Origin of the sequence: Bacillus sp. DWP3-1, from assembly GCF_049896565.1 — a bacterium.
Taxonomy (GTDB): domain Bacteria; phylum Bacillota; class Bacilli; order Bacillales; family Bacillaceae; genus Bacillus.
Map to the genome: position 1 here is coordinate 346,029 of NZ_JAFCUN010000004.1, position 46,655 is coordinate 392,683.

Annotated in this window: 53 protein-coding genes, 9 tRNA genes and 2 pseudogenes (1 of these 64 only partly in view); 46 read left to right on the forward strand and 18 right to left on the reverse strand. The window is 41.4% G+C overall.

Annotated elements, in window-relative coordinates:
• From sigB to ACP7A0_RS11535, 3 genes are all read left to right on the forward strand, one after another.
• A protein-coding gene (gene sigB / locus ACP7A0_RS11525; protein WP_099679665.1) for an RNA polymerase sigma factor SigB crosses the window boundary here: on the forward strand, window positions 1-251 show its final stretch. The gene continues 538 nt to the left of window position 1, outside the view; only the last 251 of its 789 coding nucleotides appear in the window; the start codon falls outside the window, past its left edge; the stop codon is at window positions 249-251.
• Window positions 251-850 (forward strand): PP2C family serine/threonine-protein phosphatase, encoded by a 600-nt coding sequence (locus tag ACP7A0_RS11530; RefSeq protein ID WP_375566931.1) that lies wholly within the window; start codon window positions 251-253, stop codon window positions 848-850. Before sigB ends, ACP7A0_RS11530 begins: the two co-directional genes overlap by 1 nt.
• A 76-nt stretch (window positions 851-926) precedes the next feature.
• Entirely contained in the window at window positions 927-3,086 is a 2,160-nt protein-coding gene (locus ACP7A0_RS11535; RefSeq protein WP_375566933.1) for a Tex family protein, read from the forward strand.
• 19 nt (window positions 3,087-3,105) lie between these two features.
• On the opposite strand, the gene cmpA is transcribed toward ACP7A0_RS11535, so the two are convergent.
• On the reverse strand, window positions 3,106-3,240 hold the full coding sequence (gene cmpA, locus ACP7A0_RS11540) for a cortex morphogenetic protein CmpA (RefSeq protein ID WP_095286213.1): 135 nt from the start codon (window positions 3,238-3,240) through the stop codon (window positions 3,106-3,108).
• Window positions 3,241-3,339: 99 nt separating this feature from the next.
• Here cmpA and ACP7A0_RS11545 point away from each other — a divergent pair, with 99 nt between their 5' ends.
• The 13 genes from ACP7A0_RS11545 (at window position 3,340) to ACP7A0_RS11605 (ending at window position 11,463) form a co-directional block, all read left to right on the forward strand.
• Window positions 3,340-3,813 (forward strand): SprT family protein, encoded by a 474-nt coding sequence (locus ACP7A0_RS11545; protein ID WP_375566935.1) that lies wholly within the window; start codon window positions 3,340-3,342, stop codon window positions 3,811-3,813.
• Between the two features lie 226 nt (window positions 3,814-4,039).
• Window positions 4,040-5,017, forward strand: a complete 978-nt coding sequence (locus tag ACP7A0_RS11550) for a thiamine pyrophosphate-dependent dehydrogenase E1 component subunit alpha (RefSeq protein WP_060595598.1) — start codon at window positions 4,040-4,042, stop codon at window positions 5,015-5,017.
• A 20-nt stretch (window positions 5,018-5,037) separates the two neighbouring features.
• Complete coding sequence (locus tag ACP7A0_RS11555; protein WP_375566937.1) at window positions 5,038-6,075, forward strand: alpha-ketoacid dehydrogenase subunit beta; 1,038 nt, start codon at window positions 5,038-5,040, stop codon at window positions 6,073-6,075.
• A 17-nt stretch (window positions 6,076-6,092) separates the two neighbouring features.
• Window positions 6,093-7,223, forward strand: coding sequence for a dihydrolipoamide acetyltransferase family protein (locus tag ACP7A0_RS11560; protein ID WP_375566939.1), 1,131 nt, complete (start codon window positions 6,093-6,095; stop codon window positions 7,221-7,223).
• 18 nt (window positions 7,224-7,241) lie between these two features.
• Complete coding sequence (gene lpdA / locus ACP7A0_RS11565) at window positions 7,242-8,621, forward strand: dihydrolipoyl dehydrogenase (RefSeq protein WP_426005195.1); 1,380 nt, start codon at window positions 7,242-7,244, stop codon at window positions 8,619-8,621.
• A gap of 108 nt (window positions 8,622-8,729) precedes the next feature.
• Window positions 8,730-10,577 carry a sigma-54-dependent Fis family transcriptional regulator gene (locus tag ACP7A0_RS11570; protein WP_426005197.1) on the forward strand — a complete coding sequence of 616 codons (1,848 nt, stop codon included), beginning with the start codon at window positions 8,730-8,732 and terminating at the stop codon, window positions 10,575-10,577.
• A gap of 211 nt (window positions 10,578-10,788) precedes the next feature.
• Window positions 10,789-10,863: transfer RNA gene (locus ACP7A0_RS11575), tRNA-Asn, on the forward strand.
• Between the two features lie 4 nt (window positions 10,864-10,867).
• A tRNA-Ser gene (locus tag ACP7A0_RS11580) sits at window positions 10,868-10,958 on the forward strand.
• Window positions 10,959-10,967: 9 nt separating this feature from the next.
• Window positions 10,968-11,039 (forward strand) — tRNA-Glu (locus ACP7A0_RS11585).
• Between the two features lie 20 nt (window positions 11,040-11,059).
• A tRNA-Gln gene (locus ACP7A0_RS11590) sits at window positions 11,060-11,134 on the forward strand.
• Between the two features lie 31 nt (window positions 11,135-11,165).
• A tRNA-Lys gene (locus ACP7A0_RS11595) sits at window positions 11,166-11,241 on the forward strand.
• 7 nt (window positions 11,242-11,248) lie between these two features.
• A tRNA-Leu gene (locus ACP7A0_RS11600) sits at window positions 11,249-11,331 on the forward strand.
• 48 nt (window positions 11,332-11,379) lie between these two features.
• Window positions 11,380-11,463 (forward strand) — tRNA-Leu (locus ACP7A0_RS11605).
• A 434-nt stretch (window positions 11,464-11,897) separates the two neighbouring features.
• Here ACP7A0_RS11605 and ACP7A0_RS11610 read toward each other — a convergent pair.
• The gene (locus tag ACP7A0_RS11610; protein WP_106037131.1) at window positions 11,898-12,872 is read right to left on the reverse strand and encodes an NAD(P)-dependent alcohol dehydrogenase; all 975 of its coding nucleotides are present in this window, start codon (window positions 12,870-12,872) and stop codon (window positions 11,898-11,900) included.
• A gap of 177 nt (window positions 12,873-13,049) precedes the next feature.
• Between ACP7A0_RS11610 and ACP7A0_RS11615 the strand changes: the two genes are divergently transcribed.
• The 4 genes and pseudogenes from ACP7A0_RS11615 to ACP7A0_RS11630 all read left to right on the forward strand — a co-directional run bounded on the left by ACP7A0_RS11615 (window position 13,050) and on the right by ACP7A0_RS11630 (window position 14,832).
• On the forward strand, window positions 13,050-13,382 hold the full coding sequence (locus tag ACP7A0_RS11615; protein ID WP_426005200.1) for a winged helix-turn-helix transcriptional regulator: 333 nt from the start codon (window positions 13,050-13,052) through the stop codon (window positions 13,380-13,382).
• 22 nt (window positions 13,383-13,404) lie between these two features.
• Window positions 13,405-13,533: pseudogene (locus ACP7A0_RS11620) on the forward strand (alpha/beta fold hydrolase); the annotation flags it as partial.
• A 218-nt stretch (window positions 13,534-13,751) separates the two neighbouring features.
• On the forward strand, window positions 13,752-14,258 hold the full coding sequence (locus ACP7A0_RS11625) for a GrpB family protein (RefSeq protein WP_426005202.1): 507 nt from the start codon (window positions 13,752-13,754) through the stop codon (window positions 14,256-14,258).
• Between the two features lie 370 nt (window positions 14,259-14,628).
• Window positions 14,629-14,832, forward strand: coding sequence for a cold-shock protein (locus ACP7A0_RS11630; protein WP_003214229.1), 204 nt, complete (start codon window positions 14,629-14,631; stop codon window positions 14,830-14,832).
• Window positions 14,833-15,119: 287 nt separating this feature from the next.
• On the opposite strand, the gene ACP7A0_RS11635 is transcribed toward ACP7A0_RS11630, so the two are convergent.
• Entirely contained in the window at window positions 15,120-15,581 is a 462-nt protein-coding gene (locus tag ACP7A0_RS11635; protein WP_106037132.1) for a CarD family transcriptional regulator, read from the reverse strand.
• A 272-nt stretch (window positions 15,582-15,853) separates the two neighbouring features.
• Complete coding sequence (locus ACP7A0_RS11640) at window positions 15,854-16,903, reverse strand: NAD(P)-dependent alcohol dehydrogenase (RefSeq protein ID WP_060595604.1); 1,050 nt, start codon at window positions 16,901-16,903, stop codon at window positions 15,854-15,856.
• A gap of 214 nt (window positions 16,904-17,117) precedes the next feature.
• Between ACP7A0_RS11640 and ACP7A0_RS11645 the strand changes: the two genes are divergently transcribed.
• On the forward strand, window positions 17,118-17,519 hold the full coding sequence (locus ACP7A0_RS11645) for a MerR family transcriptional regulator (protein WP_034666051.1): 402 nt from the start codon (window positions 17,118-17,120) through the stop codon (window positions 17,517-17,519).
• Between the two features lie 42 nt (window positions 17,520-17,561).
• On the opposite strand, the gene bglS is transcribed toward ACP7A0_RS11645, so the two are convergent.
• On the reverse strand, window positions 17,562-18,293 hold the full coding sequence (gene bglS, locus ACP7A0_RS11650; RefSeq protein WP_003214284.1) for a beta-glucanase: 732 nt from the start codon (window positions 18,291-18,293) through the stop codon (window positions 17,562-17,564).
• Between the two features lie 358 nt (window positions 18,294-18,651).
• On the opposite strand from bglS, the gene ACP7A0_RS11655 reads away from it, so the two are divergent.
• The 7 genes and pseudogenes from ACP7A0_RS11655 (at window position 18,652) to ACP7A0_RS11685 (ending at window position 25,082) form a co-directional block, all read left to right on the forward strand.
• Window positions 18,652-19,230: a TetR/AcrR family transcriptional regulator gene (locus ACP7A0_RS11655; RefSeq protein ID WP_034666049.1), complete on the forward strand. Its 579-nt coding sequence runs from the start codon at window positions 18,652-18,654 to the stop codon at window positions 19,228-19,230.
• Between the two features lie 72 nt (window positions 19,231-19,302).
• Window positions 19,303-20,742 (forward strand): DHA2 family efflux MFS transporter permease subunit, encoded by a 1,440-nt coding sequence (locus ACP7A0_RS11660; RefSeq protein ID WP_034666046.1) that lies wholly within the window; start codon window positions 19,303-19,305, stop codon window positions 20,740-20,742.
• Between the two features lie 194 nt (window positions 20,743-20,936).
• Window positions 20,937-21,830: an alpha/beta hydrolase gene (locus ACP7A0_RS11665; protein ID WP_106037135.1), complete on the forward strand. Its 894-nt coding sequence runs from the start codon at window positions 20,937-20,939 to the stop codon at window positions 21,828-21,830.
• 143 nt (window positions 21,831-21,973) lie between these two features.
• Entirely contained in the window at window positions 21,974-22,339 is a 366-nt protein-coding gene (locus tag ACP7A0_RS11670; RefSeq protein ID WP_060595608.1) for an MmcQ/YjbR family DNA-binding protein, read from the forward strand.
• Between the two features lie 104 nt (window positions 22,340-22,443).
• Window positions 22,444-23,205 (forward strand): annotated as a pseudogene (locus ACP7A0_RS11675) (SDR family NAD(P)-dependent oxidoreductase).
• Window positions 23,206-23,310: 105 nt separating this feature from the next.
• A complete protein-coding gene (locus ACP7A0_RS11680; RefSeq protein ID WP_164847192.1) occupies window positions 23,311-24,075 on the forward strand; it encodes a MerR family transcriptional regulator in 765 nt (254 codons plus the stop codon).
• Window positions 24,072-25,082 carry an alpha/beta hydrolase family protein gene (locus ACP7A0_RS11685; protein WP_106039288.1) on the forward strand — a complete coding sequence of 337 codons (1,011 nt, stop codon included), beginning with the start codon at window positions 24,072-24,074 and terminating at the stop codon, window positions 25,080-25,082. The genes ACP7A0_RS11680 and ACP7A0_RS11685 overlap by 4 nt, the downstream gene beginning before the upstream one ends.
• On the opposite strand, the gene ACP7A0_RS11690 is transcribed toward ACP7A0_RS11685, so the two are convergent.
• A complete protein-coding gene (locus ACP7A0_RS11690; RefSeq protein WP_248114758.1) occupies window positions 25,079-25,276 on the reverse strand; it encodes a hypothetical protein in 198 nt (65 codons plus the stop codon). The genes ACP7A0_RS11685 and ACP7A0_RS11690 overlap by 4 nt on opposite strands.
• Window positions 25,277-25,725: 449 nt before the next feature.
• Between ACP7A0_RS11690 and ACP7A0_RS11695 the strand changes: the two genes are divergently transcribed.
• Window positions 25,726-26,874 (forward strand): type II asparaginase, encoded by a 1,149-nt coding sequence (locus ACP7A0_RS11695; RefSeq protein WP_106037139.1) that lies wholly within the window; start codon window positions 25,726-25,728, stop codon window positions 26,872-26,874.
• Window positions 26,875-26,907: 33 nt separating this feature from the next.
• On the opposite strand, the gene ACP7A0_RS11700 is transcribed toward ACP7A0_RS11695, so the two are convergent.
• A complete protein-coding gene (locus ACP7A0_RS11700) occupies window positions 26,908-27,807 on the reverse strand; it encodes an alpha/beta fold hydrolase (RefSeq protein WP_426005209.1) in 900 nt (299 codons plus the stop codon).
• 56 nt (window positions 27,808-27,863) lie between these two features.
• Window positions 27,864-28,316, reverse strand: a complete 453-nt coding sequence (locus tag ACP7A0_RS11705) for a MarR family winged helix-turn-helix transcriptional regulator (RefSeq protein WP_060595615.1) — start codon at window positions 28,314-28,316, stop codon at window positions 27,864-27,866.
• Window positions 28,317-28,555: 239 nt separating this feature from the next.
• Between ACP7A0_RS11705 and ACP7A0_RS11710 the strand changes: the two genes are divergently transcribed.
• Both ACP7A0_RS11710 and ACP7A0_RS11715 read left to right on the forward strand, forming a co-directional pair.
• On the forward strand, window positions 28,556-29,161 hold the full coding sequence (locus ACP7A0_RS11710) for a TetR/AcrR family transcriptional regulator (RefSeq protein ID WP_060595616.1): 606 nt from the start codon (window positions 28,556-28,558) through the stop codon (window positions 29,159-29,161).
• 31 nt (window positions 29,162-29,192) lie between these two features.
• Window positions 29,193-30,392, forward strand: coding sequence for an MFS transporter (locus tag ACP7A0_RS11715; RefSeq protein ID WP_060595617.1), 1,200 nt, complete (start codon window positions 29,193-29,195; stop codon window positions 30,390-30,392).
• Between the two features lie 32 nt (window positions 30,393-30,424).
• Here ACP7A0_RS11715 and ACP7A0_RS11720 read toward each other — a convergent pair whose 3' ends face one another.
• Window positions 30,425-30,751 carry a hypothetical protein gene (locus tag ACP7A0_RS11720; protein ID WP_426005212.1) on the reverse strand — a complete coding sequence of 109 codons (327 nt, stop codon included), beginning with the start codon at window positions 30,749-30,751 and terminating at the stop codon, window positions 30,425-30,427.
• 1 nt (window position 30,752) lies between these two features.
• Here ACP7A0_RS11720 and ACP7A0_RS11725 point away from each other — a divergent pair, with 1 nt between their 5' ends.
• Both ACP7A0_RS11725 and ACP7A0_RS11730 read left to right on the forward strand, forming a co-directional pair.
• Window positions 30,753-31,409, forward strand: a complete 657-nt coding sequence (locus tag ACP7A0_RS11725) for a GNAT family N-acetyltransferase (protein WP_426005214.1) — start codon at window positions 30,753-30,755, stop codon at window positions 31,407-31,409.
• The gene (locus ACP7A0_RS11730; protein ID WP_426005216.1) at window positions 31,304-31,540 is read left to right on the forward strand and encodes a GNAT family N-acetyltransferase; all 237 of its coding nucleotides are present in this window, start codon (window positions 31,304-31,306) and stop codon (window positions 31,538-31,540) included. Before ACP7A0_RS11725 ends, ACP7A0_RS11730 begins: the two co-directional genes overlap by 106 nt.
• Here ACP7A0_RS11730 and ACP7A0_RS11735 read toward each other — a convergent pair.
• Entirely contained in the window at window positions 31,535-32,008 is a 474-nt protein-coding gene (locus ACP7A0_RS11735; RefSeq protein ID WP_034666017.1) for a GNAT family N-acetyltransferase, read from the reverse strand. The genes ACP7A0_RS11730 and ACP7A0_RS11735 overlap by 6 nt on opposite strands.
• Before the next feature lie 53 nt (window positions 32,009-32,061).
• On the opposite strand from ACP7A0_RS11735, the gene ACP7A0_RS11740 reads away from it, so the two are divergent.
• Window positions 32,062-32,331: a YesK-like family protein gene (locus ACP7A0_RS11740; RefSeq protein ID WP_106037142.1), complete on the forward strand. Its 270-nt coding sequence runs from the start codon at window positions 32,062-32,064 to the stop codon at window positions 32,329-32,331.
• Here the strand turns inward: ACP7A0_RS11740 and ACP7A0_RS11745 are convergent.
• Both ACP7A0_RS11745 and ACP7A0_RS11750 read right to left on the reverse strand, forming a co-directional pair.
• The gene (locus ACP7A0_RS11745) at window positions 32,328-32,867 is read right to left on the reverse strand and encodes a GNAT family N-acetyltransferase (protein WP_034666010.1); all 540 of its coding nucleotides are present in this window, start codon (window positions 32,865-32,867) and stop codon (window positions 32,328-32,330) included. The genes ACP7A0_RS11740 and ACP7A0_RS11745 overlap by 4 nt on opposite strands.
• Window positions 32,864-33,259: a VOC family protein gene (locus ACP7A0_RS11750; RefSeq protein ID WP_034666005.1), complete on the reverse strand. Its 396-nt coding sequence runs from the start codon at window positions 33,257-33,259 to the stop codon at window positions 32,864-32,866. Before ACP7A0_RS11750 ends, ACP7A0_RS11745 begins: the two co-directional genes overlap by 4 nt.
• A 192-nt stretch (window positions 33,260-33,451) precedes the next feature.
• On the opposite strand from ACP7A0_RS11750, the gene ACP7A0_RS11755 reads away from it, so the two are divergent.
• The 5 genes from ACP7A0_RS11755 to ACP7A0_RS11775 all read left to right on the forward strand — a co-directional run bounded on the left by ACP7A0_RS11755 (window position 33,452) and on the right by ACP7A0_RS11775 (window position 36,897).
• The gene (locus tag ACP7A0_RS11755) at window positions 33,452-33,994 is read left to right on the forward strand and encodes a dihydrofolate reductase family protein (protein ID WP_106043520.1); all 543 of its coding nucleotides are present in this window, start codon (window positions 33,452-33,454) and stop codon (window positions 33,992-33,994) included.
• Between the two features lie 109 nt (window positions 33,995-34,103).
• The gene (locus tag ACP7A0_RS11760) at window positions 34,104-34,577 is read left to right on the forward strand and encodes a MarR family winged helix-turn-helix transcriptional regulator (protein ID WP_106031700.1); all 474 of its coding nucleotides are present in this window, start codon (window positions 34,104-34,106) and stop codon (window positions 34,575-34,577) included.
• Entirely contained in the window at window positions 34,561-35,184 is a 624-nt protein-coding gene (locus ACP7A0_RS11765; RefSeq protein ID WP_106039285.1) for a nitroreductase family protein, read from the forward strand. Before ACP7A0_RS11760 ends, ACP7A0_RS11765 begins: the two co-directional genes overlap by 17 nt.
• 17 nt (window positions 35,185-35,201) lie before the next feature.
• On the forward strand, window positions 35,202-36,254 hold the full coding sequence (locus tag ACP7A0_RS11770) for an LLM class flavin-dependent oxidoreductase (protein ID WP_106031702.1): 1,053 nt from the start codon (window positions 35,202-35,204) through the stop codon (window positions 36,252-36,254).
• Window positions 36,255-36,603: 349 nt separating this feature from the next.
• Window positions 36,604-36,897, forward strand: a complete 294-nt coding sequence (locus ACP7A0_RS11775; RefSeq protein WP_034665989.1) for a hypothetical protein — start codon at window positions 36,604-36,606, stop codon at window positions 36,895-36,897.
• A gap of 33 nt (window positions 36,898-36,930) precedes the next feature.
• On the opposite strand, the gene ACP7A0_RS11780 is transcribed toward ACP7A0_RS11775, so the two are convergent.
• Window positions 36,931-37,494: a helix-turn-helix domain-containing protein gene (locus ACP7A0_RS11780; RefSeq protein ID WP_034665985.1), complete on the reverse strand. Its 564-nt coding sequence runs from the start codon at window positions 37,492-37,494 to the stop codon at window positions 36,931-36,933.
• Window positions 37,495-37,603: 109 nt separating this feature from the next.
• On the opposite strand from ACP7A0_RS11780, the gene ACP7A0_RS11785 reads away from it, so the two are divergent.
• Window positions 37,604-38,191 carry a LysE family transporter gene (locus tag ACP7A0_RS11785; RefSeq protein WP_060595624.1) on the forward strand — a complete coding sequence of 196 codons (588 nt, stop codon included), beginning with the start codon at window positions 37,604-37,606 and terminating at the stop codon, window positions 38,189-38,191.
• Window positions 38,192-38,195: 4 nt separating this feature from the next.
• Here ACP7A0_RS11785 and ACP7A0_RS11790 read toward each other — a convergent pair whose 3' ends face one another.
• Entirely contained in the window at window positions 38,196-38,747 is a 552-nt protein-coding gene (locus ACP7A0_RS11790; protein ID WP_034665977.1) for a GNAT family N-acetyltransferase, read from the reverse strand.
• A 127-nt stretch (window positions 38,748-38,874) separates the two neighbouring features.
• A complete protein-coding gene (locus tag ACP7A0_RS11795; RefSeq protein WP_095286278.1) occupies window positions 38,875-39,768 on the reverse strand; it encodes a LysR substrate-binding domain-containing protein in 894 nt (297 codons plus the stop codon).
• 203 nt (window positions 39,769-39,971) lie between these two features.
• Between ACP7A0_RS11795 and ACP7A0_RS11800 the strand changes: the two genes are divergently transcribed.
• Together ACP7A0_RS11800 and ACP7A0_RS11805 are read left to right on the forward strand one after the other, a co-directional pair.
• Window positions 39,972-40,961 carry an aldo/keto reductase family protein gene (locus ACP7A0_RS11800; protein ID WP_060595627.1) on the forward strand — a complete coding sequence of 330 codons (990 nt, stop codon included), beginning with the start codon at window positions 39,972-39,974 and terminating at the stop codon, window positions 40,959-40,961.
• 152 nt (window positions 40,962-41,113) lie between these two features.
• On the forward strand, window positions 41,114-41,299 hold the full coding sequence (locus ACP7A0_RS11805) for a CsbD family protein (RefSeq protein ID WP_426005222.1): 186 nt from the start codon (window positions 41,114-41,116) through the stop codon (window positions 41,297-41,299).
• A gap of 94 nt (window positions 41,300-41,393) precedes the next feature.
• On the opposite strand, the gene ACP7A0_RS11810 is transcribed toward ACP7A0_RS11805, so the two are convergent.
• On the reverse strand, window positions 41,394-41,714 hold the full coding sequence (locus ACP7A0_RS11810) for an AzlD domain-containing protein (RefSeq protein ID WP_106039281.1): 321 nt from the start codon (window positions 41,712-41,714) through the stop codon (window positions 41,394-41,396).
• Window positions 41,711-42,436, reverse strand: a complete 726-nt coding sequence (locus tag ACP7A0_RS11815; protein ID WP_066031263.1) for an AzlC family ABC transporter permease — start codon at window positions 42,434-42,436, stop codon at window positions 41,711-41,713. The genes ACP7A0_RS11810 and ACP7A0_RS11815 overlap by 4 nt, the downstream gene beginning before the upstream one ends.
• A gap of 296 nt (window positions 42,437-42,732) precedes the next feature.
• Here ACP7A0_RS11815 and ACP7A0_RS11820 point away from each other — a divergent pair, with 296 nt between their 5' ends.
• Complete coding sequence (locus tag ACP7A0_RS11820; protein ID WP_034665952.1) at window positions 42,733-43,608, forward strand: DMT family transporter; 876 nt, start codon at window positions 42,733-42,735, stop codon at window positions 43,606-43,608.
• An 80-nt stretch (window positions 43,609-43,688) separates the two neighbouring features.
• A complete protein-coding gene (locus ACP7A0_RS11825) occupies window positions 43,689-44,708 on the forward strand; it encodes a S66 family peptidase (protein WP_106039280.1) in 1,020 nt (339 codons plus the stop codon).
• Between the two features lie 36 nt (window positions 44,709-44,744).
• On the opposite strand, the gene gltP is transcribed toward ACP7A0_RS11825, so the two are convergent.
• Window positions 44,745-45,995 carry a glutamate-aspartate/proton symporter GltP gene (gltP, locus tag ACP7A0_RS11830; protein ID WP_034666069.1) on the reverse strand — a complete coding sequence of 417 codons (1,251 nt, stop codon included), beginning with the start codon at window positions 45,993-45,995 and terminating at the stop codon, window positions 44,745-44,747.
• Between the two features lie 369 nt (window positions 45,996-46,364).
• Here gltP and ACP7A0_RS11835 point away from each other — a divergent pair.
• Both ACP7A0_RS11835 and ACP7A0_RS11840 read left to right on the forward strand, forming a co-directional pair.
• Window positions 46,365-46,441, forward strand: a tRNA-Arg gene (locus ACP7A0_RS11835).
• Window positions 46,442-46,452: 11 nt separating this feature from the next.
• Window positions 46,453-46,526 (forward strand) — tRNA-Gly (locus ACP7A0_RS11840).
• The last annotated feature ends 129 nt before the right edge of the window (window positions 46,527-46,655 follow it).

Consider the following 46,655-nt stretch of genomic DNA (forward strand, 5'->3'; position numbering starts at 1 on the left):
TAGACGTCGTCGGCTCACAGGAAGAAGGCTACGAACGCGTGAACCAAAAAATGATGCTTGAGAGTGTGCTTCATGTTCTGACAGATCGAGAAAAAGAGATTATCAATCTGACTTATTTACAAAATAAGAGTCAGAAAGAAACAGGCGATTTACTCGGGATATCCCAAATGCATGTATCGAGACTGCAACGGAAGGCAGTTAAAAAGCTACGAGATGCATTATCAGAAGATGCGTCTATGGAGCTAGGGTAATGAAGCAGATTGAACAGCATGAGCATGTGAATGCTATTATCTATCAATCGAATAAAGAAGGGAAATCATGCTGCGGGGACAGTTTTTTTATTAAAGCAGATGATGAAGAACTAATTTGTGCTGTGGCAGACGGATTAGGCAGCGGTCAGTTCGCCAATGAATCATCTTCTTTAGTCAGCGAAATTGTCGAAGAATATGGACATGAGGATATGACGACCCTCATCGACAGATGCAATCAGGCTATGAAAAATAAACGCGGGGCCACAGTTGCGATCTTAAAGGTGAATTTTTCCCAGCAGCAATTTACCTATTGTTCGGTTGGTAATATTCGGTTTATCTTGAATGCCCCTTCTGGCGACTATATTTATCCACTTCCGACATCAGGATACTTATCAGGGAAACCTAGAAAATATAAAACTTACACCTATTCCTACGAAAAAGGATCGACATTCATTATGTATTCAGACGGACTGAATGTGCCAAACATGAGAATGTGTTTAAAGCATAGTCATTCAGTTGCAGACATTGCCAAACAGCTTGAAACATACACACAAGAAAAGAAAGACGATCTCACCTATGTACTTGGTCAGCTCATGTAAAATAGCTGACCTTTTTTCTGTTTTGCCGGTTTTTTTGATACACTAAAAGAGAAGACACAGTGAGAGGATGCAAAGTATGAAGACATCTGACTTTTTATTGAAACAAATTGCAACAGAATTAAAGCTTTCAACAAAACAAATTGAAAGTGTCATCAAGCTCTTAGAGGATGGCAACACCGTCCCGTTTATTGCCCGTTACCGGAAAGAGCAGACAGGCTCACTGGATGAGGTGCAAATTCAAACCATTTCAGAGCGCTATACATATATCCAAAATGTCATGAACCGAAAAGAAGAAGTCATTCGCTTAATCGCTGAACAAGACAAACTGACGGATGAATTAAAACAAAAAATTGAACAAGCTCATAAACTGCAAGAGGTCGAAGATTTATACCGGCCATTCAAACAAAAACGTAAAACAAAGGCGAATGTAGCCAAAGCAAAAGGGCTCGAGCCGCTGGCGGAATATGTACTCGTGCTGCCAAGCGATGAGATCGAGAAGAAGGCTGCTTCTTTTATCAACGAAGAAAAGGAAGTAAGAAGTGTAGACGAGGCACTTGAAGGCGCGCAGCACATCATTGCTGAACAGCTGGCTGATGATCCTGATATGCGGAAATGGATTCGCAGTGAAACGTACCAAAAGGGCAGTCTGGTCACATCAGGAAAAGACATCGAGAGCGATGAGAAAAACGTCTATGAAATGTATTACGATTATGAAGAGCCCATCAAAAAGATAGTGCCCCACCGTGTACTAGCGGTCAATCGTGGAGAGAAAGAAGGCATCTTAAAGGCAGCCATCGAACCACCTGCTGAAAATATTCGTTTCTATCTCGATAAGCAAGTCATAAAAGGCAAGCAGACGACGGCGAGACCGTTTATTGAAGCGGCAATTGATGATGCCTATAAGCGCCTCATTCAGCCTTCAATCGAACGAGAAATACGCAAAGAGCTGACAGAAAAGGCAGAAGAGCAAGCGATTCATATTTTTGCTGAAAACTTAAGGAAACTGCTTCTTCAGCCGCCGATGAAAGGGAAGCGTGTACTAGGAGTCGACCCTGCATTTCGTACAGGCTGTAAGTTAGCCGTCGTGGATGATACGGGCAAAGTCTATCATATTGGCGTCATTTACCCGCACCCGCCTGTGCAGAAAAAAGCGGAAGCCAAACAAAAAGTCAAAGAGATCATTCAATCATCAAACATTGAAGTCATTGCGATTGGAAATGGAACAGCCTCAAGAGAGACCGAACAATTCATCGCAGACCTGATTCAAGAGCTGGATCAGCCGGTGTCCTATTTAATCGTGAATGAAGCAGGAGCAAGTGTATACTCTGCGTCTGCACTGGCGCGAGAAGAGTTTCCAGACCTGCAAGTCGAAGAACGAAGCGCCATTTCCATCGCTCGAAGATTACAAGATCCTTTAGCAGAGCTTGTGAAAATTGATCCGAAGTCTGTCGGGGTGGGCCAATACCAGCATGACGTGAGCCAAAAGCAATTAAACAGCTCGTTAACCTTCGTGGTGGAGACTGTCGTCAACCAAGTCGGTGTGAACGTCAATACGGCCTCACAGGCGCTGCTGCAATATGTGTCAGGTCTTTCAAAAGCTGTCGCAGGAAATATCATCAAGCGCCGCGAAGAGATTGGGAGATTCACAAGCAGAAAAGAGCTCAAGGATATTCCAAGACTTGGTGCTAAGACTTATGAGCAGTGTATCGGCTTCCTGCGCATCGCAGACGGACAAGATCCACTTGATCGTACAGGCATTCACCCAGAGAGCTATAAAGAAACAAAACAATTCTTACGCATGATCAAGATGACGCCAGACGATCTTGGCACAGAGCAGTTAAAGGAGAAAATTGCAGAGGTCAAACTGGACGAAGCAGCAGAGCAGCTTGATATTGGTATCATTACACTTCAGGATATCATCGATCAGCTGACAAGACCTGAGCGTGATCCGCGCGATGAAGTCCCAAAACCTCTTTTGAAAACAGATGTGTTGAAATTGGAGGACTTGAAGCAAGGAATGGAGCTGCAAGGAACGGTGCGAAACGTCGTAGACTTCGGCGCATTCGTTGATATTGGTGTAAAGCAGGACGGGCTTGTACATATTTCAAAGCTAAGCAACCGTTTTGTGAAGCATCCGCTTGACGTTGTATCAGTTGGTGACATTGTAACTGTATGGGTGGACTCCGTTGACCAGGTAAAAGGCCGCGTTGCCCTCTCCATGCTGAAACCAGAGTAAACAAAAAACGAGGCGCACCTTAGGATGGGGTGTGCCTTGATGTGACTGAATGTTTTTTTCTGTAGAAGTACCAGCATTGATTCAGCAATTTGATTTGGTAATGATTTTTTTCAAAAAATGCCTTCTGCATCTGATTTTTCAGCCAGTTGGGCATCGCCCATTCCTCCTTTGATCGAAACAGTGGGTGTACCTTCAATGTATGCAAAGGGGAAATTGTCCCGTTCGAGGTTTTTATAGAAAGGAACGATCTTGATTGAAGGAGAGGGAGTTACAGCAGTTAACAGAGCATATTTCTGAGCAGTTCTTTGGTAAGGCATTCCGCCATCAAGCTGTTTTTAATGACCGTCTCAAAACGACAGGCGGAAGATATTTGCTTGGTACACACAATATTGAGTTAAATCGCCGATATTTAGAGGAGCATGGAAGAGACGAATTGATCGGTATCATTAAGCATGAACTGTGTCATTATCATCTGCACCTTGAGGGGAAGGGCTATCAGCATCGTGACCGGGATTTTAAAGAGTTATTAAAACAAGTAGGAGCCCCGCGTTTTTGTACACCGCTAAAGACCGTACAAAATAAACGGCGTGTACAGAAACGTCATGAATATGTCTGCACAGGATGCGGTCAGTATTTTATCAGGAAAAGACGATTTGATACCTCTCGCTATGTATGCGGCGTCTGCAAAGGAAAATTAAAATGGCAGCGTACAATCGATACAGAATGAAAAGCATTCCTTTATGGGATGCTTTTTTTGTGGCCAATGGAACTGATCATCGTGATATGTAGGAGATGAAGTAGACATATTGAGACAAAAAGAGACGCAAGTCTCATTTTGTCTCTTTTTTGATCGGTGTGAATCGTTCAAAACCTAAGTTTTCAAGTGCCATGATGTTGGCACGTTTTTTGCTTGTATATAAGTGCAAGCAAAAAAAGATAGGAGGTTTTACCATATGGAAATGGCACTCACAAAAGAAAAAGCCGTTTGGATGTATCAAAAAATGCAGGAAATCCGCCAATTTGAAGATCAAGTACACACGCTTTTTACAAAAGGGATCTTACCAGGTTTTGTCCATCTTTATGCTGGCGAAGAAGCTGTTGCTGTAGGAGTCTGCGCTCATCTGAATGAACAAGACAGTATTACAAGTACACACCGCGGCCACGGCCATTGTATCGCTAAGGGCTGTGATCTAAAAGGAATGATGGCAGAAATCTATGGAAAAGCCACAGGTCTTTGTAAAGGAAAAGGTGGATCCATGCACATTGCAGATTTTGATAAAGGAATGCTCGGTGCCAACGGAATTGTTGGAGGCGGCTTTCCACTTGCGTGCGGGGCAGCCCTCACGGCTAAATATAAAAAGACAAACAATGTAAGCGTTTGCTTTTTTGGGGATGGTGCAAACAATCAAGGGACTTTTCACGAAGGAATCAATCTCGCCGCCATCTGGAAACTGCCTGTCATTTTCATCGCAGAAAACAATGGTTACGGGGAAGCGACGCCATTTTCCTATGCTTCAAGCTGCAAATCGATCGTGGATCGAGCCGCCAGTTATGGCATTCCGGGTATTCAAGTAGATGGAAAAGATGTGACAGCCGTTTATCAAGCAGCAGAACAAGCGATAGAACGAGCAAAAAATGGAGAAGGTCCGACATTGATTGAATGCATGACATATCGGAATTATGGACATTTTGAAGGAGATGCCCAGCGCTACAAAACAAATCAAGAAAAAGCAGAACACCAAGAAGAGAAAGATGCCATCGCTCTTTTTAAAAATGAATTATTAAAGAAGCAGCTGCTGACGAATCAGGAGATATCAAGTATTGAAGCGGCTGTAGCAGAAGCGATAGATGAAGCCGTTAGATTCAGTGAAGAAAGTGAATATCCAGATCATACCGAATTACTGACCGATGTGTATGTTTCGTATCAATAAATCAGAAAGGGGAGAGGAAAATGACAAGAGAAATCAGCATGTCTAGTGCTTTGAATGAAGCGATTAAACTGGCAATGAGAAGAGACGAAGATGTCATTTTAATGGGGGAAGATGTTGCGGGAGGCGCTCATGTAGATCACTTACAGGATGATGAAGCATGGGGCGGAGTTCTTGGAGTAACAAAAGGAATCGTACAGGAGTTTGGACGTGAGCGTGTCCTAGACACACCGATTAGTGAAGCTGGCTATGTAGGCGCGGCCATGGCAGCTGCTTCAACAGGGCTAAGACCAATTGCGGAGCTCATGTTTAATGATTTTATCGGTACTTGTCTGGACCAAGTGCTGAATCAAGGCGCAAAATTTCGATACATGTTTGGCGGAAAAGCAGAGGTGCCGATCACGATTAGAACGACACATGGGGCGGGTTTTAGAGCAGCTGCCCAGCATTCGCAAAGTTTGTATGCGCTATTTACAAGCATCCCTGGATTGAAAGTAGTTGTGCCTTCTTCACCTTATGATGCCAAAGGGCTGCTGCTGGCAGCCATCGAGGATCAGGACCCTGTCATCTTTTTTGAAGACAAGACGCTTTACAATATCACAGGAGATGTGCCGGAGAGGTATTACACATTGCCGCTTGGTAAAGCAGATGTGAAGAGAGAGGGTTCTGATGTAACCATCTTTGCAGTAGGCAAACAAGTGTATACAGCACTCGAAGCGGCAGAAGAGTTAGCTGCACGTGGTATTGAAGCTGAGGTGATTGATCCAAGAAGCTTGTCGCCGCTCGATGAAGAGGCCATTATGACTTCGGTAGAAAAAACAAATCGGCTTGTCATTGTGGATGAAGCAAATCCAAGGTGCGGAATTGCCGCAGATATCTCTTCTTTGATTGCAGATAAAGGATTCGATTTACTTGACGCTCCAATCAAAAAAGTGACGGCTCCTCATACACCAGTACCATTTTCACCACCTCTTGAAGATATATATCTGCCGACACCTGATAAGATTGTGAACACCGTATTAGAGATGATTGGCAAGAGTCATGACAAGATCTTGAACTAAAGAAAGGAGAGAGGGAGATGGCTGTCGAAGTTGTGATGCCTAAATTGGGTATGTCGATGAAAGAAGGAACGGTATCTGTCTGGAATAAGGAGGTCGGTGAGACCGTAAATAAAGGGGAAAGCATTGCAAGCATCAACTCCGAAAAAATTGAAATGGAGATCGAATCACCTGCTGAAGGAACCATATTGGATATAAAAGTGTCTGAGGGAGAAGGTGTACCGCCTGGCACGGTCATTTGCTATATCGGTGAAGGAAATGAACAGGTGGAGGAAAAGAAAGAAAGAGACGTCCAGTCAAAACCAAAGAAAGAGAGAAAGAAAATCTCCCCTGTTGCTCGTAAAATTGCGAATAGCGTAAACCTAGACATTGATACGCTGGTGGGGACAGGACCGGGGGGGAGAATTACGAAAGCGGATGTGCTTCATGCGCTTCCAGAACGGGCAGAGAAAAAACAAAATGAGACAGAGCATCAACCTGTTAACACGATGCGGAAAACAATTGCCTCAAGAATGATGGAAAGCCTGCAAACAAGTGCACAATTAACCATTACGATGAAAGCGGACGTGACAAAACTTACAAACTTACAACAACAGCTGAATGAAACAGCCATAGCCCGTCACGAGACAAAATTGACCATGACCGATTTTGTAGCCAAAGCAACGATCCTTTCATTACTCAAACACCCTGCGATGAACAGTCAATATCAAAATGAAAGAGTGGAAACTTTTGAGTATGTTCATGTTGGGATAGCTGCTGCTTTAGAAAACGGCTTAGCTGTGCCAGTTATTCGACATGCGGAGAGACTAGCGCTCATTGAGCTAGCGAAGACCATCAAATTGTATGGCAAAAAAGCACGTGAAGGCAAACTTCTTCACGATGAAATCGAAGGCTCTACCTTTACGATCACCAACCTAGGTGCATATGGTGTAGAGCATTTCACTCCGATTTTGAATCCGCCGGAAGCCGGTATCCTTGGCGTCGGAACAATGTATGAAACCCCTGTTTATCGAGAGGATGAATTGTGCAAAGGGACCATCCTGCCACTCAGTCTTACGTTTGATCACCGCGTGCTGGACGGAGCGCCGGCATCCGCATTTTTATCAACGGTCAAAGCATATTTAGAAGAACCAATATCCATTCTTTTATAGGAAGAAGGTGAACGTATCATGACACTGGTCATTATAGGAGGCGGACCAGCAGGTTATGTGGCGGCCATAACAGCCGCCCGTTTTGGCAGAAAGGTTGTGTTAATTGATCAACGTCAGCTGGGGGGTACCTGCCTCAATGAAGGCTGTATTCCGACGAAAGCGCTTTTGCAAAGCGCCGATATGTTTGAGCATGTGAAATCGGCTGTACATTTTGGAATTGAGCTCCCAGAACATGAGCCTATCATCCAATGGGATGCCGTTCAAAAACGGAAACAGTCTGTCGTCAAGCAACTAACTGATGGCGTTCGCTACTTGATGAATAAAAACAAAATCAGCGTGTTGAATGGGAAGGCGTCATTTCTATCGGCACACGAGCTATTGGTAGAAAGTGAAGGGAAGTCTGAAATCATTCAAGCAAAACAAATCATTATTGCATCAGGGGCAGCGCCTGCTGCTTTACCTTTTGCACCTTTTGATGGGGAATGGATCATTCACAGCAAGGATGCCATGTCACTTTCTTCGATACCAGATTCGCTTTGTATTATTGGGGGAGGGGTGATCGGCTGTGAGTTTGCAAGCATATTTAGCAGAATGGGGACAAAAGTTGTCATGGTTGAGCGAGCAGTGCACATCTTACCTGAAGAAGATCGTGATATAGCACAATGTCTTCACGAGCAACTTGAAGAAACGGGTGTAGACATTTTGACGTCCGCCGCAGTCAAACAGCTTGATTCTTCTTCAAGAAAAGTAGTGGTAGAGAAAAATCAAGGAGAGCAGTGTGAAATCCAGTCTGATCGTTGCTTAGTGGCAATTGGCAGAACTCCGCAGCTTGGAGAGTTGAATCTTGATCAGGTCGGCATTGAATTTGACAGAAACGGAATCTACGTCAATGAACATATGCAAACCAATCTCCCGCATATCTATGCGTGCGGTGATGTGACAGGTGGGGTCCAGCTTGCTCATACTGCTTTTCATGAAGGAACGGTTGCGGCATCCCATGCATCAGGTGAACATGTAAAAGTCAATGAACAAGTGATTCCAAGATGCATCTACACCTCTCCAGAAATCGCCAGTGTTGGTTTAAATGAAGAGAGTGCTAGAAAACAATATGAGGAGATTCGGATAGGGACATGTGCATTTTCTGCAAATGGAAAAGCATTAATCTTAAATCAACCAGCCGGTCAAGTAAAGGTCATTGTAGAACCGCAATATCAAGAAATTTTAGGTGTATCAATCATTGGACCGAATGCAACAGAACTGATTGGACAAGCGGCGGTGATGATGCATACAGAGCTGACCGCTGATACATTAGAGCAGTTTATTGCGGCACATCCGACACTTTCAGAGGCGATACACGAAGCCTTACTGCAAACAATGGGACGAGCGGTGCACTGCTGAAAAAGACTCTTTTTCTATCCGATTGACTTCTTGGGTTAGCCAATGTTAATTGAAAGCGCTTTTATAATTATCTATAATGAATAAAAAGCCCCCAGAGGAGAGGATGGAATGAATCCGACGCCTTGTTATTTAAATACGTGGAAACGTTTTGTTCGTGAAGGTTTGCTTGATAAGTCTCGTCTGAATAAGAGAGTGATGGAATCATGGCACAGGTGTAAACAGGCAAATGTTAATCCGTATTTAGATAAAGGACAGTCGTTGTTAGAAAAGGAATTATTCAGTGCCCAAAAAAAGAAATACTCATTATTCCTCAATGCTGCTCTTCCTTACTTAAATAAAATCAGTCAGCAATTAAAAGAATCTGACATGCTGGCCTTACTTATCGATGCAGACGGTTATGTGCTAAGTCTGACAGGAAGCCAAAGAACGATGGTGGAAGCAAGAAAAATTAATTTTATGGAGGGGTCGCGCTGGACCGAAACAGATGTTGGGACGAACGCTATTGGAACGGCACTCGTCATCGGGGAAGCTGTGACGATCAACGGAACTGAGCATTTTTCTGTCGCTTCTCACCATTGGAGTTGTTCAGCCGCTCCTATTCGTGATGCAGACGGTACAATCATAGGGGTGATTGATATCTCCTGTATGGCGGATAACAAGCACCCTTTTATGCTTGGAATGGCTTCAACGGTTGCTTATGCCATAGAGAGAGAAATTCAAGTCCAGCAAAAGAGGAGAGAGATGGAGCTCATCACTCATTGTCTCCAGCAGGTGGAAGCAGACGAACCGTATGTGGTCTGTAATGAAAAAAAGCAAATTGTTTCTGCAAGCCGGTCGATTAGAGAACGATTTTCTGACTGGTACGGAATGGATGTCGAGCGGCTTAAGGGTCATCCATTTGTTATCCGGGGAACGCAGATCATTCAATCAGAGCAAGATGGAAAGATGCTGGGCATGTCCCTTTCCCTTGAAGAAGCAGCGAAAAATAGCATCACCGTTTCCTTTGCTCAATTTCCCGGGGAATCTGGAACAAGTAAGGTGTTTCAACAGACGCTCAGTGAGATGAAAAGAGCGGCACAAACAGATGCCAATGTATATATTTGGGGCGAAACAGGTACAGGGAAGGAACTGGCCGCTAGAGCTATTCACTCAGCCAGTGAGAGGCATAAAGGGCCGTTTATTGCTGTTAATTGCGGAGCCATTCCTGAAAGCCTGTTAGAAAGCGAATTATTTGGCTATGCTGAAGGGGCTTTTACAGGAGCAAAACGTCACGGAGCTAAAGGGAAGTTTGAACAAGCTCATAAAGGAACACTCTTTTTAGACGAAATTGGCGAAATCCCATATGCGATGCAAGTAGCACTTCTTCGGGTGATAGAAGAAAGGAAAGTCGTACCGCTCGGCGGGACATACGAAATCCCTTTGGATATTCGAATCATTACAGCGACTCACCGTAATATGAATGAACTACTGAAGGAAGGAAAAATACGAGAAGACTTGTATTACCGTCTTCATGTCTATCCAATCAACATCCCGCCGCTTAGAGAAAGAAAAGAAGACATTCATGATTTATATCGTTATTACCAAAAGAAGTACCACTGGAATGCGGTATTTCCTGAATCATTTTTTCAGACATTGCAGGAATACCACTGGCCGGGAAACATACGAGAGCTTTTTAATCTGTTTGAATATCTAAGGGTCCTCTTTCCGAAAGGCGGATGGATTGGTGAATCGCAATATGCTTCAGTATTAGAGACGATTGATCAGAAAAAGCAGAAGCTGCATCCAGCAGAGTGTACCGAGATTCCAAAAGAACTCACGTTTAGGGAGCGCATTCAAAAGCAAACAGTGATAGAAGCACTGCATAAAACAAAAGGTCATGTGTCAGAAGCAGCGAAGTTAGCAGGGGTGCCAAGAAGTACTTTTTATAAGTGGATGCGAAAGTTTAAGCTGTCTTAGTCTCCTGAGGAAGGCTGCATCAAGGCCCTTGGTCTACGTGAAGAGGTCGGGGGCTTTCTGCCAAGTTAAACAAATGGCATGGAAAAAGGCTTGACTGTTATATTAGTATATGTTAAATTATAAAAGCCGTCGCAAATGGGCCAGGAATGAAACGCTTAAAAATTCTTGACACATTTTTCTGGCATATATATAATGAAACATGTCTTATTATTCCGCAGTAGCTCAGTGGTAGAGCTATCGGCTGTTAACCGATCGGTCGTAGGTTCGAGTCCTACCTGCGGAGCCATAATGGAGAAGTACTCAAGTGGCTGAAGAGGCGCCCCTGCTAAGGGTGTAGGTCGCGTAAGCGGCGCGAGGGTTCAAATCCCTCCTTCTCCGCCATTATTGTATGGCCCGTTGGTCAAGCGGTTAAGACACCGCCCTTTCACGGCGGTAACACGGGTTCGAATCCCGTACGGGTCATGTTTTGTTTTTTGATTCGTTGGGCTATAGCCAAGCGGTAAGGCAACGGACTTTGACTCCGTCATGCGTTGGTTCGAATCCAGCTAGCCCAGCCATTTTATATATATGTTTTTCTGCATAGCAGATGAGCCATTAGCTCAGTTGGTAGAGCATCTGACTTTTAATCAGAGGGTCGAAGGTTCGAGTCCTTCATGGCTCACCATTGTCACGCGGGTGTGGCGGAATTGGCAGACGCGCTAGACTTAGGATCTAGTGTCTTTATGACGTGGGGGTTCAAGTCCCTTCACCCGCATTGTTTTTTCAAACAGTGCACTTATGAATATAAGAGCACATCATACACGCGGTCGTGGCGGAATGGCAGACGCGCTAGGTTGAGGGCCTAGTGGGTGAATAACCCGTGGAGGTTCAAGTCCTCTCGGCCGCATCCCAATAATACCAAGGGTTTGACCACCTTTGGTATTATTTTTTTGTGCGGAAAATACAGCTATGGGAGAAGACTTGCTTACCAAAACCATGCACCTTTTACAGCAGAAATATTGAATATTGCTAGTAAAGTAGTAACGGTTTTTTTCATAATATCTTTTACCATAATCAAACGCCACGTCATAGGATTTAGATCTAGTATATCCTACTGAAAGAGTTATAGTCTCTGATTAATTTGGAAACAAACTTATATGTACCTCCAATAGCTAGTCTTGGTACTGGTGAAAAGACGATCTATAATTTAACGGCTAAAGTCCTGAATGCATCAGCAAATTGAGTCGATCTCAATCCATCTAAAGCCCCGCCTAATAACGCCGCAAATGGAGCAACGCCTTTTACAAGAAACGAGCGTCCATTTTATCCTGAAATGATGGCTTATTTTTTATCAAGTAAATTTATGATGCGTTTTCCTCGTCCACCTCCAGCTTCTAAGGAATGATGAGCTTTGGCAACATCAGATAAAAAATAAATGCTATCAATAACTGGTCTGACCTTGTTGGAATCTACATAAGATGCTAATTCTTTTAGAAGTTCATTTTTGGGATTTGCACTGAATGTGCGAACTCTACGAGAACCGAAAGTAGTTGAAGCTAATATATATATTAAGGACGAAAAACTAGGAAATCCAATAGTAACCATTCTACCGTTCTTTGCAAGCAAGCGCCTATAATGTTTGAGGTCAGTTCCCACTGTGTCCATGACTACATCAAACTTTTTAAGATCAGTAGGAGATGTTTTTTTATAATCAAATACTTCGTCTGCACCTAGCTCTTGAAGAAAAGTAAGATGTTTTTCGTTTGCAAGAGCAGTTACATGAGCACCCAACATTTTGCCAATTTGAATCGCAATGCTTCCGACTCCTCCACTTGCACCACGTACAAGTAACTTTTCGCCTTTTCTAAGTTTAGTTTTATATTTTAAAGCAATAATTGCAGTAGCACCTACGCCAGGCAATGCCGCAGCTTGTAAGAGATCAACCTTTGTAGGAATTTTAGATATTTTCTCAGGTGATATAGCTACATATTCAGCGGCACTACCAATTTGGCTCCTTAATTTCATAGGAAGAACTCCCCACACTCTATCACCTAATTGATAATTTTTTACGTTCGATCCTACCTCAACAACCTCACCAGAAAAGTCTGCCCCTGTTCCTTTAGGGAATTGATTACCCGTTAATAGTTTCATCTTGCCTGATCGAAAAAGCGTATCCATAGAGTTTACACTCGACCCATGTACACGAATGAGTACTTCTCCAGTTTCTATAACAGGTTTTGATATAGAATCTTCAAAAAGAACATTCGGTGATCCATATTTAGTATATTGTGCAGCACGCATCTTTTCATTTTTCATTTACTCACTCCATCTCCTAGAAAAAGTATGAACTTGAAGGGTTTTAAAATCAATTTAGCTCTCTAATACATGGGTGACATGGTTTACATATTTGATTATAATAAATGGAATTGATTTAACAAGTACTCAATATAAACTGATTAAGTAAGAAAAAACTGACTAAGGAGTGGATAAAATATGACTGAAAGTGAGCTAAATAAAGCGATAGCTCCAGTAAGTTATGCCTTAAATATATTAGCGGGAAAATGGAATTTAAAAATCTTAGCTGTACTATGTAGTTACAATGATATTCGATATAATGAGTTAAAGCGTAAAGTGTATGGAATTACAGGAACAATGCTCAATCAATCATTAAAGGATCTGATTGAAAACGGAATTGTTCAACGAGTTCAGTATAATGAAGTTCCATCAAGAGTAGAATATTCATTGACTGGGGCAGGACTAGAGCTGATCCCTATATTTGAACAACTTCTTTTATGGGGCGAAAACCAATTAGAAAAATCAAAATAAAATGAATATAAAAAGAAAACTAGATTATCCAAGGGTAACTTTTGCAGTGCTTGATATGGCTGGCCACAACCTGCAAATTGAACAACCCGATGTATTTAACTCATTAGTCCATAACTGGTTAAACAGACTTGAGGCGGAAAATGTTAAGTAGTTTTTCTCTAAATGACTGTCCACTCATCTTAAGTAAGTGGACGTTTTTGTTTGAGAATAATATTTTTATATAATGCAGTCCAATCATCCCCATACCGTTTGAAAGGTTTTTTGCTATCCATCGAAATGCTTCAACTATTAGTAAGATTTATATGTTTTCTACCGATTTGACCTATGTTAAAAAAGTCTAACTAAACAATCATAAGGCGGGTTGAGTAAATGCTTGGATTACCAAGAGGAGAGGTTTTTTTAGTTCCTTGGTCTGTTGAATGGGTCAAAGAATTTGAAATGGAAAAGAAACGAATAGTAGAGGTTATCGGTCAGTACACAGTGAATGTCCACCATATTGGAAGTACAGCAGTAAAGGGTTTAAGTGCGAAGCCAATTATTGATATTGCAATTGAAATAGATGATTTTCTTGACGGAGAACAGTGCGTAACAGCTTTGGAAGGGCTAGGTTATTCATATAAAGGAACCAATGTTTTACCTGAAAGACACTATTTCAACAAAGGAGAACCACGTACACACCAAATCCATATGTATCAAACAGGCAATAGGTATTTACTCGAACAGTTAAATTTCAGGGATTATTTAATAAGTAACGAACTAGTAAGAAGTGAGTACGAGCAGCTCAAACTGAACCTATCAATTTTAAATAAAAATGAAAAACACAAATATGCAGAGGGGAAAACTGACTTTGTTCAGTCGATTTTAGAGAGAATTTAGAAAAGATTCTCTCTTTTGGTGATCAAACTAACTGATTTTATGCACAAGTGGACTCGCTACAAAGGGGAGTTTCTTCTTTTTAACCAAAATCAACATTATTCTTTAACATAGCTAAATTAACAAGGGTGAGGGATATGAAATTTGTTTATTCGTTTCATCATTAAACCCCCTGTCTTATTTGTGTCACTATATCACGTTTGGTGCTCTTTTAAATCCTAAATTGCAATTATTTCCGATTCATGTTACAATAAGAATAATTATTTTTGTTCGGCGTAAAGGATAGCATGAAGAAAGACTTTTCGTCTTGAGGATACTTTGGGCAAGGATAGTATAATACATTGTGTGGTAAACGCACTAGGAGGCAACAAACATGGAACAAGGTACAGTAAAATGGTTTAACGCAGAAAAAGGTTTTGGATTTATCGAACGTGAAGAAGGCGACGATGTATTCGTACATTTCTCAGCTATCCAAGGTGACGGATTCAAATCTTTAGACGAAGGTCAAAAAGTAACATTTGACGTAGAGCAAGGTTCTCGTGGAGCTCAAGCTGCTAACGTTCAAAAAACTGCTTAATCTTCATTTTTAAAAACAGGTTCTCTGTAGAGAGCCTGTTTTTTTGTGTTTTTATTTATTTCTTCAATAAAAAACCCTACTCAGCGTACAAGTAGGGGGATGTTACAAGGTAATCGTAAAAAAATTCATGCTTCAAAGGTTTATCAACAGTATAGCATATTGGATTTACAATATGCGGAATTTGCCTAAATAAATTCTTTTTTCTTTCATAAGTTGAAGGGTGGATAGGTTCTTAGAGAACATGTATTCAAAAATGGTGAGGGATGCCCAAAAGAGCGGCAGAGTTCTTAACAGAAACTTTTTATTTGCTTTTCTGTAATCCCTTTGATGACTTCTAATTCACTTAGCAAAAATTCATGGGCATCATCTAGCATTTTCTTTTCACTTGCATTTAGTGCTTTCTCTTTCTTCATACGCATCAGGTCACGTACAACTTCAGCACCGTCTTGGATGTTACCCGTTTTTATTTTGTTTGTATTAATTGTATGACGTTCTTTCCATGTCAGTATTTGATCTGATTTGCCATGCTGGAAAATGTGTATCACACTGTTTAATGCCAGTATATCTGTAACAGGTCTAATACGTGAACCCGACATTTTCCGTGTTGGTATCATCACTTTCATATGACTGATTGACATATTAATCACATAATACTGTTGTTTTTCATCAGAAAATTCTTTTTCTTCTATGGCTTCAATTATACCTGCTCCATGCATTGGATACACAATGTTATCACCAATTTGAAACATATCATCCACCTCCATATTAAGTACCTACTATAAGGGTACCACAAATCGATCCGGAATAATCAAATTTTTAATAATAACATGTTTATTTATTTTTTGTCAATAAATTTAGTTCTAAAAAAGAGAGATTATTTTGAAGAAATTTTGGGTGTGATTGTTTTTTTATTATCCATGATTTTTGAACATATCCTCTAGAATCCTCGCTATAAGAAAAACAGGATATCCACCATTAAAAAAGACCAGCCATTGAGCTAGTCTTTCAAAATAGAATCCGATCATAATGTCGAAATATCAATGACAAACCGATAACGCACATCACTTTTCAGCACACGTTCATACGCTTCATCAACTTGACTTGCGTTGATCACTTCAATTTGTGGTGCGATATTGTGAGCAGCTGCAAAATCGAGCATTTCTTGTGTTTCTTGTATGCCTCCAACGAGTGAACCGGCAATGCTGCGACGGCCAGTAATCAATGAAAAGACGTGGAATTGATCTGGCTCAGGTGGTGCACCGACGTTCACCAAGGTTCCATCCACACGAAGTAGGGACAAATAGGCGTCTATATTGATATTGGCAGAAACTGTGTTGAGAATGAGGTCATACTGACCGGCTAGTGTCTGAAAGGTATGAGGATCACTTGTAGCAAAATAATCTTTTGCACCAAATGACAGCGCCTCTTCTTTTTTATTCAAAGAGCGGCTCAATACCGTGACTTCAGCGCCAAGTGCACGTGCGAATTGAATGGCCACGTGACCGAGTCCGCCCATCCCGACGATGGCAACTTTTTTACCTGGCCCTGCTTTCCAGTGCTTTAACGGTGAATAAGTTGTGATTCCAGCGCAGAGAAGAGGACTTGCGGCATCAAGGGATAGTTGATCTGGAATGCTGACGACAAAGCGCTCTGTCACGACAATCTTCTGACTATAGCCGCCGTAAGTCGGTTCCCCGTCATAATCGAGGTTATTATAGGTTTGGACGACCCCTTTCGTGCAATATTGCTCGTCTCCATTTTGGCAATATTCACAGGTGCCGCAGGAATCAACAAAGCAGCCAACACCTACACGGTCTCCGATCTGAAATTTCGTCACATCATCACCAACAGCGGCAACGACTCCAGTGATCTCATGACCCGGAACCATTGGGAAAATACCGCCGCCCCATTCATCAAAGGCACTGTGGATATCTGAATGACAGATCCCGCTAAATTGAATATCGATTAAAATATCATGTGGACGAAGCGCTCTTCGTTCAATGGTTGTCCGTTCAAAGCTCGCTTTTGCATGTGAAACACTTAAAACGTTTGAATGGTGCGTCTGACACATTCTTGATCATCCTTTCAAAAGTAAGATTCTTTACTTCTATACTGTACGTCTTAAAGTGAACTCTAAGTCAATAGAGAACCCTCTTCAAGCTTTTCAACATCCTTAAATAAAGAATTGAGCCAAAAGCATCTTGCGTTCTCTATCAAATTGGAGATGATGAGAAGAAGGAATTTCATTTTTCATAAGGTGAGAGAAGAAGAGAAGGGTGAAAACAATGAAAATAGCACAAGCCGCCAAGCAGCTCGATTTATCTACTGCCACGCTCAGATACTACGAGAATATTGGTTTAATTCGACCGATCCGGCGTGATGAAAACGGTGTTCGTGATTATGCAGAAGAAGATATTCAGTGGATTGAATTTATCAAATGTATGAGAAATGCGGGTCTCTCAATTGATGCACTTAGAGAATATACGGCTTTATTTATCGAGGGCGAGGATCGTACCCTGTCCTCGCGGAAAAGTATTTTGGTCAATGAGAGAGAAAGACTTGTAGAAAAACAAAAGGAAATCGAAGAGACGATTAAGCGGTTAGATTACAAGATAGAAAGTTATGAAGATATTATCCACAGCTATGAACAAAAGCTGGTTCATCAACTAAAAACCAGCTTAATTTAAATGAAGAAAAACCTGTGACTTTTCACAGGTTTTGTGATGTGGTTATCTTTTTGTGTAACGCACCCAGTTATAATGTGCGTGGAGCGGTGTAACACCGTTATAGGAGCCGAGCCATTCATCGACACCTGCACCATTCCAGAGGTTCATCATAATCTTTCCTGGAGTTTGAGGGATTTGAGTAGTGGCAGTATGTTTTAATTGTCCATCTACATACCATTTAATCGAGTTAGGCTGCCAGTCAAATGCATACGTGTGATAAGAGTTTGCTGCATCAAAACCAAGGTTGACGATCTTTTCATGATTTCCTACACCATTGGTATAGTAGTTAAACTGAACCTTTGTCGTATCTTTTCCTAGAAATTCGATATCAATTTCATCCCAAGGCGTACCATCAGTCGGTCCCGTATAAGTAAAGAACGAAGACACGATCCCTACATTTTTGGCTGGTTTCATGCTGACTTCATATAGACCGTAGCCATATGTTTGAGTGGAGCGGTTTTCTCCGCAGTCAAACTTATTATAGGAGGGACTTGTGAGCGATAATCGCATTTCACCTAATGACGTCATGGAGACATTATTTGCACGCCACGTACAGTTAAACATGTTTCCATTCGAGTACCCATCGGCTTTTTGCCATAACCCCGTATTATAGTTGTTAAAAGGCTCGTAAAACGACCCGCCTGTTTGTGCCGAGGCACCCGCAGTAAATGTGGACAAACTCAAGACTATTCCAGTGACAAGCAGCATCAACATTCGTTTCACACGGTAAGACATGTAGGCATTCCCCTCTCCTTTTTTGAAAGCGTTTTCTTAATTGATCATACATGATTCTCTCAAAATGGAAAATCGGTCTAATATATGATATTAAAGAGGATTTTTTGCTAGATTCTTCTCTTATTTCATAGGAAGTTACTAAAGAAAATGGTATAAACAGCAAAAGATCATCAAAAACTCATTCGTTAAAATTGAGTTTTTGATCTTTTTCATGCCATTTAATAAAGAATGATTGACAAAGCGGACAGTTGTCCGTAAGATAATATCGGGACAATTGTCCTAATGAGAATCAAAAGAGATGAGATTTAACACATAGAGATAAGTGCAATATGGATGAAGGTAAAGAAGGTGAGGCATCATGGAAAAGGATATTGGAAAGGAAATTGAAGAGGTCGCTTTTTCTTTGTTTCAGGAATTTGGCGTGGAAAATGTCAGCATGCATAAAATTGCCAAAACAGCTGGTGTTGGGCAGGGCACTCTTTACCGCCGCTATGCCAATAAAAGTGATTTGTGCCTTTCTATCCTTGGAGAAAGATTTGAACAGCTGATCCCTGCTTTGCATCTTTACTTGAGCAAAATCAGTGACCAGCCGGTTCGTGAACGTTTGCGTTATGTGCTCGAAGAAATTCATCTCATCGTCGGTCATCATTTAGACTGGATTCGGATGCTTACAATCTCTGGAAATTTAGAGCAGACAAGTAAAGTGTATGATTGTCATTACAGTCAATCGCTTAAACAAATCATTCGTGATTTGCTGGAGGAAGCAGAAGAAAAAGGGGAAGCGAACATACAGGATATTGAGCTGACGACATTATGTATGTCCTCTCCGATGACGCCTGAACTGATGTTTTATATTTGTGAATCTGGTTATTCAATCGAAAAAATCGCTCAATTCGCTGCAGAGAAACAGATTTTATCTGTTTTCAATAGACATTGAAGTGGCTCATTTCTGACCAGCCTGACTTCCTATGATTGATCTAAATTGAAAAAGAAAAGGAGCCAACCTACTATGAACAAACAGCAAGCAGCAGCTTCTCATATTCGAACGCTGCCCATTATTATCTCATTTATTACAGCTGGTTTTATTGGCTTGTTCAGTGAAACAGCACTAAATATGGCGCTGAGAAGCTTAACGTTAGACTTTGGTATTGAAGCAACGACAGCTCAGTGGCTGACAACAGGATATTTATTAACACTTGGTATTCTCGTACCAATTTCAGGACTCATTCTTCAGTGGTTTACAACAAGACAGCTTTTCATTACGTCGCTCATCTTTTCGATCATTGGAACATTTATTGCGGCGGTTGCGCCAGTCTTTAGTATTTTAATGGTGGCACGTGTCGTACAGGCAGTCGGTACAGCATTGCTTCTTCCATTGATGTTCAATACGATTTTGGTGATCATCCCGCCTCATAAACGAGGCAGATCAATGGGGATTATAGGTCTTGTGATCATGTTTGCACCAGCTGTTGGTCCAACAGTCTCTGGTCTTATTTTGAAATCGCTGACTTGGCATTGGATTTTCTGGATTTCACTTCCGTTATTAATAGCTGCACTCGTCTTTGGTTTTATCTTTATGCAAAATATTACGGAGCCAACAAGACCAAAAATCGACATTTTATCGATTGTGCTTTCAACCATTGGTTTCGGAGGAATTGTGTATGGCTTTAGCAGTGCCGGTGAAGGCGGTGGCTGGAGCAGTATGCATGTTATCGTTGCAATTGTAGTAGGTGTCATTGGGATTCTTGTATTCTCTCTCAGACAGTTGAATATGAAGGAACCGATGTTGAACTTAAGTCCGTTTAAATATCCGATGTTTGTCATTGGGTTACTGCTGATCTTAGTGTGTATGATGGTGATGCTGTCTGCTATGATGATTTTGCCATTGTATCTGCAAACATCCTTGGCACTAACGACATTTACAGCAGGTTTAATGCTATTGCCTGGTGGAATTATCAACGGTCTGCTATCTCCAATCATGGGTGGGCTATTTGATAAGTTTGGACCAAAATGGCTTGTGATTCCAGGGCTTGTCATTGTCGCAGCGACGATGTTTGGCTTCACGAATTTAAGTGTGAATACATCGATTGGATACATTGTGACCCTTCATATTACGTTAATGGTCGGAATCGCGATGATCATGATGCCTGCACAAACAAATGGATTAAATCAGCTGCCGCCAGAGCTATATCCGCATGGTACAGCGATTATGAATACATTGCAGCAGGTGTCAGGAGCTATTGGTACTGCGGTCGGTATTTCGATCCTTTCATCAGGGACCCGCAGCTTTATGGAAAATGTGGCTGATCCCGCAAATCCGATGAACCAGCTGCTCGCCTTTACAAATGGCGTCCAGCATGCATTTATCTTTGCTGTGATCATGACCGTCATTGGTTTGATCATCGCTTTCTTCATTAAACGAGTGAAAGTAGAACAGCAAGTTTCATAAAATAGATGAAAAGCACTGAGGACCTAGCGCCGCAGTGCTTTTTTGATTTGCCCAATGCTTGTTTCAAAGAGAGCGAAAATGGGGAGATAGATAAAAAGTGAACCAATGAGAATGTGCTGCTGATTCAGTAGAAGGAAAAGAGGAAAAAGGAACGAATGAGTTAGAAGAAATGAATAAGATAGGAGACTGAGATCATGAACTTAGAAGAACAAATCAAAATCGCTGCGTCATTACGTCAACCAGCTGAAGGTTCATTACCGAGTCAATCGGAACTAAAACCAGTCCATCCTCCTGAAGTAAACAAAATGGAATATGACATTCCAACAAGTGCTGGCGAAACAAAGGTATGGGTATTTAAGCCGGTCAACACATCAAAGCAGCCGCTTCCTGTTTTTGTGAATTTACATGGCGGAGGATTTATCCTAGGCAGTGCTGAAATGGATAACCACTGGTGTCCGGTCATTGCAGACCGAGCGCAATGTATCGTCGTCAATGTGGAGTATCAGCTTGCCCCAGAGCACCCTTTCCCGGCCGCTCTTCATGAATGCTACGATGTGCTGAAGTGGCTGTATGAACACCCTGATGAGCTTCAAATAGATCCCAAAGCAATAGCCATTGGCGGACATAGCGCAGGAGGAAACTTGGCAACGGCTGCTTGTCTCTTAAATATTCAAAAAGGGAACAAACTCCCGATTGTCTATCAAGTGCTTGATTATCCGCCGCTTGATTTAGCCACTGATCCAGCACAAAAACCAGCGTTTGAAGAAGCGATCCCAGTTGAAATGGCGAGACTCTTTAATGCCTTCTATCTGCAAGGCCAAGATCCGCACAATCCGCTCGTTTCTCCGATCTTTGCCGATCGTTCATCCTTGGCACAAATGCCACCAGCTCTCGTTATCACAGCTGAAAGAGATTCGCTAGCTCAAGAAGCCGAACAATATGCGGAGAAGTTAAAAGAAGCAGGGGTAGATGTCACGTACAGACAGTTTAAAGGAGTCCCTCACGCCTTCACGCATGCCGGAGATTTAGCAATAGCTGAAGAGGCTTGGCATCTGATGAGTGATCAATTGAAGAAGGCATTTGAATAAGATAAGAACAGTGATGTAAAAGCACAGAACCCAGCGGGTCTGTGCTTTTATTGTTGTTAAGTGAATGAAAAAGATCAGATATCTGCCTTCATTGTCGATATAATAGAAAGAATAGAAGACGACTTAAAAAAGGAGCGAATCTAATGGAAAAAGAGAAACTACAGGCATTTTGTCTTTCTTTAAAAGGAGTAACCCATGATTATCAGCCAGAATGGCATGCAGATCGTTATCATATTGGTGGAAAGATGTTTGCTATGATGGGCGGAGATGCGAATCGAAAACCTGTCATCACTTTAAAATGTGACCCTCAACGAGCTGAAGAACTAAGAGAGGCGCATGAGGGGATTATTCCGGGCTATTATATGAATAAGACTCATTGGAATTCGATTTACCTTGATGCGGACATTCCATCTTCATTTGTAGAGGAGTTAATCGAACATTCCTACCAATTGGTTTTTCACAAATTAACAAAAAAATCTCAACATGACATCCTCCAACATGATGAATGAAGTGAGACAAGTTAATAAACCGTGTGATTCTCTTCAAAATTGACTAGAGCGAAGTGCTGTCGTTATAATTTAACCAGTTAGAAGACGTTAATAGGGGGATATAATTGAGCTATACAGTCATTACAGGAGCAAGTTCAGGTATTGGGGTATGAGGCGGCGCTAGCCTTTGCAGCACGAGGCAAAAACCTTATTTTAGCTGCACGCCGGCTCGAGAAACTCCACGAACTGAAGAAAGAGATTCTTGATCAATATCCCGAGATCAAAGTAAACATACAGTCTGTCGATTTAACCGACATGGAGCAAGTGTATTCATTTTATGAATCGTTGGCTGAATATGAGCTTGACACCTTCATTAATAATGCAGGGTTTGGCCATTTCGGTTCAATAGGAGAACAGGACGTAAGTAAAATTGGGGATATGCTTCATCTGAATATCGAAGCCTTAACGATTTTATCCACTTTATTTGTTCGTGATTATGAGCAAGTAGAAGGGGCTCAGCTGATCAACATTTCTTCAAGAGCGGGCTATACAGTCGTCGGCAATGCCGTCACCTATTCAGCCACGAAGTTTTACGTGAGTGCCTTTACAGAAGGACTGCACTAGAGTTGAAAGAAAAAGGAGCTAACTTACAGGCAAAAGTATTAGCGCCTTCCGCGACAGAATCAGAATTTGCAAAGCGTTCATTAGATGTAGACCAATTTGAATATGAAGGCAATATCAAGAAATATCATACATCAAAAGAAATGGCAGCTTGTCTGCTCGAGCTTTATGATCATGAAAAAACAGTCGGTATTGTTGACGGCAGGACATTCGACTTTGAATTGAAAGACCCGATTTTTACACATGCTGGTCCAAGTATGAAATAGAAATGACACATCACTGAGGGCAGATTTCCTCGGTGATTTTTTTATGGCATGATTGACTGTGTGGTAACCACATGGTTTAGAATGTGTACAAAAGGAGGGAATCTAGTGACGTATGTAACAAGTGGAGAAGTATGTAAGCTACTAAACATCACAAAGTATACGCTTCGTCATTATATAGAACAGGATCTCGTACGCCCTGCGAAGGTTGCTCAAAATGGATACCAATTATTTGATGAAAAAGAGATTTACACCCTTTATCAAATCCTTTTCTTAAAAAAGGCGGGCTTCTCTTTAAAAGATATAAGCGAGACCTTTTCGAATGAACAAAGTATCACTCTGTCCTACCAAGAAATGCTGGATCAGGTCGAGAAGCAAATACAGGAACTAAGCGAAGTGAAACAGCGTCTGGAGCATATGCTGTCGATTCAAAACAGCCTTCAGCTTAATAAAACAACCATCCAAGATCGGCCAATTCGGTATTTAAAACAGATCCCGCATCATCTTCTAAAGGGTGAAACAGAGCTGGACTTTAAACAAATCGTTCATCAAAAGGAGCTGGATCTGTCTCTTTTTGAGGAGAGATATTATGTGATCAATCTGCAAGATGACACAACAATTTCTTATTATGTATCAAATGAACGTGATTATGATGTGAGACTGGATGCAGGTTCTTACGCGGTCAAAAGCTTTTTAGCTGGAGATGAAGAGAAGGTCATTGAAGAAATTGAGGCTTTTCTACATGAAGTACCTTTTACACAAGAGAGTGCACAACCTTCTTCTATCATCTTATATGAGAATGTACCAGTCTCTGTCACGTACCAAAATTCAATGGTGTACACAGTTGAACAAGGAGCGGGGAATAGAAGATGAAAAAAAGGATTTGGCTGATCATCGCAGCAGCAGTACTCATTTTCATCGCAGCATTTGTAGTTTATGAAAACAGCTTTGCTATGAATGAAAAGGAAGTCGTCATGGAGACTGAAAATGGGACATTATCAGGTATCGTGACCACGCCTAAGAAAGCGCCAATCAAAGGAGTTGTGCTTTTTATACACGGAGATGGTCCTCAAAATGCCACATATGACGGAGGATACAGACCCTTAATGGAACGCTTTGCAAAGCAAGGCTATGCATCTATATCATGGGATAAGCCCGGGGTGGGTCAATCAGAAGGAAACTGGCTCCATCAATCCATGGAGGATCGTGCAAAAGAAGTAGACAATGTGATCAAATGGGCGAAAAAAGAGCCTGATCTTCAATCAAAACAAATCATCTTATGGGGAGCAAGCCAAGCAGGCTGGGTGATCCCAAAAGTAATGGCTGATCGAACAGATATCACAGCCTCCATTCTTGTCGGGCCTGCTGTCAATTGGATGAGACAGGGAAGGTACTATACACTTCAAACATTAAAAGAAGCGGATGCATCTAAAGAACAAATTCAAAAAACACTCAAAAAAGAAGATGAGCAAAACAAATTATTAGTAGAAGGCGCAGCATTTCGCACATATCAAAAGAAAACGGACGATCAAGAGATGACAAAAGATCGATTTGAATTCATTCAAAAGAACATGAAAGCCGATGCCACTTCAGATATCAAGTGCATCCAATCACCGACCTATTTGGTTTTGGCGCAGAATGACCGAAATGTAGATTCTGCTGAAACAAAAAGGATCTACGAAAAAGAAGTAGCACCTAAATGGTTGCATGTTCAAACAATTAGAGGCGTAGAGCATTCAATGCTGAATCCGCTCATTCATCATTCAAATACCCTGGTCACATTAGCAGCGATCGCCGCACCGAAAGACTTCCTGCTTAGCCAAGCGTACTTGGATCACTGTGAAAACATACTAGAGCAGCTAAAAACACCTTTGCATTAGGTGTTTTTTTCATGCGTTCTTTGATAAAACAAAGAATCAAAGATCCAGTAGATGAGACTGCTCATGATGACGATAGGCACAGATGCCGAGCTCCCAATACCATCAATGACAAAAAGCATGACAACCATTGCAATCAGTAAATAAGCGGCTAAATAAAGAGGATGGAAAGCCTTTGGCTGCAAAGAAAACAACAACTGCAAAGGAACCGCAAAAACGAAATAATAAACAAAAAAGATGGGAATGTAAAATACCAGGAACGCAGGCTCTCCCTGAATCGGTGGATAGAAGCATACGAACAGACTGAGTAAAATCGAACTAAGGAATAGTGTTATTAGGATTTTGTGAAATGATTGAAGCATTTGCAATACGTATACTCCTTTTTTGTAAAATTTACTATATTTTATCATAAATTGATGATCTAGTATTGTTTACTTTTATTGATTGAACAACCTCAATATCTCCTCTTTTAAAAGTAAAGTTAGGTATTTAGATGTAAATAAATGATTGTGATAATGACCATTTTTCCTTTATTTGGTTCTGTATCTTTCGCCTCATGCCGATGAATGAAGGAATGGTATAAAGTAAACCCTATAGAAAGAGATCTAGCTTTGAATCCATCACATTTAAGAAGAGAGATGATCGAATGAACGTAACAAAATGGTTAGGTGCTGTCCTTCTTTCTGTTTTATTACTGTCGACAGCAGCTTGTGCCAATACAAGTACCCAAGAGAAAAATCAAAGCGAAAAAGAAAGCGCAACTAATCAATCAAAGGACAAAACGACAGCCGTAGAAACAGGGAATAAGTCCTTATCTAATATTAAGGTATTAGCGACAGGCGGGACGATTGCTGGCAGTTCGGACAGTGATACAGATACGACAGGATATAAATCCGGTTCACTTGGCATCGATAAAGTCATTGCTTCAGTTCCTCAGCTAAAGGATATTGCAAACGTTACCGGTGAACAGGTAGCGAATGTTGGCAGTGAAAATGTTGATAATGCCCTTCTTTTAAAATTAGCCAAACGAGTGAATCAACTCTTAAATGATGATCAGGTGGATGGCATAGTCATCACGCATGGAACAGACACACTTGAAGAAACAGCTTACTTTCTACATCTGGTTGTCAAAAGTGATAAGCCAGTTGTGGTCGTTGGATCAATGAGACCAGCGTCTGCTATCAGTGCGGATGGTCCGCTGAACTTGTATCATGCTGTCAAAATTGCCTCTATAAAAGAAGCAAAGGGCAAAGGTGTCATGGTCACGTTAAATGACCGAATTGCATCAGCTCGATTTATTTCAAAGACAAACACGACCACAACCGATTCCTTCAAGTCTCTTGAGCATGGCTACATTGGAGAAATTGCTGGTGAAGTGGTTTCCTTCTATAACGAATCAACAAGAAAACATACGACTGAAAGTGAATTTGATGTATCAAAAATAAAAGAATTACCGCAAGTTGATATTTTATACGGCTATCAAAATGATCATAAATACATGTATGATGCAGCAGTAAAAGCAGGAGCGAAAGGCATTGTCGTTGCCGCAGCAGGAAATGGAACGATGTCAACAGAAGCCATCAAAGGGGCAACAGATGCAGTGAAGAAAGATGTGGTCCTCGTGAGATCAAGCCGTGCGGGAAATGGGATTGTGACCCACGAAAAAATGGATGATGAACATCACTTTGTGTCATCGGATTCATTAAATCCACAAAAAGCACGCATTCTGCTTATGCTCGCTCTAACGAAGACAAAAGATCCAGATAAAGTACAGACATATTATGAAAAATATTAATGAAGAAAGGGACCCGAAGCTTCGGGTCTTTTTTTATGCATGTTCCTGATGATACTTTTCAGCACGTGTTTTTAAAGAGAGTAAAATATCTCGCCATATATCGTCTACATCTGTAAGAAAATGTCCCGCTTGATCTATATAATAGGTTTTGACGTTTGGAATCGTTGGAGCCATTTTTTCTATTTCTACAAATGGAGCCATCGTATCCTCTTTTCCATGCCATACATCAACAGGGATTTGTATATCTTTCATATCGAATGCCCATGGCTGCGAGAGCAAATATGGTTCATGAATACATTCATCCACCGATTGACGAGTGGCTTCGTGTAAATGCGTCATCATCATCTCGAGCTGCTCATCGGTTTGAAGGAATTGACGGTCCCATGGATGTAAATGTTTGTTCCCATTTTTGGCCAGCTTCTTAAATTTCTCTGGTTTTTTCTCAATCATTTTTTTCTGGGAACGATAGCTTGCTTTCAATAGCCAAGGGAACTTCTTACTGAGGAAAAAAGCCAATTTGTTCTCTTTCAGCATACTTTTAGGCGGTTTTCCGTCCTGAAAAGGAGTTGTACTTGAGATCAAAGCGGCTGAAAGGACTCGACTCGGCAATTGGTAGGCACAGCCAGCAGCGAATGCGCCGCCTCCAGATACACCCATCACTGAAAAATAGTGAATGCCTAAATGATCTGCTACTTCCAGCACGTCTTTTGCCCAGTCTAAAATCGTACGGTCAGGTTGAAGGGTAGATAAACCAAATCCAGGTCTGTCTAGACAGATGAGGCGAACACCGAGCTCTTTAGAGATTGGGTCATCATCTAAAAACATGACTCTTGATCCAGGAGTTCCGTGAAAAAAGAATACTGGAAATCCTTCAAGATCACCGTATTCACACAAACCAATATGACGCCCATCTTGTAAATGAATCCTACCCATATTTTCATCCCCTTAATAGTTTATCTAGCTTAAATGTTGATGAGAGAAACACCGAATTAAGGCGCTTCTTTCGCAATCTGATAGATTTTTTCGTATAGAGATAATAATGTTTTTAAATCTTCTTTTGGAAGCCTTGCATAGTATTTTTGAATAAGGTGCAATTGAATTTCTTCCGTATTCTTGTGATAGTCATGACCCTTTTGAGCAAAATCAACAATGATTTCTCTTCGGTTATGTGGATTAATTTCTCGTTTGACATAGCCAAGCTGCTCAAGCTTTGATACAAGCTGGCTAGCGGCACTTGCCGAAATTGAAAAGTAATCAGCTAGTTCGTTGATTGTTCTCGTTTTTGTCCGTAATAATTCAAGTGTCAGCTCTTGTTTGGCTGATAAATCTGCATACTCATGTTTTAAAAATCGTTGATACTCTTCTACATAGATAGAGCCTAGTGCATTTGAGTATTCAATGATTTTTTTACCGTAATGAATGATTTCCTCATCCAATGACATCACCTCTATTCTATTATAGGCAATCCTTATTGTTAAGTGAAGTTAAATATTAAGAATTATTAAATGATGAGAGGGCATAAATGACCGTATTGTTTGTTTTCACATGATTCACTCCTTATGAATTCGATGACTTTTTCATTGTATTTTGAAAAAGATCCATTTATAATAAAAAAATAAACCAACTGGTCGGTTTTGATTTGTCCTTGCAAAGAAAAGCAAGGTAGAAGGGATTGTGAAAGATGACAAGTACACAAAGCGGGGCTGGAAAGAGCGAGAAGACGAAGCAAAAAATCGTCACCGCTTCTCGTGATTTATTTGCGAAAAAAGGATATTCAGAAACATCCGTGCGGGATATTCTAGAGGCTGCTGAGGTTAGTAAAGGCAATCTCTATCACCATTTTAAAGGAAAAGAGTTCTTGTTCCTTCATATCATGGAAGAGGATCACCGTTTGATGATGGAGACGTGGCATCAGGAGAAACAAACGATGCACCGGGCCATTGATAAGCTCGCCGGATTTGCAGAGCTGCTCAGTCAAATGGGGATTAACTACCCATTAATGAGAGCGAGTGAGGAATTCTGTGCAAGTGCCTTTACATCAGACGAGGTCATGGAACGGCTGAACAAGATTGATGCCGATTTTGATGATGTGATGAGAGACATCTTACTTGAAGGAAACGAAGATGGCAGCTGGTCAATTCAGCATGTGGAGTCAAAAGTGAAAATATTACTTTCCGTTTTTTACGGATTAGACGTGTTATATAAAAGTGACACCATCCAACAGAAGAAAGAGTTACAAAAAGAGGCGATCTCATTGTTTATTCACGGAATCAACCATCATGAGTAACAAGTGAGTCAGTAAAGGAGAAACAAACATCATGCAAAAACCGATTCGTGAGCAAAAAGCTGTACTCGTTATTTTATTAAGTAATATATTTATTGCGTTTTTAGGCATCGGTCTCATCATTCCTGTCATGCCGCTATTCATGAATGTAATGCATCTAACAGGGAGTACGATGGGATACCTTGTGGCGGCGTTTGCCGTGGCTCAGCTCATTGCTTCACCTATTGCAGGGAGATGGGTAGACCGCTACGGAAGAAAGATTATGATTGTGTCAGGACTGTTTCTATTTGCGTTATCAGAACTCGTCTTCGGTCTTGGGACACACGTGTATGTGCTGTATTTTGCAAGGCTGCTAGGCGGCATTAGTGCGGCATTTATCATGCCGGCTGTCACTGCTTATGTCGCAGATATCACGACCGTTCAAGAAAGATCAAAGGCAATGGGCTATGTGTCAGCGGCCATTAGTACCGGTTTTATTATTGGCCCGGGCATTGGCGGATTTATCGCAGAATATGGCGTACGCCTGCCATTCTTCTTTGCAGCAGGGATTGCGTTTATTGCCGTCATTTCGTCTATGTTTATGCTGAAGGAGCCATTAACAAAAGAAGAGCGAGCGAAACAAATGGGTCAAGTGAAGGAATCTACTTTCTTTAAAGATTTGAAAAAATCGATTCATCCAAGCTATCTCATCGCCTTTATCATTGTGTTTGTCCTCGCTTTTGGACTATCTGCGTATGAAACAGTCTTTAGCTTGTTTACAAATCATAAGTTTGGATTTGGACCAAAAGATATTGCCGTCATCATTACCGTCAGCTCGATTGTGGCGGTCATCATCCAAGTACTTGTGTTTGGTAAACTGGTTAATGCCCTAGGGGAGAAAAGAGTCATTCAGCTATGCCTGATTGTCGGTGCGGTCCTTGCTTTCGTTTCGACAGTCGTTTCAGGCTTTTTGGTTGTACTGATTGTCACATGTGTCATTTTCCTTGCGTTTGATTTATTGCGACCAGCATTAACGACCTTCTTATCCAAAATCGCTGGAAACCAGCAAGGATTTGTCGCAGGGATGAACTCCACCTACACAAGCCTAGGTACGATTTTCGGCCCAGCACTTGGCGGCATTTTATTCGATCAAAATATACATTTCCCATTTCTATTCGCAGGTGTTGTCTTATTTCTCGGATTAGGCTTAACCCTTATTTGGAAGGGGAAGGCAGAAGAGCCTGCGGCAGAATAACAGACAAGAGACCTTTATTGAGGTCTCTTTTTTTATGACTGTGGCTTCAGACGATTCAATGCCTGTGCCATTTTTTGATTTTGATGCTTTTTGTAAAACAGAAAGGCGATGATATGACCAGTCAGTGTCAGAAAGGCAATGCCGTTGAAATAAGGCATAATCAATTGCAGTAAAGCAGTCGAATATAACGCGGCCGCCCCTAATTGAAAGGCTAAATTGATGGCGGTGGAGATGAGAATGTTGACAGGTGCAGGGATGGTAAAGTAGTTCCACGGTAAAGGGTAAAAAGAGTCACTCCATGCGCGCAGCTTTTTATTTATAATGGAAGGAAAGAACATGTTCGTGAAAGGAGGGAGCACTGTGCATCTCTTGGAGAAGCAAAGGTCACCATCGATGAAAGAAGGAATTCGCCAGATCGACCCGGCATATCCAGTGTTTGTAGATGCGGTCATGGATGGTTTCATACAAGGGCATCTTTATGTAGATGATGTAGAGCACCCTCTTGTTTTTTTTCTTGAAGCTGCATGCGGCATTTATTATGTTGCAGGCAAGAGAGAAGCGGAGCTGTCACGCTGCTTGGCCTTCATTGTGGATGTTTACGAAAGACAGAGAAGACAAAACGGCCGGTTTACCGTATTTTCAGCGAATCAATCAACAGATGTGATGATGAAAAAATGTCTTGGTTCACATCTAAATGAGATGGAAAGACATGCGTACGTTTTTCCGCAGGCACATTCTTATGTCCATGTGCCTCATCCGGGCTATAGAGTAGAGCGGACAAATGAACAGGTGATCAATGCAAGCAGGGCTTTTCCTCCTAGCTATTACGAAGCCTATTGGGGGAGAGCGGCGCGCTTTCTATCAAAAGGAATCGGAGTTGCCATCTTAGATGGAGAGAACGTGGTGAGTGAATGTGTCTCCATTTTTTTTCAAGTGAAGATCGTGTGGAGATCGATATTTGGACAGAAGAAGCTTGCCGGGGGAAAGGTTTGGCGCAGCTGGCAGGTCAGCAGATGATCAGGAGCTGTCTTGAAAATAAGAGGACACCGCATTGGGATTGCGATGTCCATCACCTAGCTTCGATCAAACTGGCAGAGAAGCTAGGCTTTCAGCGGACAAAAACCTATCGAGTGTTTTATGGCTCATGATGAGAAGGTTTTGAGATACCAAGCATCCATCGCAGAATGCTCAGAGCCATCAATCGGTTCAGAGAGAAGAGAAAAGCCATATCGCTGATAAAGGCCGGTGGCTGCAGTTAATTCCTGGCGGGTTTCTAAATAACATGCTTCGTAGTATGTAGAGGCATATTGCAGCGCCGTATCCATCAGTTTTTTGCCCGCACCTTTTCCTTGTGCCTTTGGACTTAAATAAAGCTTTTGTAATTCACAGATGTCGTTTGTAAATGGAGCAATGCCTACGCCGCCTACAATGTCACCATTCTCTTCAGCAATCCAATAGGCTGCATGAGTCAATGATTGATAGTATTCGAAAAGCTGGTCAAGGTGGGGATCAGTGTAGGCGGTTCCTTCAATCGCCAAATTCGCCGATTCTAGTGACTGGCGGATAATCGCTGCGATATACGGATTGTCTTTTTGCTCAATGGGTCTAATGTTCATTGGAAGTACCTCCATTGTTATAAGATAAAAAAGAGAATGGGAGTTGAAACAACATGTTTTGGCTGCAAACCGCTATTTTTACAATCGTTGTATTGTGTCTCTCATGGTGGGCAGGGAAAAGACGCAGACACCGTCATGCGGGGCTAATCCTCCCTATATGCTTCATTCTATTTGGATTGGTTTTATTGATATCCAGTTTCTTCATTGGCAGATGGGAAGGCATGGCGCTTAGTATATCAAGCGTCTCTATCGTTCTCTCTTCCATGATTTGTTTGACCATCGTCACAGCGATTCAATTTTTTAAAAAAGATGACCCTTCTTAAGCGGGGGCATCTCCACTGTTCATCTGATTGTATTCTTCACGAAGGATGCCCATGATGATCACATCTGAGTAGGTTCCATTGAAATAGAGTGCTTGGCGTCTTTTCCCTTCATATTGAAATCCGGCTTTCTCATAGCTTCTGAAGGCTCTTGGATTATGGGAAAAGACTTCGAGCTCAAGACGATTGAGTTCTAATGTATCAAAGGCGAATGCTTGAACCATCCGGACAGCTTCTGTACCATAGCCCTTTTGGAAATGTTCTGGTCCATGAAGCGCAATGCGGAAGCTTGCCGTATGATTAATTGGATCAATGTCCACAATCGCCGCATCCCCAATCATTTCTTTCGTGTCTAGCAGACAAATGGCGAAATCTCGTCTGCTGTCATCTTGTAAAAATCGGGTATAGGCTGAACGAATCTCTTCTAGTGTGAACGTTTTGCGTGTGCCAGTCATATAAAGAGTTTCTGCATGCTGGCATCCTCTTTGAATACCAGGATAATCCTGCTCTTCGATCGGTCTCAAAAATAAGCGGGTCATGACGGATCACCCTCCTCTATATATCGAGAAATTTCAATTAAATTCAGATCAGGATCACGGATATAAACAGATTCAATCGGACCTAATGTACCTGTGCGCCTGACTGGCCCTTCTTCAATAGGAACCACTTGCTTGCGAAGGTGCAGCAGCAGACTATCCATATCTAAATCGGTGATAAAGCACAAATCACTAGAGCCAGGAAGTGGGTGAGCCGCTGCCCGCTCAAATTCATGACCAGCTTCATGAAGGTTGATCTTCTGTAAACCAAAACGAAGCGCTTTACGGCCTTCTCCAAAGGTTTCTTCCTTCATTCCTAATACGTTTGTATAAAAGCGAATGGTGTCCTCCATATGTTGTACAGTCAACACGATATGATCAAGTCGTCGTATCATCAGTCTCTCCTCCAAGTATGATCATTGATTGAACTGACTTTATTATATCATTACCTGAAGAGGATACCTTATTGAATCACGGTGTTGAAGACATGAAAATGGAAGATGGCAAACCCTTGTATCCTTTGTCTTTCCTTTCTGATACAATGAGGATAGAATATATGTTCTTATTTAGGGTAAGGAGTGATGGGATTGAGTCAGAAAAGGAAGCTGCTTTTTTATGGGGCGATGAGTATCGATGGCTATTTAGCGAGAGAGGATCACCGGCTCGATTGGCTAATAGGGACAGAGGGCGAGGAAGAAACGAGCTATGATGACTTTTATGCGTCAGTTGATACGCTGATCATGGGGCGCAATACATATGAACAGGTTCTTCAGCTGTCACCAGATGAGTTTCCGTATGAAGGAAAGACTTGTTATATCATGTCACGTACTTTACAAGACAGTCTGAAAGGAACTCATATCATTCGAGAAGATATCTTATCATTTGTGAAAAAATTAAAAGATGTACCAGGTCAGCATATCTGGATTGTCGGCGGCGGGGAACTGCTTCAGTCTTTCATAAAAGCAGGATTGGTTGATGAGCTTTACCTTCAAATCGCACCTGTCATGATTGGGAGAGGCATTCCTCTGTTTTCCCCAGCGGATATGGAATCCAGGTTTTCATTAAAAGAAGTACGACAATACAAGCAGATAGCTGAAATGCATTTTGTCTTAAAAGAAGAGGATCACTGACCTGAGGTGGTCTTTTTTTTATGAAACAAACTCGTTGACAATAAAATATCCTAGTGTTAGGATAAATTTATCCTAGTTTTAGGATTTCTTGAAAAAAGGAGTAGTTGCCATGGTGCAGCATGAATATGAATTAGACTTAAGGCTATTCCGCGTGTGGATGAAAGCCTATCAAGCTCTTTTTACAAATATCCAAACAGACATTGAACGTTATGATATCGGATTTGAAAACTTTCAGATCCTTGAATTGCTCTATAGTAAGGGGCCGCATCCTGTCCAAAAAATCAGCGACATCCTGTCAATCCCAAGTGGAAGCATGACATATGTCGTGAACAAACTAGAAAAACAAGAGCTGGTGAAAAGGCAATGTGCACCCTCTGATAAACGTGTATTTCATGTATTGCTGACGGAAAAAGGAAAGCAATTGTTTGACGACATTTTTCCTAAACACACTGCTGTCATTTCGCAAAATCTATCCTTTATTGAAAAAGAAGAAAAAGAACGGCTCATTGAATTACTAAAAAAAATCGGTTTAGGTGCAAAACAACTTCACGAAAAGGGGAAACAAGATGACACTCAGCTTTGATACATTGGTACGTGAAAGACGATCCGCATCAAACTTTTTGCCAAATATCTCGATTTCGAGAGAAGAGCTTAACAGCATTTTTGAAGAGGTCAAAATGGCACCATCTGCTTTTAACTTACAGCACACACAATATGTCGTCGTCCAAACAGAAGGTCTCAAAGAACAAGTAAGAGAAGCTGCATTTGGACAATATAAAGTGCATTCCGCCTCAGCAGCAATTATTGTACTTGGAGACCCAAATGCTTATCAGCAAGCGGGGAACATCTATGAAGGTCTGAAAATGCTTGGCATTTTAAACACGCAGCAATACGAAGAAATGGTCAGAGAGACGATGAGCTTTTATGAACAGAGAGGAGCGGATTTTCAGAAAGAAGAGGCGATCCGCAATGCTTCATTATCTGCGATGCTGTTTATGCTCGCCGCCAAAAACAAGGGATGGGACACGTGCCCAATGATCGGTTTTGACCCTGATGTCATGAAAAAGGTGTTAAATATCGAGTCGGATTTGGTTCCTGTATTAATGATCACACTCGGAAAAGAAAAAGTAGAGAGCAGACAAGCGAGAGGCTACAGAAAACCAGTCTCTGAATTCGTAACATACTTATAAGATAGGGGGTTCCATTCATGGAACTAGGAATTAGTACATTTGTAGAAACAACACCTGATTTTCAAACAGGAAAAACAGTCAGTCACGCACAGCGTATTCGAGAAGTAGTCGAAGAAATTATTTTAGCAGATCAAGTCGGCCTTGATGTATTTGGAGTAGGTGAGCATCATCGACAAGATTTCGCTGCATCGAATCCTGCTGTCGTCTTAGCGGCTGCGGCAACACAGACAAAGAATATCCGTCTGACAAGTGCAGTGACAGTCCTTTCATCAGCAGATCCTGTTCGTGTCTTTCAGGATTTTGCAACATTAGATGGACTATCCAACGGGCGTGCAGAGATCATGGCAGGCCGTGGTTCATTTATTGAATCATTCCCGCTCTTTGGCTATGACCTGAATGATTATGAAGAATTATTTGAAGAAAAGCTTGATTTGCTGCTCAAATTACAGCAGTCCGAGCGTGTCAAATGGAGCGGAAAGCATCGCCCATCTATTCAAGATGTTGGGGTATATCCAAGACCCGTTCAAGATCCGCTTCCAATTTGGATCGGCAGTGGGGGAAACCGTGAATCTGTTGTACGTGCTGGATTATTGGGGCTGCCGCTAGTACTTGCTATCATTGGCGGGAGTCCTAGACAGTTCGCACCGCTTGTACAGCTGTACAAGCAAGCGGCAGTGCACGCTGGACATGACCCAGAGAAATTAACCGTAGCGTCACATTCGCATGGATTTGTTGCGGAAGAAACAGATCTTGCAGCAGACCAATTCTTCCCTTCCACACAGCATGTGATGAACACATTAGCAAGAGAGCGAGGCTGGGGTCCATATACTCGTTCTACATTTGATGCAGCGAGAACGTTAGAAGGCGCCCTGTATGTAGGAGATCCAGATGCAGTGGCAGAGAAAGTGATTCACCTTAGAAAAAATGTAGGAATCACGCGTTTTATGCTTCATGTACCGGTTGGTTCCATGCCGCATGATCAAGTATTAAAAGCCATTGAGTTATTTGGAAAAGAAGTCGCTCCTAAAGTAAGAGAAGAGATTGCCCGCTGGGAAGCAGAGCAAGCATAACGAAAAAGGTCGATCAAGCCTATGCACTTGATCGACCTTTTTGATGCTTAAGGATCAATAACACAAGGTTTCACTGTAGGACATGAAGCAGCAGAAGCAAGTGGTGTGGTCGTCAAGGTGAAGAGGAAAACAAGTTGAAAACAGATGAGCCATTTTTTCATGAAATCACCTCCGTTCACAATTGTTTGACGGAATGAGATGAGGATAAAAGCATAGAAGTATAGAACACTCTCTATCCAACATAAGACAATCATATCATAATTTTCAAAAAAATGAAAAAATAACTTATAAAAGGACTAAATTATGGTATGGTTAATATGTTCAACAAAAAAAGGGAGGGATTTTTTTTATGAAAAAGGTCATGTCTTCAGTTTTGGTTGGAGCAATTGTCTTAACAGGTGCCGGGGTCACAGCTGCTCCAGTGGAAGCAAAGGAGCAAACAAAAAGTGAAATAACCGTTCAGGCGAGTCGAACTGTCTCAGAAACAAGAACGTATACGACCTCGAACATCCCAGAAAGTATTGTCTATGCAAAGGATGGCTGGGTCGGTATTTTAAAACAAACCTCTATTGAAGAATTAGGATTAGGAAAATACAGAGTCACATTTACTGGAACGGTTGTACGTGATCCGGGATTTAATTAAATAAAACGCAAAGCTGACAGGTGGACAAGCCTGTCAGCTTTTTTCATGAGGATAATAAAGAATCATTTGCAGCCGTACCATTTGTTCTCCGGTTTGTTTATATGCATGCGAACGGTCCGCTTTAAAACGAATGGAGTCGCCGGCCTTTAAGCTGTATTGCTCATCACCAATGGATATATCAAGCGCTCCCTCAAAAACAGTGATCAATTCCTCTGTTCCGCCAATATGTTCATTCGCATGCAGCGACCCGCCAGGATCAATTTCTACTCGGTACACTTCAAATTTTCCCCGGTCATCAAAGGGAAAAGTCGTATACACGCGATATCTCCCGTCATCTTCCGTTAAAATCTGTGCATCTTCCTTGCGTACCACCTTGATTTCAGGCTGTGGTGCGTAAATGAGCTCACTAAAAGACACCTTTAATCCGTTGGCGATTTTCCACAAAGTCGTGATGGTAGGGGTTGATTCTCCTCTTTCAATTTGTCCAATCATGGTTTTACTGACACCAGTTAATTCTGCCATCTTTTCTAGGCTTAATTTTTTTTGATCTCTAAGAAGCCTCACATTTTTAGAAATAATCGATTGTACATCTTCCATGAAAAAACTCCTTTCTCTATTTACTTTATAAAGACCAAACGTTACAATAAAACGTAACATACGTAATAAAGTAATTAAAGTCTTAATAACGCACGAGGGAGGCGGCAACTTGATTCTTTCTATGTTGATCTATGCTTTTGTGAGCAGCTTTACCCCGGGGCCAAACAACATCATGGCCATGGTCTTTACGAATAAGTATGGGGTCAAGCAAACATTTCGATTTTGTTTAGGTGTGGGTATCGGATTTCTCGTCATTTTGTGTTTGAGTTGCTTCTTTAATATCATTCTTTATCAAGTGATGCCGAAAATAGGCTGGGTCATGGCGTTCATCGGAGCCGCATACATGATTTATTTAGCTGTCAAAATCATGAAAAGTAAAGGCGGGGATGACGAAACCCTTGACCGCTACAATCATTTTGTTCCTGGTATGATGCTGCAATTTATCAACCCAAAAGCGATCTTGTATGGGTTGACCGTGATTTCAACCTTTGTTTTGCCATATGGACAATCTAATATGCAGTATGTGATATGGACATTGATTCTCGCACTTATTGGCTTTCTCGGTACATTCAGCTGGAGCCTATTTGGCTCTTTATATAAGCGCTTTTTGACTGCTTACGAAAAACCGTTCCAGTTTGTCATGGGGCTGCTTCTGATATACAGTGCGATTTCAATGGTATGGGGCTATGTGATGTAAGTAGTCAGAAGCTTGGCCTCTGCCTGCCCATCACAACAGTATTGTAATAAAGTCCATCTGCCAGCCGTTTATCATTTTTTAATACCCCTTCAATCAGAAAGCCATGGCGCTCATATAACCGAATGGCTTTTTGGTTGGTTTCCAGCACGTGAAGTGACATCTTCTGGATGCCTTGCTGATCAGCCCAGTCAATAGAAGCGGCTAAAAGCTCTTTGCCAATGTGATAGCCCCAGGCATCCTTTTGTATGGCGATGCCAAATGTCACTTTGTGAGCAGAGCGCTTGAGTGAATGTCCCTCACATCTAGAGAAACCGACAATCTCTCCTTCAATATCAGCGACCAAAAATAAATGCCTGCTTTGTTTGGCATCCTCTTGAATCAAAACCTCAAAATCTTTTTCATGAAGAAAGGCTTCGCCTGGTTCACGGTCTAAATATTCTGTTTCACCATCAATTTTCAGTCTGAGAGCTGATAACTGCTTGGCATCGCCAATTGCAGCAGAACGAATACGATAGGTCAAGTCACGAACGGTGAATAAGTTTTCAGAGATGATCATTGAACAGAGCACCAACCTTTCTTTCCATTATGTCTATCATACCTGAAACGTGTACATAGCAGGTTAAAGCTTTTAAGTCTGTCTTATAGATAAGTATTTTTTAATCCAGCTGACCCTGGCTGGATCTTCATGATTTAGACTGAGAACTTAAATAAGCTTCTCTCACAACTGTTAAAAAGTGGTCAGCGACGGTTGATGTATCATCTTGTCTCCATGAAACATATAAATTTACTTTTGGTGTAGTTTCTTGGATTTTTCTATAAACAACCCCTGCGCGTTTTACGCTTTCTACTGAGGATGGAACCACAGAGATTCCCATTCCTGCAGCAACTAAATTAACAATCGTATGCATTTGAATAGCTTCCTGAACTACGTTTAAACTTATGCTATTTTCCCAAAAGTAGCTGATAATTAAATCATAAAATGCTGGACCTAGATGACGTGGAAACATGATAAATGGTTCATTGGCTAATAAATGAATTGGAACTTTGGGAAATGAAGCTAAAGGATGATTTTCTGGCAAAACCAAGCTTAATGATTCCTCACAACAAATTTCTGAGGTAAGTATCTTATTATTTTGGTTAGAACGAATAAATCCTATTTGAATTTCTTTCTTATATAGTGCTTTTAACTGCTGTTCTGTAGCCATTTCACATAAGACAAGATGGATGTTAGGGAAATTTTCTCGAAACCTTTTAATAATATCGATCACAATATCAGTAGAATCTACGAAACCGATCGTTAACTGACCGATCCTTCCGTCATCTGCAAGTTGTGTTGCTTTAATCGTTCTATCTACTTGAAGAAGCGTACGGCGGGCTTCTTCTAAAAATACTCTCCCAGAATCTGAAAGTTTAACCTGTCTTTTCGTTCTATGAAAAAGCGTAACACCTAACTCTTCTTCTAATTTACGAATTTCTTGACTTAATGGAGGCTGTGCCATTTTAAGACGTTCAGCTGCCCGGCTAAAATTTAGTTCTTCAGCAACCATGATAAAATAACGTATTTGTCTCAGATCCATTTTTTATGCCCCCCCTATAAATTTCATACTTGCTTATTGTGTAAAATGATTACGAAGGATTGTTATTAAACAGTTTTGCGCTTTTTTAATGGAAATATTTTTAATTATATAAAATATATATATATTTATCTGAATATATATATTATACATATTAACGTCCTCTTTTTATAATGAAAGTATTCTTTCAAAAGGAGGGCATTGTTATGGAATATAGTAAACTTGGATCTAGTGGATTAACAATTAGTAAACTTGCTTACGGAAACTGGATTAATCATGGTGGTAAGATAAATGAAGAAACTGCCCATGATTGTGTGAAAGCTGCTCTTGATGTTGGTATTACGACGTTTGATACTGCTGATGTTTATTCAGACACCAAGGCTGAAGAGATACTAGGCAGGTCTTTAAAAGGGATCCGGCGGGAGAGTATTGAACTTTGTACAAAAGTATGTCATCCAACTGGTACTGGGAAAAACGATAGAGGATTATCACGCAAGCATATTTTGGAAAACTGTAATGCCTCTTTGCGACGTTTACAAACGGATTATATTGATATTTACTATGCACACAGGTTTGATCCAACTACACCTCTGGAAGAAACGATGTTAGCTTTCGCAGATCTAGTAAGACAGGGTAAAGTGAACTATATTGGTGTAAGTGAGTGGACAGCAGAACAAATTACTCGAGGGGCAGCGCTTGCACGAGAACTAAATGTCCCCCTTATCGCCAGCCAACCTCAATACTCCATGTTATGGAGAATCATTGAAAGTGATGTAATACCGACCTGCCAGCGTGAAGGACTTGGCCAGGTAGTATGGTCGCCTTTGGCGCAGGGGATCCTTACTGGAAAGTATCTCCCAGGAAAATCACTTCCGACTAATTCGCGTGCTAACTCATCTGCTGGAAAACCTTTTTTTAAAAACCTTGCTCAACGCTGGATGAATAATAACACCTTAGAGGCGATCCAAAAGCTTAAGCCCGTCGCACAAGAGGTTGATCTTACTCTCGCTCAGCTTGCGATAGCATGGGTACTGCAAAACCAGAACGTTTCTGCAGCAATTATTGGTGCTTCTAGTCCAGAACAGGTGAGGGAGAATGCTTTAGCATCTGAGGTGAAAATTGAAACTGAGATGATGAATCAGATTGACGAAATTCTAGGTGATCTGGTTGAATACGATCAGAGTAAAACAGGTTAAAGCTTTTAAGTCTATCTTATAGATCATTATTTTTAATCCAGCCGACCTTGGCTGGATTTTCATGTTGCTGTAGTTTCTTGGATCGCACACTCAGATGTTTTGTATTTCTCAAAAAGGCTAAATGAATAGTATCAAACGTGGAGGTGGAACAAATGAGTGAAGAAAAAGGACATATGGATAAAGCGAAAGGAAAAACAAATCAAGCCAAAGGTCAAGTGAAAGAAAAGCTTGGCGAAGCAACAGATCATCAAAATCTGAAAGCAGAAGGGAAAAAGGATCAAGCCAAAGGAAAGCTTCAAGATAAAAAAGGGGATGTGAAGAATAAACTAAACGAGTAGCTTTCAGAAAGCTACATAAACCATCTAAGGCATGCCCTGATGATGAATTCCTGATAAGAAAAAAGCTTAACCACATGCGGTTAAGCTTTTTCTTTTAGAAAAACCATCTAGCAGTTCCCATCAGCATGACGCCTACAAGAACAGTAAGTGACAAGCTTTTTGTCCAAATAGCGATCAGTACGGTCGGAACTAAGACAGCAAAGTACATCCAGTGAATGGTGACGCCTGTTGTGGTATGAATGAACAGATGCTCTGCAATCAAAGCTGTAAAGATACAAATGGGAATAAACGATAACCACTTAAGCACCACTTCAGGCAGCTCGATACTTCGTACAAATAAAAAGGGAACGACCCTTGGAATGACGGTTACAATCATACAGCCGAGAATCAGCCATATCATAAAACTGCTGATCATTTATCTGTCACCACCCCAATGGTTGCGACAATCATGGTGGCTAACAGAACAGCCACGTGTGAGGGAACAAAATGAAGCAGAACAAACATTGCAACGACCATATACAAAACAAGTGACAGGCGATGGGTTAACTTACTTTTAGGCACAGTTTGCAAAGAAAGAACCAACAGCGCAGCAAACATAGCGGAAAGGGCAAAATCAAGACCAAGGGCTTCAGGATTTGAAATCCAGTGTCCAAAAATGCCGCCAAGTATACAGGCAGCAATCCAGCACAAATAAGCCGTTATGTTCAGCCCATGCATCCACCGATTATTCAGCTTGCCATGCTGAGCTAATTTATTCATGGCTACGCCAAAGGATTCATCAGTCAGCAATAGACCGAATCCAATGTTTTGTTTCACAGAGTAGCGTGTAAAATGAGGAGCCAGCGTCAGGCTGAGCAATAAATGACGCAGATTCACAATAAATGTAGTGAGAATAATAGCGGAAAGGGGACTTCCAGTGACAAGCAGTGCACAGATAATAAACTGTGAAGCACCTGCATAAATAAAGATTGATAGAAGCGCAATGTCCCATAAGCTCAACTGTGCGCTAATTCCAACAATTCCGAAGGCAAACCCAATACTCATATAACCAAGCAGGGTTGGCACACAATCTTTTATTCCCTCGAGAAATGGTTCATGCTCCGTGCTGGGAATGTGTTTTCTAGCTTCAATATCCAACGACCTCTACTCCTTTTCTGCGTGACCACCTATAGTTTTACTTACTATATGAAAACGAATTCAGCATGTCAATAGCCGCTTATCTTCTATTATATGAAGAAAAAAGGTGACAAAAAAGGATTGAAGTCAACCAGAATTTGTTATAAAGTATCAGAAAATAAAAATAATTGGAGTGACGGCAATGCTATGGAAGCCTTTGTTTGAACATGATGTTCCAAATGCCCTCCGTCCATAACGGAGAGTGATCTCCGTTTGTGGATATGGTCATCAAAATATCCAGTAACGGAGGGAAAAAGATGAATGAAAAATATATAGGCGCCCTTTACCTAGCAATCGCTGCAAGTATTTGGGGCGGCATGTACGTTGTTGTCAAAGTAACAGTAGCGGTTGTTCCGCCACTTGAGCTCGTTTGGATGAGATATGCTGTAGCAGGAGTCGTTTTGGTGTTCACCATTTGGCGCTTGGGCTATTCCTTTCGATTAGATAAAAAAGATATCCCACTTATAGTGGTGATTGGGCTGATCGGAAATTTTCTTTCAATCGTGACCCAAGAAATCGGGACGATGTATACGTCTGCACAAATGGGGGCCGTTATCACATCTGCAACACCTGCGTTTATGGTGCTGTTTGCGTTCTTTCTATTAAAAGAAGCCATGACTGTTCGAAAGTGCGCATCCATCCTGCTTGCTACAGCAGGTGTATTGCTCATGATTGGACCAGTCGCAGTGCAAACAGATGAATTTGTTGGCGGTCTTTCATTGGTCATCGCTGCTTTAACATGGGCGCTTATGTCTGTTTTGCTAAAACGAGTTCCAGGAAAATACCCTCAGGTGGTGACAACCACATATGCGATCATCATTGCATTCATTGTTTTAACACCGCCAGTATTATTTCGTTTACCTCACCTAGATGTGGAGCAGATGGCAAGGCCAGAGATTTGGGGCGGTATTCTTTATCTAGGCATCATTTCAACAGCTTTAGCATTCTTTTTGTGGAATAGAGGGCTTCAATTGATGGATGCCTCAAGCGGAGGTCTATTCTTTTTCTTTCAACCGATCGTAGGTGCCATTCTTGGCTGGCTGCTTTTGGGAGAAGAAATGGGATTACGCTCATTCATTGGCATTCTATGTATATTTGCAGGGGTCTATACTGTGCTGCGTCAAAAGGAATAAGAGGAGATGTCCCTTGTAAAAGGGGCATTTTCTTTAAAATGGGTAGGTTTGAGAGATTGAGAGAGGATGGGGGAAACAGGATGATACAATTTCCGCATTTACAAAAAGGACAAACGATTGGTGTCACAGCACCTTCCTCAGGTGTACAGCCATCTTTGCATGACATGTTTCAGCTCTCATGCGAACGAATGAAAAAAAGAGGCTATGATGTCACATGTGGAGAGACGGTATGGCACCAGGAAAAGGCAAAATCAGCGCCTGCCATAGAACGAGCAAACGAGCTTCAGTATATGATGACGTGCGAAGAGATTGACCACATCATCCCGCCATGGGGAGGAGAGCTTCTTATGGAAGTGCTAGAGCACCTTGATTTCTCAACGATGCACAAAAAGTGGATTCTTGGTTACTCAGATACGAGTGCATTCTTGCTGGCATTTACATTAAAAACAGGCATTGCTACAGCACATGGCCCAAACTTAGTGGATTTACGAGGGGAAGAGTCTGATCAAACGACTGCTATGTGGGAAAAAGTGCTTTCCACAGAAGAGGAGATGGACATTACTCAGTTTTCTTCATATAAGTATCAAAAGGAATGGCAGCATGACACCCCGAGTCAACATGTCTTTCATTTAACAGAGCCTACAAGATGGCGCACGGTTCATCCGCAGGAGATGGCGGTGAAGGGGAGACTGATGGGAGGCTGCATTGATATCATACGTCACTTAGCGGGGACACCTTTTGGAGACGTTAAAGCTTTTCAGGAAACATTCATAAAAGGTGAACCGATTCTCTGGTACTTCGAAAACTGCGCATTAAATGCTACCAGCATGAAGAGATCACTTGTTCAATTAAAACTAGCCGGGTGGTTTGACCACTGTTCAGGTATCATGTTTGGGCGAAGTGCAGTTGATGTGCCTGTAGAAGGGTATCATTATCGGGATGTATATGAAGAATTACAAAAGGAATTACAAATCCCCATTTTCTACGATATAGATTGTGGGCATGTCCCGCCACAAATGACGCTGATTAATGGCGCATATGCAGAAGTGCAGCTGCAACCTCAAGGCAAAGCGGTCCTAAAGCAAGCATTTTTATTATAAGAAAAGGAAAGGGGAACCCCTTTCCTTCATATAACATTACATCCCTTTTGTTTCCTCACCTGCTTTTGGAACTTCCCATGCGGACTCACGGAATACTTTTTCCCATTTCGATACGACAATACATGCAACGGCATGCCCTGGAACATTCACACCTGTTCGTGCCATATCCATAATTCGATCAACACCGGCGATAATGGCGACGCCTTCTGCTGGAAGACCTACTGCATGGGCGGTTGCCAAAAGAACGACGAGTGAACCGGATGGCACTGCTGCAATCCCTTTACTTGTTAACACAAGAACAAGCATCATCAAAAGCTGCTGTGACAAACTCATGTCGACACCAAACGCTTGTGCAAGAAACACACAGGAAACCGATAAATATAAACTTGATCCATCACAATTGAGAGAAAGACCAGATGGAATGACAAAGGAAACGATTCTTTTTGGACACCCGTATTTCTCCATTCGTGACATAAGCTGAGGAAGGACAGTTTCTGTACTTGTAGTAGAGAAGGCAACTAAGAACAAATCCCAAATCATTTTTAAAACTTCGAAGTAGTTAAAACGGAAGATCAGTGCGACCAGAGGGAACAAAGCAAAGAGAATAATGAATAATCCTAAAAATACAGTCCCGACAAGCTTCATCATTGGGATTAATAAAACAATGCCATATTGGCCAACGGAAGCAGCCATTAATGCAAGAACTCCAATAGGTGCTGTCACCATGACCATCTGCGTTAGCTTAAACATAATTTGTGCCACTGATTCAAAGAAGGTGAGAACAGGAGCGGATGCTTTACCGATGCCGCTTGCGGCTACACCAAATAATATGGCGAAGAAAATGACAGCAAGTAAATCATTCTGAGCCATGACATCGACGATATTCGTTGGAATGATATCGAGTACCATTTGTTTAAAGTCGACGACTTTCTGCGTATAGCCATCTAATTCACCAATATCTTTCTTAGCTAATTTAGAGAAATCAAGGCCAACGCCAGGCTTTAGAACATTAGCCAGCAATAGACCAATTCCTAGAACGATGGTTGTGATGACCTCAAACCAAATGATCGTCTTTAATCCTAGGCTGCCCATTTTCTTCATACCGCCACTGCCAGCTGCACCAATAACAATGGTAGAGAAAACGATAGGAACAACGATCATTTTAATCAATCTGATGAATCCATCTCCAATTGGCCGCAGTGCCATCCCGAAGTCAGGAAAGAAATGGCCGATAAGAGCTCCTATCACCAAAGCGATCATGATTTGAAAAGCGACGAACTTTTTCATCATCTCCTACCTCCTTTAAATGCTTGGAAAATATTAAGAATTTTCCAATAAATAAAAATTCTATGTGACCATGTTTTGTCCTCCTTTGGATTTAGAAAGATTTTATTTAAGAATCATTAGAATTATGAAGAAAGAGAAGAAAATAGGGCTATTGCATCTCTATTTATCTAAGAAAAAACCCCTTCTTAAAAAATATGAAACTTTTTTAGAAAAATGTATTGACCCATTTATGTGATCCATGGTATATTTTTATTCGTCGCTGATAACGTATTTGAAACAAAGACATTCAAACACATGCGACAAACAAATTTTAAAAAGATGTTGACTTGATAAAAACGATATGTTAAGATAATTAAGTCGCCTGATTAAGCGCCCGTAGCTCAATTGGATAGAGCGTTTGACTACGGATCAAAAGGTTAGGGGTTCGACTCCTCTCGGGCGCGCCAATACAAATCACGCGGGTGTAGTTTAGTGGTAAAACCTCAGCCTTCCAAGCTGATGTCGTGAGTTCGATTCTCATCACCCGCTCCATTTTGAAACGTGATCTTTGAAAACTAAACAAGACAAAACGTACCTGTTAATTCGAGTTTTTATAAAAAAATCCTATGAAACATCATAGGTAGTCAGTCAAACTGGCGAAAAACAAAACTTCGGTTTTGT

What these genes read in the sequence shown, in the direction of transcription:
- ACP7A0_RS11655 (WP_034666049.1), top strand. Translation starts at nt 18,652, where the DNA reads ATGGAAAAGGATATTGGAAAGGAAATTGAAGAGGTCGCTTTTTCTTTG.
- ACP7A0_RS11775 (WP_034665989.1), top strand. Translation starts at nt 36,604, where the DNA reads ATGAAAAAGGTCATGTCTTCAGTTTTGGTTGGAGCAATTGTCTTAACA.
- ACP7A0_RS11750 (WP_034666005.1), bottom strand. Translation starts at nt 33,259, where the DNA reads ATGATACGACGACTTGATCATATCGTGTTGACTGTACAACATATGGAG.
- ACP7A0_RS11555 (WP_375566937.1), top strand. Translation starts at nt 5,038, where the DNA reads ATGACAAGAGAAATCAGCATGTCTAGTGCTTTGAATGAAGCGATTAAA.
- ACP7A0_RS11780 (WP_034665985.1), bottom strand. Translation starts at nt 37,494, where the DNA reads ATGGAAGATGTACAATCGATTATTTCTAAAAATGTGAGGCTTCTTAGA.
- lpdA (WP_426005195.1), top strand. Translation starts at nt 7,242, where the DNA reads ATGACACTGGTCATTATAGGAGGCGGACCAGCAGGTTATGTGGCGGCC.
- ACP7A0_RS11730 (WP_426005216.1), top strand. Translation starts at nt 31,304, where the DNA reads ATGTGTCTCCATTTTTTTTCAAGTGAAGATCGTGTGGAGATCGATATT.
- bglS (WP_003214284.1), bottom strand. Translation starts at nt 18,293, where the DNA reads ATGTCTTACCGTGTGAAACGAATGTTGATGCTGCTTGTCACTGGAATA.
- ACP7A0_RS11810 (WP_106039281.1), bottom strand. Translation starts at nt 41,714, where the DNA reads ATGATCAGCAGTTTTATGATATGGCTGATTCTCGGCTGTATGATTGTA.
- ACP7A0_RS11740 (WP_106037142.1), top strand. Translation starts at nt 32,062, where the DNA reads ATGTTTTGGCTGCAAACCGCTATTTTTACAATCGTTGTATTGTGTCTC.
- ACP7A0_RS11685 (WP_106039288.1), top strand. Translation starts at nt 24,072, where the DNA reads ATGAAAAAAAGGATTTGGCTGATCATCGCAGCAGCAGTACTCATTTTC.
- ACP7A0_RS11560 (WP_375566939.1), top strand. Translation starts at nt 6,093, where the DNA reads ATGGCTGTCGAAGTTGTGATGCCTAAATTGGGTATGTCGATGAAAGAA.
- ACP7A0_RS11820 (WP_034665952.1), top strand. Translation starts at nt 42,733, where the DNA reads ATGAATGAAAAATATATAGGCGCCCTTTACCTAGCAATCGCTGCAAGT.
- ACP7A0_RS11695 (WP_106037139.1), top strand. Translation starts at nt 25,726, where the DNA reads ATGAACGTAACAAAATGGTTAGGTGCTGTCCTTCTTTCTGTTTTATTA.
- ACP7A0_RS11610 (WP_106037131.1), bottom strand. Translation starts at nt 12,872, where the DNA reads ATGAAAAATGAAAAGATGCGTGCTGCACAATATACTAAATATGGATCA.
- ACP7A0_RS11790 (WP_034665977.1), bottom strand. Translation starts at nt 38,747, where the DNA reads ATGATCATCTCTGAAAACTTATTCACCGTTCGTGACTTGACCTATCGT.
- cmpA (WP_095286213.1), bottom strand. Translation starts at nt 3,240, where the DNA reads ATGCCCAACTGGCTGAAAAATCAGATGCAGAAGGCATTTTTTGAAAAA.
- ACP7A0_RS11625 (WP_426005202.1), top strand. Translation starts at nt 13,752, where the DNA reads ATGCTTGGATTACCAAGAGGAGAGGTTTTTTTAGTTCCTTGGTCTGTT.
- ACP7A0_RS11660 (WP_034666046.1), top strand. Translation starts at nt 19,303, where the DNA reads ATGAACAAACAGCAAGCAGCAGCTTCTCATATTCGAACGCTGCCCATT.
- ACP7A0_RS11745 (WP_034666010.1), bottom strand. Translation starts at nt 32,867, where the DNA reads ATGACCCGCTTATTTTTGAGACCGATCGAAGAGCAGGATTATCCTGGT.
- ACP7A0_RS11535 (WP_375566933.1), top strand. Translation starts at nt 927, where the DNA reads ATGAAGACATCTGACTTTTTATTGAAACAAATTGCAACAGAATTAAAG.
- ACP7A0_RS11640 (WP_060595604.1), bottom strand. Translation starts at nt 16,903, where the DNA reads ATGTGTCAGACGCACCATTCAAACGTTTTAAGTGTTTCACATGCAAAA.
- ACP7A0_RS11770 (WP_106031702.1), top strand. Translation starts at nt 35,202, where the DNA reads ATGGAACTAGGAATTAGTACATTTGTAGAAACAACACCTGATTTTCAA.
- ACP7A0_RS11700 (WP_426005209.1), bottom strand. Translation starts at nt 27,807, where the DNA reads ATGGGTAGGATTCATTTACAAGATGGGCGTCATATTGGTTTGTGTGAA.
- ACP7A0_RS11570 (WP_426005197.1), top strand. Translation starts at nt 8,730, where the DNA reads ATGAATCCGACGCCTTGTTATTTAAATACGTGGAAACGTTTTGTTCGT.
- ACP7A0_RS11765 (WP_106039285.1), top strand. Translation starts at nt 34,561, where the DNA reads ATGACACTCAGCTTTGATACATTGGTACGTGAAAGACGATCCGCATCA.
- ACP7A0_RS11710 (WP_060595616.1), top strand. Translation starts at nt 28,556, where the DNA reads ATGACAAGTACACAAAGCGGGGCTGGAAAGAGCGAGAAGACGAAGCAA.
- ACP7A0_RS11665 (WP_106037135.1), top strand. Translation starts at nt 20,937, where the DNA reads ATGAACTTAGAAGAACAAATCAAAATCGCTGCGTCATTACGTCAACCA.
- ACP7A0_RS11645 (WP_034666051.1), top strand. Translation starts at nt 17,118, where the DNA reads ATGAAAATAGCACAAGCCGCCAAGCAGCTCGATTTATCTACTGCCACG.
- ACP7A0_RS11705 (WP_060595615.1), bottom strand. Translation starts at nt 28,316, where the DNA reads ATGTCATTGGATGAGGAAATCATTCATTACGGTAAAAAAATCATTGAA.
- ACP7A0_RS11795 (WP_095286278.1), bottom strand. Translation starts at nt 39,768, where the DNA reads ATGGATCTGAGACAAATACGTTATTTTATCATGGTTGCTGAAGAACTA.
- gltP (WP_034666069.1), bottom strand. Translation starts at nt 45,995, where the DNA reads ATGAAAAAGTTCGTCGCTTTTCAAATCATGATCGCTTTGGTGATAGGA.
- ACP7A0_RS11760 (WP_106031700.1), top strand. Translation starts at nt 34,104, where the DNA reads ATGGTGCAGCATGAATATGAATTAGACTTAAGGCTATTCCGCGTGTGG.
- ACP7A0_RS11550 (WP_060595598.1), top strand. Translation starts at nt 4,040, where the DNA reads ATGGAAATGGCACTCACAAAAGAAAAAGCCGTTTGGATGTATCAAAAA.
- ACP7A0_RS11715 (WP_060595617.1), top strand. Translation starts at nt 29,193, where the DNA reads ATGCAAAAACCGATTCGTGAGCAAAAAGCTGTACTCGTTATTTTATTA.
- ACP7A0_RS11800 (WP_060595627.1), top strand. Translation starts at nt 39,972, where the DNA reads ATGGAATATAGTAAACTTGGATCTAGTGGATTAACAATTAGTAAACTT.
- ACP7A0_RS11805 (WP_426005222.1), top strand. Translation starts at nt 41,114, where the DNA reads ATGAGTGAAGAAAAAGGACATATGGATAAAGCGAAAGGAAAAACAAAT.
- ACP7A0_RS11630 (WP_003214229.1), top strand. Translation starts at nt 14,629, where the DNA reads ATGGAACAAGGTACAGTAAAATGGTTTAACGCAGAAAAAGGTTTTGGA.
- ACP7A0_RS11670 (WP_060595608.1), top strand. Translation starts at nt 21,974, where the DNA reads ATGGAAAAAGAGAAACTACAGGCATTTTGTCTTTCTTTAAAAGGAGTA.
- ACP7A0_RS11615 (WP_426005200.1), top strand. Translation starts at nt 13,050, where the DNA reads ATGACTGAAAGTGAGCTAAATAAAGCGATAGCTCCAGTAAGTTATGCC.
- ACP7A0_RS11825 (WP_106039280.1), top strand. Translation starts at nt 43,689, where the DNA reads ATGATACAATTTCCGCATTTACAAAAAGGACAAACGATTGGTGTCACA.
- ACP7A0_RS11735 (WP_034666017.1), bottom strand. Translation starts at nt 32,008, where the DNA reads ATGAACATTAGACCCATTGAGCAAAAAGACAATCCGTATATCGCAGCG.
- ACP7A0_RS11530 (WP_375566931.1), top strand. Translation starts at nt 251, where the DNA reads ATGAAGCAGATTGAACAGCATGAGCATGTGAATGCTATTATCTATCAA.
- ACP7A0_RS11635 (WP_106037132.1), bottom strand. Translation starts at nt 15,581, where the DNA reads ATGTTTCAAATTGGTGATAACATTGTGTATCCAATGCATGGAGCAGGT.